Origin of the sequence: Streptomyces prunicolor NBRC 13075 (genome assembly GCF_000367365.1) — a bacterium.
GTDB classification, from domain to species: domain Bacteria; phylum Actinomycetota; class Actinomycetes; order Streptomycetales; family Streptomycetaceae; genus Streptomyces; species Streptomyces prunicolor.
On the sequence record NZ_BARF01000129.1, the window covers coordinates 1 to 55,554 of the forward strand.

General features: G+C 70.2%; 53 protein-coding genes and 1 riboswitch (1 of these 54 only partly in view). Of the genes, 28 read left to right on the forward strand and 25 right to left on the reverse strand.

From position 1 onward, the window contains the following. Positions 1-627: cytochrome c oxidase subunit I (locus SPR02S_RS48900; RefSeq protein ID WP_174447613.1), on the reverse strand; the 627-nt coding region annotated here is incomplete at its 3' end. A gap of 105 nt (positions 628-732) precedes the next feature. On the opposite strand from SPR02S_RS48900, the gene SPR02S_RS48905 reads away from it, so the two are divergent. Both SPR02S_RS48905 and SPR02S_RS48910 read left to right on the forward strand, forming a co-directional pair. Then, positions 733-1,254 carry an RNA polymerase sigma factor gene (locus SPR02S_RS48905; RefSeq protein WP_019064383.1) on the forward strand — a complete coding sequence of 174 codons (522 nt, stop codon included), beginning with the start codon at positions 733-735 and terminating at the stop codon, positions 1,252-1,254. A gap of 132 nt (positions 1,255-1,386) precedes the next feature. Beyond that, on the forward strand, positions 1,387-2,286 hold the full coding sequence (locus tag SPR02S_RS48910; RefSeq protein ID WP_019064384.1) for a CU044_5270 family protein: 900 nt from the start codon (positions 1,387-1,389) through the stop codon (positions 2,284-2,286). On the opposite strand, the gene SPR02S_RS48915 is transcribed toward SPR02S_RS48910, so the two are convergent. Together SPR02S_RS48915 and SPR02S_RS48920 are read right to left on the reverse strand one after the other, a co-directional pair. Beyond that, the gene (locus SPR02S_RS48915; RefSeq protein WP_019064385.1) at positions 2,287-3,135 is read right to left on the reverse strand and encodes a bifunctional 5,10-methylenetetrahydrofolate dehydrogenase/5,10-methenyltetrahydrofolate cyclohydrolase; all 849 of its coding nucleotides are present in this window, start codon (positions 3,133-3,135) and stop codon (positions 2,287-2,289) included. Positions 3,136-3,156: 21 nt separating this feature from the next. After that, positions 3,157-3,241, reverse strand: a riboswitch (ZMP/ZTP riboswitch). Between the two features lie 50 nt (positions 3,242-3,291). Next, positions 3,292-4,131, reverse strand: a complete 840-nt coding sequence (locus SPR02S_RS48920) for a hypothetical protein (protein WP_019064386.1) — start codon at positions 4,129-4,131, stop codon at positions 3,292-3,294. 60 nt (positions 4,132-4,191) lie between these two features. On the opposite strand from SPR02S_RS48920, the gene SPR02S_RS48925 reads away from it, so the two are divergent. Continuing rightward, on the forward strand, positions 4,192-4,692 hold the full coding sequence (locus SPR02S_RS48925; RefSeq protein WP_245607762.1) for a MarR family winged helix-turn-helix transcriptional regulator: 501 nt from the start codon (positions 4,192-4,194) through the stop codon (positions 4,690-4,692). A gap of 78 nt (positions 4,693-4,770) precedes the next feature. Here SPR02S_RS48925 and SPR02S_RS48930 read toward each other — a convergent pair whose 3' ends face one another. Continuing rightward, positions 4,771-5,136 (reverse strand): nuclear transport factor 2 family protein, encoded by a 366-nt coding sequence (locus tag SPR02S_RS48930; RefSeq protein ID WP_019064388.1) that lies wholly within the window; start codon positions 5,134-5,136, stop codon positions 4,771-4,773. A gap of 171 nt (positions 5,137-5,307) precedes the next feature. Between SPR02S_RS48930 and SPR02S_RS48935 the strand changes: the two genes are divergently transcribed. Further along, positions 5,308-5,604: a hypothetical protein gene (locus SPR02S_RS48935; RefSeq protein WP_019064389.1), complete on the forward strand. Its 297-nt coding sequence runs from the start codon at positions 5,308-5,310 to the stop codon at positions 5,602-5,604. Positions 5,605-5,683: 79 nt separating this feature from the next. Here the strand turns inward: SPR02S_RS48935 and SPR02S_RS48940 are convergent, their stop codons facing one another. After that, positions 5,684-7,438 carry an ABC transporter ATP-binding protein gene (locus tag SPR02S_RS48940; RefSeq protein ID WP_019064390.1) on the reverse strand — a complete coding sequence of 585 codons (1,755 nt, stop codon included), beginning with the start codon at positions 7,436-7,438 and terminating at the stop codon, positions 5,684-5,686. 163 nt (positions 7,439-7,601) lie between these two features. Between SPR02S_RS48940 and SPR02S_RS48945 the strand changes: the two genes are divergently transcribed. The 3 genes from SPR02S_RS48945 to SPR02S_RS48955 all read left to right on the forward strand — a co-directional run bounded on the left by SPR02S_RS48945 (position 7,602) and on the right by SPR02S_RS48955 (position 10,321). After that, on the forward strand, positions 7,602-8,690 hold the full coding sequence (locus SPR02S_RS48945; protein ID WP_019064391.1) for an S-(hydroxymethyl)mycothiol dehydrogenase: 1,089 nt from the start codon (positions 7,602-7,604) through the stop codon (positions 8,688-8,690). Then, the gene (locus tag SPR02S_RS48950) at positions 8,690-9,319 is read left to right on the forward strand and encodes an MBL fold metallo-hydrolase (protein WP_019064392.1); all 630 of its coding nucleotides are present in this window, start codon (positions 8,690-8,692) and stop codon (positions 9,317-9,319) included. Before SPR02S_RS48945 ends, SPR02S_RS48950 begins: the two co-directional genes overlap by 1 nt. Positions 9,320-9,406: 87 nt before the next feature. Continuing rightward, a complete protein-coding gene (locus SPR02S_RS48955) occupies positions 9,407-10,321 on the forward strand; it encodes an SDR family oxidoreductase (protein ID WP_019064393.1) in 915 nt (304 codons plus the stop codon). 13 nt (positions 10,322-10,334) lie between these two features. On the opposite strand, the gene SPR02S_RS48960 is transcribed toward SPR02S_RS48955, so the two are convergent. Beyond that, positions 10,335-10,862 (reverse strand): hypothetical protein, encoded by a 528-nt coding sequence (locus tag SPR02S_RS48960; protein WP_019064394.1) that lies wholly within the window; start codon positions 10,860-10,862, stop codon positions 10,335-10,337. A 50-nt stretch (positions 10,863-10,912) separates the two neighbouring features. Between SPR02S_RS48960 and SPR02S_RS48965 the strand changes: the two genes are divergently transcribed. Beyond that, positions 10,913-11,716, forward strand: coding sequence for an SDR family NAD(P)-dependent oxidoreductase (locus tag SPR02S_RS48965; protein ID WP_019064395.1), 804 nt, complete (start codon positions 10,913-10,915; stop codon positions 11,714-11,716). On the opposite strand, the gene SPR02S_RS48970 is transcribed toward SPR02S_RS48965, so the two are convergent. Further along, positions 11,690-13,090, reverse strand: coding sequence for a pyridoxal phosphate-dependent decarboxylase family protein (locus SPR02S_RS48970; RefSeq protein ID WP_019064396.1), 1,401 nt, complete (start codon positions 13,088-13,090; stop codon positions 11,690-11,692). The genes SPR02S_RS48965 and SPR02S_RS48970 overlap by 27 nt on opposite strands. A 213-nt stretch (positions 13,091-13,303) precedes the next feature. On the opposite strand from SPR02S_RS48970, the gene SPR02S_RS48975 reads away from it, so the two are divergent. Beyond that, on the forward strand, positions 13,304-14,002 hold the full coding sequence (locus tag SPR02S_RS48975) for a L,D-transpeptidase family protein (protein ID WP_026151592.1): 699 nt from the start codon (positions 13,304-13,306) through the stop codon (positions 14,000-14,002). Positions 14,003-14,058: 56 nt separating this feature from the next. Here the strand turns inward: SPR02S_RS48975 and SPR02S_RS48980 are convergent, their stop codons facing one another. From SPR02S_RS48980 to SPR02S_RS48995, 4 genes are read right to left on the reverse strand one after another with little or no spacing between them, the layout of a single operon-like run. Next, positions 14,059-15,258, reverse strand: a complete 1,200-nt coding sequence (locus SPR02S_RS48980; protein WP_019064398.1) for a Gfo/Idh/MocA family protein — start codon at positions 15,256-15,258, stop codon at positions 14,059-14,061. A 58-nt stretch (positions 15,259-15,316) separates the two neighbouring features. Next, a complete protein-coding gene (locus SPR02S_RS48985; protein ID WP_026151593.1) occupies positions 15,317-16,660 on the reverse strand; it encodes an ABC transporter substrate-binding protein in 1,344 nt (447 codons plus the stop codon). A 10-nt stretch (positions 16,661-16,670) separates the two neighbouring features. Next, on the reverse strand, positions 16,671-17,627 hold the full coding sequence (locus SPR02S_RS48990) for a carbohydrate ABC transporter permease (RefSeq protein WP_019064400.1): 957 nt from the start codon (positions 17,625-17,627) through the stop codon (positions 16,671-16,673). Between the two features lie 15 nt (positions 17,628-17,642). Continuing rightward, on the reverse strand, positions 17,643-18,560 hold the full coding sequence (locus SPR02S_RS48995) for a carbohydrate ABC transporter permease (protein ID WP_019064401.1): 918 nt from the start codon (positions 18,558-18,560) through the stop codon (positions 17,643-17,645). 170 nt (positions 18,561-18,730) lie between these two features. Between SPR02S_RS48995 and SPR02S_RS49000 the strand changes: the two genes are divergently transcribed. Continuing rightward, positions 18,731-19,891 (forward strand): ROK family transcriptional regulator, encoded by a 1,161-nt coding sequence (locus tag SPR02S_RS49000; RefSeq protein WP_026151594.1) that lies wholly within the window; start codon positions 18,731-18,733, stop codon positions 19,889-19,891. 99 nt (positions 19,892-19,990) lie between these two features. Then, on the forward strand, positions 19,991-20,176 hold the full coding sequence (locus SPR02S_RS49005) for a hypothetical protein (protein ID WP_019064403.1): 186 nt from the start codon (positions 19,991-19,993) through the stop codon (positions 20,174-20,176). Between the two features lie 167 nt (positions 20,177-20,343). Here the strand turns inward: SPR02S_RS49005 and SPR02S_RS49010 are convergent, their stop codons facing one another. Beyond that, a complete protein-coding gene (locus SPR02S_RS49010) occupies positions 20,344-21,711 on the reverse strand; it encodes a S1 family peptidase (protein WP_026151595.1) in 1,368 nt (455 codons plus the stop codon). A 191-nt stretch (positions 21,712-21,902) separates the two neighbouring features. After that, the gene (locus tag SPR02S_RS49015) at positions 21,903-22,916 is read right to left on the reverse strand and encodes a hypothetical protein (RefSeq protein ID WP_019064405.1); all 1,014 of its coding nucleotides are present in this window, start codon (positions 22,914-22,916) and stop codon (positions 21,903-21,905) included. Positions 22,917-22,941: 25 nt separating this feature from the next. On the opposite strand from SPR02S_RS49015, the gene SPR02S_RS49020 reads away from it, so the two are divergent. The 4 genes from SPR02S_RS49020 (at position 22,942) to SPR02S_RS49035 (ending at position 26,048) form a co-directional block, all read left to right on the forward strand. Further along, positions 22,942-24,120, forward strand: coding sequence for a MalY/PatB family protein (locus tag SPR02S_RS49020; RefSeq protein ID WP_019064406.1), 1,179 nt, complete (start codon positions 22,942-22,944; stop codon positions 24,118-24,120). Positions 24,121-24,387: 267 nt separating this feature from the next. Next, entirely contained in the window at positions 24,388-25,146 is a 759-nt protein-coding gene (locus SPR02S_RS49025) for a type 1 glutamine amidotransferase domain-containing protein (protein WP_019064407.1), read from the forward strand. A gap of 10 nt (positions 25,147-25,156) precedes the next feature. Beyond that, positions 25,157-25,543 (forward strand): PPOX class F420-dependent oxidoreductase, encoded by a 387-nt coding sequence (locus SPR02S_RS49030; protein ID WP_019064408.1) that lies wholly within the window; start codon positions 25,157-25,159, stop codon positions 25,541-25,543. A 37-nt stretch (positions 25,544-25,580) separates the two neighbouring features. Further along, on the forward strand, positions 25,581-26,048 hold the full coding sequence (locus tag SPR02S_RS49035) for a DUF1003 domain-containing protein (RefSeq protein ID WP_019064409.1): 468 nt from the start codon (positions 25,581-25,583) through the stop codon (positions 26,046-26,048). A 121-nt stretch (positions 26,049-26,169) separates the two neighbouring features. Here SPR02S_RS49035 and SPR02S_RS49040 read toward each other — a convergent pair whose 3' ends face one another. From SPR02S_RS49040 to SPR02S_RS49050, 3 genes are all read right to left on the reverse strand, one after another. Continuing rightward, a complete protein-coding gene (locus SPR02S_RS49040) occupies positions 26,170-28,896 on the reverse strand; it encodes an alpha/beta hydrolase family protein (protein WP_019064410.1) in 2,727 nt (908 codons plus the stop codon). 289 nt (positions 28,897-29,185) lie between these two features. Further along, positions 29,186-29,599, reverse strand: a complete 414-nt coding sequence (locus tag SPR02S_RS49045) for a Zn-ribbon domain-containing OB-fold protein (protein WP_019064411.1) — start codon at positions 29,597-29,599, stop codon at positions 29,186-29,188. A gap of 158 nt (positions 29,600-29,757) precedes the next feature. Continuing rightward, positions 29,758-30,438 carry a TetR family transcriptional regulator gene (locus tag SPR02S_RS49050; protein ID WP_019064412.1) on the reverse strand — a complete coding sequence of 227 codons (681 nt, stop codon included), beginning with the start codon at positions 30,436-30,438 and terminating at the stop codon, positions 29,758-29,760. Between the two features lie 178 nt (positions 30,439-30,616). On the opposite strand from SPR02S_RS49050, the gene SPR02S_RS49055 reads away from it, so the two are divergent. The 3 genes from SPR02S_RS49055 to SPR02S_RS49065 all read left to right on the forward strand — a co-directional run bounded on the left by SPR02S_RS49055 (position 30,617) and on the right by SPR02S_RS49065 (position 33,411). Beyond that, positions 30,617-31,756, forward strand: coding sequence for a substrate-binding domain-containing protein (locus tag SPR02S_RS49055; protein ID WP_019064413.1), 1,140 nt, complete (start codon positions 30,617-30,619; stop codon positions 31,754-31,756). A gap of 71 nt (positions 31,757-31,827) precedes the next feature. Then, positions 31,828-32,670 (forward strand): ATP-grasp domain-containing protein, encoded by an 843-nt coding sequence (locus SPR02S_RS49060; protein ID WP_019064414.1) that lies wholly within the window; start codon positions 31,828-31,830, stop codon positions 32,668-32,670. An 87-nt stretch (positions 32,671-32,757) separates the two neighbouring features. Beyond that, complete coding sequence (locus SPR02S_RS49065; protein WP_019064415.1) at positions 32,758-33,411, forward strand: peptidoglycan-binding domain-containing protein; 654 nt, start codon at positions 32,758-32,760, stop codon at positions 33,409-33,411. Between the two features lie 267 nt (positions 33,412-33,678). Here the strand turns inward: SPR02S_RS49065 and SPR02S_RS49075 are convergent, their stop codons facing one another. The 5 genes from SPR02S_RS49075 to SPR02S_RS49095 all read right to left on the reverse strand — a co-directional run bounded on the left by SPR02S_RS49075 (position 33,679) and on the right by SPR02S_RS49095 (position 40,272). Beyond that, on the reverse strand, positions 33,679-34,053 hold the full coding sequence (locus tag SPR02S_RS49075) for a hypothetical protein (RefSeq protein ID WP_019064417.1): 375 nt from the start codon (positions 34,051-34,053) through the stop codon (positions 33,679-33,681). A 365-nt stretch (positions 34,054-34,418) separates the two neighbouring features. Next, positions 34,419-35,339: a MurR/RpiR family transcriptional regulator gene (locus tag SPR02S_RS49080; RefSeq protein ID WP_019064418.1), complete on the reverse strand. Its 921-nt coding sequence runs from the start codon at positions 35,337-35,339 to the stop codon at positions 34,419-34,421. Between the two features lie 67 nt (positions 35,340-35,406). Next, positions 35,407-37,131 (reverse strand): ArnT family glycosyltransferase, encoded by a 1,725-nt coding sequence (locus SPR02S_RS49085; protein ID WP_043259035.1) that lies wholly within the window; start codon positions 37,129-37,131, stop codon positions 35,407-35,409. Positions 37,132-37,223: 92 nt separating this feature from the next. After that, a complete protein-coding gene (locus SPR02S_RS49090) occupies positions 37,224-39,152 on the reverse strand; it encodes a phosphatase PAP2 family protein (protein WP_026151598.1) in 1,929 nt (642 codons plus the stop codon). A 220-nt stretch (positions 39,153-39,372) separates the two neighbouring features. Then, positions 39,373-40,272: an N-acetylglucosamine kinase gene (locus SPR02S_RS49095; protein WP_019064421.1), complete on the reverse strand. Its 900-nt coding sequence runs from the start codon at positions 40,270-40,272 to the stop codon at positions 39,373-39,375. 296 nt (positions 40,273-40,568) lie between these two features. Between SPR02S_RS49095 and SPR02S_RS49100 the strand changes: the two genes are divergently transcribed. The 6 genes from SPR02S_RS49100 (at position 40,569) to SPR02S_RS49125 (ending at position 48,851) form a co-directional block, all read left to right on the forward strand. Further along, on the forward strand, positions 40,569-41,702 hold the full coding sequence (locus tag SPR02S_RS49100) for an ROK family protein (RefSeq protein WP_019064422.1): 1,134 nt from the start codon (positions 40,569-40,571) through the stop codon (positions 41,700-41,702). Positions 41,703-41,980: 278 nt separating this feature from the next. Further along, positions 41,981-43,303, forward strand: coding sequence for an extracellular solute-binding protein (locus SPR02S_RS49105; protein ID WP_019064423.1), 1,323 nt, complete (start codon positions 41,981-41,983; stop codon positions 43,301-43,303). A gap of 123 nt (positions 43,304-43,426) precedes the next feature. Further along, on the forward strand, positions 43,427-44,341 hold the full coding sequence (locus SPR02S_RS49110; RefSeq protein WP_026151599.1) for a carbohydrate ABC transporter permease: 915 nt from the start codon (positions 43,427-43,429) through the stop codon (positions 44,339-44,341). Next, positions 44,338-45,240, forward strand: a complete 903-nt coding sequence (locus SPR02S_RS49115; RefSeq protein WP_019064425.1) for a carbohydrate ABC transporter permease — start codon at positions 44,338-44,340, stop codon at positions 45,238-45,240. The genes SPR02S_RS49110 and SPR02S_RS49115 overlap by 4 nt, the downstream gene beginning before the upstream one ends. A 2-nt stretch (positions 45,241-45,242) precedes the next feature. Continuing rightward, the gene (locus SPR02S_RS49120; protein ID WP_019064426.1) at positions 45,243-46,961 is read left to right on the forward strand and encodes a hypothetical protein; all 1,719 of its coding nucleotides are present in this window, start codon (positions 45,243-45,245) and stop codon (positions 46,959-46,961) included. A gap of 51 nt (positions 46,962-47,012) precedes the next feature. Next, positions 47,013-48,851 carry a hypothetical protein gene (locus SPR02S_RS49125; protein WP_019064427.1) on the forward strand — a complete coding sequence of 613 codons (1,839 nt, stop codon included), beginning with the start codon at positions 47,013-47,015 and terminating at the stop codon, positions 48,849-48,851. A 7-nt stretch (positions 48,852-48,858) separates the two neighbouring features. On the opposite strand, the gene SPR02S_RS49130 is transcribed toward SPR02S_RS49125, so the two are convergent. Continuing rightward, positions 48,859-49,536, reverse strand: a complete 678-nt coding sequence (locus SPR02S_RS49130; RefSeq protein ID WP_019064428.1) for a nucleoside/nucleotide kinase family protein — start codon at positions 49,534-49,536, stop codon at positions 48,859-48,861. Between the two features lie 114 nt (positions 49,537-49,650). Here SPR02S_RS49130 and SPR02S_RS49135 point away from each other — a divergent pair, with 114 nt between their 5' ends. After that, positions 49,651-50,046, forward strand: a complete 396-nt coding sequence (locus SPR02S_RS49135) for a YybH family protein (protein ID WP_019064429.1) — start codon at positions 49,651-49,653, stop codon at positions 50,044-50,046. Positions 50,047-50,082: 36 nt separating this feature from the next. Here the strand turns inward: SPR02S_RS49135 and SPR02S_RS49140 are convergent, their stop codons facing one another. Further along, positions 50,083-50,958 carry an LLM class flavin-dependent oxidoreductase gene (locus SPR02S_RS49140; RefSeq protein ID WP_019064430.1) on the reverse strand — a complete coding sequence of 292 codons (876 nt, stop codon included), beginning with the start codon at positions 50,956-50,958 and terminating at the stop codon, positions 50,083-50,085. A gap of 152 nt (positions 50,959-51,110) precedes the next feature. Here SPR02S_RS49140 and SPR02S_RS49145 point away from each other — a divergent pair, with 152 nt between their 5' ends. After that, positions 51,111-51,701, forward strand: a complete 591-nt coding sequence (locus tag SPR02S_RS49145) for a TetR/AcrR family transcriptional regulator (RefSeq protein ID WP_019064431.1) — start codon at positions 51,111-51,113, stop codon at positions 51,699-51,701. Positions 51,702-51,823: 122 nt separating this feature from the next. Next, positions 51,824-53,482, forward strand: a complete 1,659-nt coding sequence (gene tmpA / locus SPR02S_RS58165) for a 2-trimethylaminoethylphosphonate dioxygenase (RefSeq protein ID WP_019064432.1) — start codon at positions 51,824-51,826, stop codon at positions 53,480-53,482. A 43-nt stretch (positions 53,483-53,525) separates the two neighbouring features. On the opposite strand, the gene SPR02S_RS49155 is transcribed toward tmpA, so the two are convergent. Next, on the reverse strand, positions 53,526-54,299 hold the full coding sequence (locus SPR02S_RS49155) for a GntR family transcriptional regulator (RefSeq protein WP_019064433.1): 774 nt from the start codon (positions 54,297-54,299) through the stop codon (positions 53,526-53,528). 29 nt (positions 54,300-54,328) lie between these two features. Continuing rightward, a complete protein-coding gene (locus SPR02S_RS49160; protein WP_019064434.1) occupies positions 54,329-54,721 on the reverse strand; it encodes a DUF5997 family protein in 393 nt (130 codons plus the stop codon). Positions 54,722-54,779: 58 nt separating this feature from the next. Here SPR02S_RS49160 and SPR02S_RS49165 point away from each other — a divergent pair, with 58 nt between their 5' ends. Next, on the forward strand, positions 54,780-55,554 hold the 5' portion of the coding sequence (locus SPR02S_RS49165) for a LysR family transcriptional regulator substrate-binding protein (RefSeq protein ID WP_019064435.1). It continues 14 nt past the right edge of the window; 775 of the gene's 789 nt are visible here — the first part of the coding sequence; its start codon is at positions 54,780-54,782; its stop codon lies beyond the right edge, outside the window.

Here is a 55,554-nt window from a genome sequence, read left to right on the forward strand (position 1 = left end):
GAGCGCGGCGGCGAGGACCGGGAAGGCCAGCAGCACGAGGACGGCGGTCAGCAGCACGTTCCACACGAAGATCGGCATGCGGAACATCGTCATGCCCGGTGCGCGCATGCAGATGATCGTGGTGATGAAGTTGACCGCACCGAGGATCGTGCCGAAGCCGGAGAACGCCAGACCCATGATCCACATGTCGGCGCCGATGCCGGGGGAACGGACCGCGTCCGACAGCGGGGAGTAGGCGAACCAGCCGAAGTCTGCCGCGCCTTGGGGAGTGAGGAAGCCGCCCACCGCGATCGTCGAGCCGAAGAGATACAGCCAGTAGGCGAACATGTTCAGGCGGGGGAAGGCGACGTCCGGGGCGCCGATCTGGAGCGGCATGATCCAGTTGGCGAAGCCGGCGAACAGGGGCGTCGCGAACATCAGCAGCATGATCGTGCCGTGCATCGTGAACGCCTGGTTGAACTGCTCGTTCGACATGATCTGCAGGCCGGGTCTGGCGAGTTCGGCGCGCATGAGGAGCGCCATGACGCCGCCGATCAGGAAGAACGCGAACGACGTGACCAGGTACAGCGTCCCGATCGTCTTGTGGTCGGTGGTCGTCAGCCACTTGATGCTCTTGAGGTCTCTCACGCCCCGCCTGTGTCCGCGCGCCGCCCGCACGTCACACTCGACGGACGCGAGGAGAATCACGAAATCGGGTGTGACGATCGCCCCGGTGCCGGACACGAACGGGACATGAGCAACGACGAGAACTTCGCCGCTGCCTATCGCGAGCACTACTGGGCGGTCAGCCGCTATGTTGCGCGGCGACTGGACGGGCGGAGCAGCGAGGTCGAGGAAGTGGTGGCGGAGGTCTTCACCGTCGCCTGGCGCCGCCGTGCGGATCTGCCGGCGGCTCCGTTGCCCTGGCTGTACGGCGTGGCCCGTAACTGCCTGGCCAATGCGGTGCGTGGGTACGGGCGGCGGCGTCGGCTTGTCGATCGGCTGGGCAACGACGAGAGCGCGCATGGGCGGCAGGTCGCGGCGGGGCCCGATGCGGAGGCGCCTGGTTCTTGGGTGCATGACGCGCTGGCGCGGTTGTCTCCGGCCGATCAGGAGGTGTTGCGGCTGACGGCGTGGGAGGAACTGGGCGTGGAGGAGGTTGCCGTGGTTCTTGGGTGTGGGGTGCGGGCTGCGGCTATGCGGTTGCATCGGGCGCGGCGGAGGTTGCGCGCCGAGATCGATCGACTCGCGGTGCTTGGAGGGGCGGGGCGATGAGCGTCGAAGGTGCCGCGATGTGTTGGTGGTCGGCTGCGGGTGCGTCGTGGCTGGTCGCGCAGTTCCCCGCGCCCCTTTGGGGCGCTACAGGTGGGGCGCTTTTCAGGTACCGCCCCTTTGAGGACCGTCTCCATGGCTGATGAACTCGAACTCCTGCGTAGCGCCAACCCGTTCACGAGCGACGGACCCCTCTACGGTGATGGGCCGCTCGATCATCACGCCGAGCGCCGGCTCAACAGGCTGCTGCACGACCGGCGTTCACGGCGGTGCCGACTGCTGTGGAGTCTTGCGGCCACCGTGGCCGTGGCCGCGACCGTGCTCACTCTGGTGCTGGGCGGGCCGAGCAGTACCCCGGCGGTGGCGGCTCCCCGCGCCCTGGTCGTGCAGGCGCACTCCACCCCCGTATCCCTGAAGCAGCTCGCCGCCCTCGCCGCGGCGGTCGCGGCCGACGGAACTCCCGCTCTGCGCAGGGGAACCCATGTGCAGTCGTGGAGCCTCGGCATGTCCGACGGCAAGCCGCCGGTCACCGTCCCCGAGGAACGCATCGTGCGCTGGAACGCGGACGACAGTCACACGGAGCGGGACATCGAGGACGGGCGTGTCCTCAAGGAGACGACGTTTCCGCCGAGTTGGAGTGATGTCCCGCCCGATGCCCGGCCGCCGCACGACGTGGCGGGACTGCGGGCGTACCTCCAGGAGACGGCGTACAGCAAGACGCCGTTGACCACCCCCGAACTCCTGTCAGCAGTGGGGGAGTTGCTGGACCACTGGACGCTCGGGGCGCGTGAGTCGGCGGCGTTGGCGCGGCTGCTCGCCGGGGCCGACGGGTTGCGGCCGGTGGGGGAGGTGACCGACCGGCTCGGGCGGCACGGGCAGGCGTATGTGTATCAGCGGTCCGCCAGCCGCCTGATGCTGATCATGGACCCGGCCACCGGCGCCGTACTCGGACTGGAGAACACCTTCACGAAGGACCAGCCCGAGTACGGGGTCAAGGCGGGGGACGTCATGGAGTACAGCGCGTGGACGCGCTGATCACACCCCGAGCTGCCGGGCGGCGGCGGTCACCGTCTGTTCCAGGAGCGTGGCGATCGTCATCGGGCCGACGCCGCCCGGCACCGGCGTGATCAACGAGGCGCGGTCGGCGGCGGATTCGAAGTCCACGTCACCGATGTTGCCCGCGTTGTAGCCGGCGTCGATGACGACCGCGCCGGGCTTGATGTCCTCGCCGCGGATCAGCCGGGGGCGGCCCACGGCGGCGACCACGATGTCCGCCTCGCGCACCACCGCCGACAGGTCCTGGGTGCGGGAGTGGCAGTAGGTGACCGTCGCGTCGCGGGCCAGGAGGAGCATGCCGGCCGGCTTGCCGAGGATCGCGCTGCGGCCTACGACGACGGCACGCTTGCCGGACGGGTCGACGTCGTACTCGTCGAGCAGCCGGATGATGCCGCCGGGTGTGCAGGAGACGAAGCCCGGCAGGCCGAAGCTCATCGTCGCGAACGACGCGAAGGTGACGCCGTCCACGTCCTTCTCCGCCGCGATCGCCTCGAACGCGGCCCGCTCGTCGATGTGTTCACCCATCGGGTGCTGGAGCAGGATGCCGTGCACGGTGGGGTCGGCGGAGAGGGCGTCGAGGGTGGCGACCAGTTCGGCGGTGGTCGTGGCGGCGGGCAGTTCCACGTGCCGGGACTCGATGCCGGCCTTGCGGCTGCGGTTCTGCTTCATCCGGACGTACGTGACGGAGGCCGGGTCCGCGCCGACCAGAACCGTCGCCAGACAGGGCGCCGTACCGGTGCGCTCCTTGAGGTCGGCGGCCTTCTTCGCGGTGTCCTCGACGATGCGCCGGGCGAGCGCGGTGCCGTCCATGAGCCGTGCCTGAGACATGATCCACTCCTGAGCTGGTTGACCAATCGCGCAGGCGCACGGCATCGACTCCGCGTGGGCCGCTCCACGGTGGTGCTCCACCTCAGCGCCAGTCACGACCCACGAACAGCCTAACCGAGGGTCCTACGGCCGGCCCTATGGCCTGTCTTACGGCCCTCAGGACCCGCTCTCCGCGGGCGGTGCCGTCGGGTCGACGCCGGCGAGGAATCCCCGGGCCTGTGCCGCGAGGCGTACAGCTCCGATGGCCTCCGCCCAGCGGGTGACCTCCGCCGCGAGCGCCCTGGCACCTGCCTCGTCGCCGGAGTCCCGGGCCAGGACGGCGAGCAGCAGTTGCTGGGAGAGGGTGCCGGGGACCGTGCCCGCGGCGGCGCCCAGCGTGGTCGCCCGGCGCCAGCGGTCCAGGGCGCGGGCGTGGTCACCGGCGTCGTGGTCGTGGTCGCCGAGGTGGCGTAGGGCCTCGCGGGCCAAGAGTGGGTCGTCGACCGACTCGGCGGCGCTCAGTGCGGACGCGTAGTGGGGCGGCGCGCCCGCCAAGTCGGCGAAGTGGTTGTCGGTGATCAGACCGAGGTACATCTCCGCCCAGCCCCGGCGTCCCTCGTCCGGCGCGCTGTCCCGCAGTGACTCCGCCTCGCGACGCAGGGACGCGAGGGCCTCAGGATCCTTCCCGTCGGGGCCCAACCGGAGCCGGCCGTCGACGACGAGCAACCGCCGGTAGGTGTTCCGCAGCCGCGCGAAGTCCAGGTCCCAGTCGCCGCCCGGGAACTCCTTCTCGGCCGCCTCGATACGTGCCGCCGCGGTGTCCGTACCGGCGAACCAGTCCTGCTCCAGGGCGACTTGGGCGGCGGCGCGGGCGATCCGCGCCCGGGGCTCGGGATCGTCGGTGGAGCATGTGTCGAGGAGACGGGAGGCGCGCTTCCATCGGCCCGTCACGCTCAACTCCTGTGCGGCGGCGATGAGTTCTTCGACGGGTATGACCGCGTTCGCTGTGGATGTCATGCCGGGGAAGGTAGTTAGGCGAAAAACTATCCACAAGAAAACTACTGCGGGAGGCAGACGGTGGGGGAAGTGGTGGAGGACTCGGTGGACCGGCACGTGGCGGTCTGGGTGAAGGAACTCGCCTGGATGGACCCGGTGAAGGAGGCGATCTTCTTCCGGCTGGCGATCCTCGTGCGTCATGCCGGTCGGACGCGACGAGACATCCTCGACTCCGACGGGCTCAAGCAGTGGCAGTACAAGGTGCTGCTCATGCTGCGCAGGCTAGGGCCGCCGTACGAGACGAGCCCCTCACATCTCGCCGAGCTGCTCGGGCTGACCAGGGGTGCGCTGTCGGCGAGGCTGGCGACCGTCGAGGAGGCGGGGCTGATCGTCCGTACCCAGGAGACGGGGGACCGGCGGCGGGTGCGGGTGCGGCTCACCGACGCCGGATACGCCGTGTTCGAGCAGCATGCGGCGGCGGAGGAAGCGGGCGAGATCGCGCTGCTCGCAGCACTGACCCCAGCAGAGCGGCGGACGCTCGCAGACCTGCTGCGGAAACTGGTGCTCGCCGCCGAGTCGTAGCCGAGCGCGCGGGTACCGTGCTCGCCGAGAAGGTCCAGGTCAGACGGGTGCTGATCCGGACCTTCGGCATCAACCTCGCTATCCGTCCCATGCCTGGATCATCGTCTGCCGGGTGATCTTGCCGTCCTCCAGCAGGAGCATCGACTCGGCGAGGACCCTGGCCCCGTCCGGGTACTGACACGACTCGCTGTAGGCGACCCGGTCCCCTTGTACGACGCACTCCTCCAGCTTGTGTGTCATGTCACGGCTGTAGACGTCGGCGAGCATCGCGCCGATCTCGTCCCGGCCGTGCAGGACCTTGGGGTGACTGGGCTGGGTCTGGTGGTCGACGACGTGGATCTCGGCGTCGTCCGCGTAGAGCGACAGAAGTGTCGCCGCTGTGTGGTCTTCGATGCCCCGGCGCAGGGCTTCGGAGTCGAAGCCGGGGCGTGCCGCAGTGCCCATGGTGACCTCCTCGGAGGGCCGCGGTCCACACAGGAGCGAGCCGCGACGGGCCTCTCCTACGAGACTCCTCCGTCGCGCCGGGGTCGGCAAACGCAGCGGCGCGCTCCGCCTCACGGGTGAGCGGCGTCCGGTACCCGTGACCGCGCGGGGACCGGACGCGTTGCTGAGGGCATGATCTCAACACGACGTATTGCCGCCGCCGTTGGTCTCGCCGTCGGGGTCACCGGCCTCGTCGCGCCGATGGCGAACGCCGCCGACGCGCCCGCCTTCAGGGACGGCAAGGTCAGCCCCGTCGCCCTGCTGGACTCGCTCGCGGTGAGTGAGATCCCCGCCGAGCACCAGGCGGAGATCCCGAAGGTCGCCAGTCAGCTCCAGGGCATGAACCACCTGAACGACCTCCAGCAGCTGCACCAGGTCACCGACCTCGCCGCGCCGGTCACGGGACTCCTCCCCAGCATCGAGCCGTGAGCCCGCAGCGCTGATCCCGCGGAGCACACAGACCTTGAGGGCCGTCCGGAAACGGGCGGCCCTCAGCCGTTTCCCGAGGTCAGCCCGTCGTCGCCAGGAACTGCGTGGCCGCCAGCTCCGCGTAGAGCGCGTCGGCGGTCACCAGTTCCCGGTGCGTGCCCACCGCGCGGACGCGGCCCGCGTCCATGACGACGATCCGGTCCGCCATCGTCACCGTGGACAGCCGGTGCGCGACGACCAGGACCGTCGTCGTACGGGCCACATCGGCGACGGTGTCGCGCAGGGCCGCCTCGTTCACCGCGTCGAGCTGCGAGGTCGCCTCGTCGAGGAGGAGCAGCCGGGGGTGGCGCAGGAGCGCGCGGGCGATGGCCACGCGCTGGCGTTCGCCGCCCGAGAGGCGGGTGCCGCGGTGGCCGACCAGGGTGTCGATGCCCTTCGGAAGGCGGGCGATCAGGCCGTCGAGGCGGGTCGTCTTCAGGACGCGGGTGACGGCGGCGTCGTCTGCGTCCGGGTTGCCGAGCAGCAGGTTGTCGCGCAGAGAGCCGGACAGGACCGGGGCGTCCTGCTCCACATAGCCGATGGCGGACCGGAGCCCGGACAGTTCCCACTCCGCGAGGTCCCGGCCGTCGAGGGTGATGGCGCCGGACTCGGGGTCGTAGAAGCGCTCGATGAGGGAGAACACGGTGGTCTTGCCCGCGCCGGACGGGCCGACGAACGCTGTCATGCCCTGGGCCGGTACCTCGAAGGTCACGCCGTGGTGGACATAGGGGAGGTCGTCGGCGTAGCGGAAGCGGACGCCGTCGAAGGCGAGGGCCGCGGGTTCGGCGCCGGGGGAGGGCAACTGGGCGGGCAGGGACGGGGGTTCGGCGGGGAGTTGGAGGGCCTCCTGGATGCGGGAGAGGGCCGCGGTGCCCGTCTGGTACTGCGTGATCGCGCCGACGACCTGCTGGATCGGCTGCATCAGGTAGAAGACGTAGAGGAGGAACGCGACCAGTGTGCCGACGTCGATCGAGCCCGTCGCCACCCGTGCGCCGCCCACCGCGAGGACGGTGATGAAGGCGACCTGCATCGACAGGGCCGCTGTATTGCCCGCGGCGGCGCTCCACTTGGCGGCCCGCACACTCTGCCGCCACGACTCCTCGGCCGCCGCGTGCAGGGTGCGCTCCTCGCGGTCCTCGGCGCCGGACGCCTTCACCGTGCGCAGCGCGCCCAGGATCCGCTCCAACGAGGCGCCCATCACGCCCACCGCGTCCTGTGCCTGCCGGCTGGCCCGGTTGATGCGCGGCAGGATCAGGGTGAGCACGGTGCCCGCGCCCGCGATCACGGCGAGGGTGACGCCCAGCAGCACCGGGTCAACGATGCCCATCATCACGACAGTTGCGACGAGCGTGAGCCCTCCGGTGCCGAGCCCGACCAGCGAGTCCGTGGTGACCTCGCGCAGCAGAGTCGTGTCCGAGGTGATGCGGGCCATCAGGTCGCCGGGCTCACTGCGGTCCACGGCGGAGATCCGCAGCCGCAGCAGATAAGACGACAGCTTGCGTCGGGCACCGAGCACCACCGACTCCGCGGTACGCCGCAGAACGTATGAACCCAGCGCGCCCAGCGCCGCGTTGGCGACCACCAGCGCCGACATCGCGAGCAGCGCCCCGGTGATCGTCCGGTCGTGCGACAGGTCGTCGATGAGTCCCCGCGCCACCAGCGGCAGCAGCAGCCCGGTGCCCCCGGTGACCAGCGAGAGCAACGCGCCCGCCAACAGGGCCCAGCGGTGCGGCCGTACGTAGTCGAGGAGCAGCCGCCAGGCCGGCGGGGCGCTCTGAGTCCCTGCGATGCTCACGGTGCTCCTCGGGAATCGGTCGGAGCGTTCAGGCTACGTCGGTCACCGCCCGGGATGAGAAGGACGGTGGCGGTGACGGCCGTGGTGGTACGCGTGGGCCTTACCGATCAGTCACGCGTAGGGTCGTAGGCAGGGACAACGGCCGACGAAAGGGTTCAGGACCATGGCGCAGGAAGTACGCGGCGTGATCGCACCGGGCAAGAACGAACCGGTCCGGGTCGAGACGATCGTCGTGCCCGATCCCGGACCCGGAGAGGCCGTGGTGAAGGTACAGGCCTGCGGGGTCTGTCATACCGACCTGCACTACAAACAGGGCGGCATCAGCGACGACTATCCCTTCCTGCTCGGCCATGAGGCGTCCGGCGTGGTGGAGTCGGTCGGTGAAGGCGTCACCGACATCGCCCCCGGCGACTTCGTGATCCTCAACTGGCGTGCCGTGTGCGGGAATTGCCGCGCCTGTCTGCGTGGCCGCCCCTGGTACTGCTTCAACACCCACAACGCCAAGCAGAAGATGACCCTCGCCTCGACCGGTCAGGAGCTGTCCCCGGCCCTGGGCATCGGTGCCTTCGCCGACAAGACCCTGGTCGCGGCCGGACAGTGCACCAAGGTCGATCCGGCCGTCTCTCCGGCGGTCGCCGGGCTGTTGGGCTGCGGGGTCATGGCAGGGATCGGTGCCGCCATCAACACGGGCAACGTCGGGCGCGGTGACACGGTCGCGGTCATCGGGTGCGGTGGCGTCGGTGACGCGGCGATCGCCGGGTCCCGGCTCGCCGGTGCGGCGCGGATCATCGCCGTGGACATTGATGACCGCAAGCTGGAGAAGGCCCGCTCCATGGGGGCCACGCACACCGTCAACTCCAAGGCGAGCGACCCCGTCGAGGCGATCCGCGAACTGACCGGCGGCTTCGGCGCCGACGTCGTCATCGAGGCGGTCGGCCGCCCGGAGACGTACAAACAGGCCTTCTACGCACGCGACTTGGCGGGCACGGTCGTCCTCGTCGGAGTCCCGACCCCGGAGATGAAGCTCGAACTCCCGCTGCTGGACGTGTTCGGGCGCGGTGGCTCGCTCAAGTCGTCCTGGTACGGCGACTGCCTGCCCTCCCGCGACTTCCCGATGCTCATCGATCTGCATCAGCAAGGGCGCCTGGACCTGGCCGCGTTCGTGACGGAGACCATCCAACTCGACGAGGTGGAGAAGGCGTTCGAGCGGATGCACGGCGGCGATGTGCTGCGTTCGGTGGTGGAGCTGTGATGGGCGCTCGCATCGAACACCTCGTCACCTCGGGCCAGTTCAGCCTCGACGGCGGTACCTGGGACGTCGACAACAACGTGTGGATCGTCGGCGACGACCACGAGGTCGTCGTCATCGACGCCGCCCATGACGCCGACGCCATCGTGAAGGCGGTCGGAGACCGTCGGCTCACCGCGATCATCTGCACCCACGCCCACAACGACCACATCGACGCGGCACCCGAACTCGCGGACCGCACCGGCGCCACGATCTGGCTGCACCCCGACGACCTGCCCCTGTGGAAGCAGACCCACCCGGACCGCGAGCCCGACGCGCATCTCGCCGACGGCCAGGTGATCGAGGCCGCGGGCGCCGACCTGAAGGTCCTGCACACGCCGGGGCACGCGCCCGGCGCGGTGTGCCTCTACGATCCCGGGCTCGGCACGGTCTTCACCGGCGACACGCTCTTCCACGGCGGGCCCGGGGCCACGGGACGGTCGTACTCCCACTTCCCGACGATCATCGACTCCATCCGCGACCGGCTGTTGACCCTCCCGCCCGAGACGAAGGTGCTCACCGGGCACGGCGACTCGACGACTGTCGGTGCGGAGGCCGCGCACCTGGAGGAGTGGATCGCGCGGGGGCACTGAGACACCCGTTAAAACCCGACAGAAGGTGTCCGGCTTCTCCTGCACGATCGACAGGACAGCACGTCGAACGAGCACGGGAGGTCGGACATGTCGGGTCCACTGGAAGGCAAGGTCGCGCTGGTCGCGGGGGCGACGCGCGGAGCGGGGCGCGGGATCGCCGTGGAGTTGGGCGCGGCCGGTGCCACCGTCTACGTGAGCGGTCGCAGCACTCGTGCCAAGCGGTCCGAGTACGACCGGCCCGAGACCGTCGAGGACACCGCCGACCTCGTCACCGCGGCCGGCGGCCAGGGCATCGCCGTACCCACCGACCACCTGGAGCCCTCGGCCGTACGGGCCCTCGTCGACCGGATCGACGATGAACAGGGCCACCTCGACCTCCTCGTCAACGACATCTGGGGCGGCGAGCACCTCTTCGCCTGGGACACCCCCGTCTGGGAACACGACCTCGACAAGGGGCTCCGCCTCCTCCGGCTGGCGGTCGAGACGCACGCGATCACCAGCCACCACGCGCTGCCCCTGCTGCTGCGCGGGCCCGGTGGCCTGGTCGTCGAGATGACCGACGGGACCGCCGAGTACAACCGCGACACCTACCGCGTCTCCTTCTTCTACGACCTCGCCAAGTCGTCCGTCCTGCGCATGGCCTTCGCCCTCGGCCACGAACTCGGCCCGCGCGGCGCCACGGCCCTCGCGCTGACCCCGGGCTGGCTGCGCTCGGAGATCATGCTCGAACAGTTCGGCGTGCGCGAGGACAACTGGCGCGACGCCCTGGAACGCGTCCCCCACTTCGCCATCTCGGAGACCCCGCGCTACGTCGGCCGCGCCGTCGCCGCCCTCGCCGCCGACCCCGAAGTGGCCCGCTGGAACGGGCAGTCACTGTCCAGCGGCGGACTCGCCCCGGTGTACGGCTTCACGGACGTGGACGGGAGCCGCCCGGACGCGTGGCGATACCTGGTGGAGGTGCAGGACGTGGGGAAACCGGCGGATGCGACCGGGTACCGGTGAGGTACGAGGACGGTCACTCCTGGGGCGTCAACCAGCGGCCCGAGTGACCGGGCGGCAGTGCCAGGTCGTCCCGTACGGCCGCGTAGTAGCCCTCGCGGCCGGCGCGTTGACGGTCCATCAACTCCCGCCACGCGTCCGGGTCATGGGTCTCCGTGCGCATGAACCGCTCCATCTCCATCACCGCGGTGACCCACACCCGGGCCTGCTCCACCACCTCCGGACTTCCCAGCAGGATCAGCGCCTCGCCGGAGGGATCGCGGCCGACGGTCGCCTCGGCCAGCAGTGGTTCCGCCTCCGTCAGGTTCAGCGGGTGCGGGTGTGGGTCGTTGCCGAGATGGGACGCGACCCGGTAGGCCAAGGTCACGGACTTCTTCAGCGTCCGGGCGTACTCGGCGTACACCTCCAGCCGCCGCTCCTCCCAACGGGCCGCCCGCTCACGGCGGAACCTCGCCTGATCGCCCCGCACGATCGCCACGTACGAGCCGAGGGCGCCGATCACGACGCCGATGAGCGCGGGCAGTTGCTGGAGGAACGCGTTCATGTCCGCACGCTACCTGCCGAGTTGATCGTTCCGGCAGTACGTTCGGGTCCATGACTGACACAACGCGCTTCGAGGGGTACGGAGTTCTCGTCACCGGTGCGGCCCGTGGCATCGGCGCGGCCATCTCCCGGCGGCTCGCGGAGGAGGGAGCGCGGGTGCTGGTGACCGACGCCGATCTGCCCGAGGCGGAGAAGACGGCGGCGGCACTGCGCGAACTCGGGCTGGCGGTAGAGGCGTTGGGCTGTGATGTGGGGGACCGGGAGGCGGTGGAGCGGGCCGTCGCCCGGGCCGTCGAGTCCTTCGGGTCGCTCGACGTCCTGGTCAACTGCGCCGCGCACTGCACGCCCGACGTCCCGCTCTTCGAGGACGAACCGGACGGCGAGTGGGCGCGTGACCTCGACGTCACGCTGACGGGCACGTTCCGCTGCTGCCGCGCCGCGCTGCCGCACCTGGTCGCCTCGGGACGCGGGGCGATCGTCAGCATCGGTTCCGTCAACGGCGCCCAGGACTTCGGCAACCACGCCTACAGCGCCGCCAAGGCCGGACTCGTCTCCCTGACCCGCACCCTCGCCGGACACGCCGCCCGGCGGGGTGTGCGGGTCAATCTGGTGGTGCCGGGCACGGTCCGCACCTCCGCGTGGGAGGGCCGGGACGCCGAACTGGACCTGTTGAGCGGGCTGTATCCGCTCGGCCGGGTCGGTGAGCCCGAGGACATCGCCGCGGCTGTCGCGTTTCTCGCCTCGCGCGACGCCTCGTGGATCACCGGCACCACGCTCACCGTCGACGGAGGGGTCACCGCGGTCAACACCGGGTTCCGCAGGGCGCTTTCAGAGCAGGCGAGCGAGGGGCGGTGAGTCAAGCGCCGCCAGCACCCGGTCCGTATCGGCCTCGGACGTACGCCAGTTGCTGAACGCGGCGCGCAGCGCGGGTGTCCCGTCGTAGACCGTCGGGGTCAGGAACGCCTCGCCGGTGGCGGACACGGCCTCCGCAACCGCCGCCACCCGCTCCTGGGTGGGGTTCTCGGCCAGGGTGAAGCAGACGACGTTCAGCCGGACCGGCGCCGACAGCCGCAGGCCCGGGAGCGCGGCGATGCCCTCGGCGAGACGGTGGGCGAGGGCGACGTTGCGCTCGACGATCTCGCGGTGGCCGGCGCGACCGTAGGCCAGGAGGGAGAACCAGGCGGGGAGGGCGCGCAGTCGGCGGGAGTTCTCGGGGGTGAGGTGGAGGAAGTCCGGGTCGCCCGTGGGCAGGCCCAGGTACGGGGACGCGTTGTGGAACACCCTGGTCTGGAGGTCACGGCGGCGGGTGAACTGGACGGCCGCGTCGTAGGGCACGTTGAGCCACTTGTGGAGGTCGACGCAGACCGAGTCGGCCGCGTCGAGGCCGTCGACGAGGTGGGCGTACGTGGGGGAGAGCGCGGCGAAGCCGCCGAACGCGGCGTCCACGTGCAGCCAGAAGTCGTGCCGTTCCTTGAGGGCCGCGATCGCCCGCAGGTCGTCGAAGTCGACCGTGTTCACCGTGCCGGCGTTCGCGACGACGATCGCCGGGCGGCCGTCCAACTCGGCCAGGGCGGTGTCCAGTTGGGTCACGTCGACGGCCTCGCGGTTGCCGGCGAGCACGGGCACGTGGCGCAGTCGGTTGCGGCCGATGCCCAGCACGGACAGTGCCTTGGTGACGCTGGAGTGCGGGCTGCCGGAGAGCACGTCGACCGGGCCGAGCGCGGCGAGCCCGTCCCGGGACACGTCCACGCCCAGGCGCTCGCCGAGCCACTCGCGGGCGATCGCCAGGCCGACCGTGTTGGACATGGTCGCGCCGGTGACGAAGGCCCCGGAGTGCGCCTCGCCCAGCCCGAACAGCTCGCGCAGCCAGCTGACCGTCTCCCGCTCGAGCGCCGCCGCCCAGGAACCGGCCGCCCCGGACACGTTCTGGTCGTACGCGCTGGTCAGCCAGTCCCCGGCGACCGACGCGGGCGTCGCACCACCGGTCACGAAGCCGAGGTAGCGCGGGCCCGCCGACCCGGAGAAGCCGGGCGCCCACCGCTCGGCGAACCGGGCGAGAGCCGCCTCGCCACCGGCCCCCTCGACCGGCAGCGGCTCCCGGTCGGGCGCCTTGCCGAGCCGGACGACCGGCCGCTCCGCCACTCCGCCCAGCTCACGGGCGGCGATATCGCGGGCGGACTGGAGGAGCGCGGGGAGCCGGGAGAGATCGTCGGCGAGCGTGCGGTGCATGAGCGGCAGCGTAGGCGGAGGTGGCGGGTGGGGTATCGGGCCACTTTCGGGGAACTGGACTGGTGGGTGGGCAGCGGCCACCGGTGCGCACACTGACCGTCGAGCGAGGAATGTCACCGTTTCGTCGCAGCGTGACCCGGGCTACAACCTCGACCGCCATACTCCGGTCTAGGTGGCAGAGATCGCAGTTCTTGCTGAGGGGGAGGGTTCGACATGGGGGACATACGCAGACGAGGTGCCGTGGTGCTCGGTATCACCGGGCTGGTGGCACCGCTCACGCTCGCGCTGGGCAGCGCTCCGGCGCAGGCGGCGACGAGCTGTACGACGCAGAAGGGGCCGTACCAGAAGCAGGTGGAGAAGTTCCTCGGCCGGCCGGTCGACGGGAAGCAGTCCGCCGCCGACTGCAAGGCCATCAAGGCCTTCCAGACCAAGCATGGCATCACGCCGAACATCGGCTACGCGGGGTCCGTCACCTGGGGCGTGATGGACCTCATGAACAAGCAGAAGGCCGTGGGCAACAAGCCCAACGCGGCCGGCAAGTGCCCGACCAACAAGGGCCGGATCGCCTGCGTCAACCTCACGCTCCAGATCAGCTGGATCCAGGACGGCAGCCGGCTCGTCTACGGCCCGGTCCCGGTGCGCACCGGCCGCAACGGCTACGAGACCCGCACCGGTCTGAAGAAGATCTACTGGCGGGACATCGACCACGTCTCGAACATCTACAACGTGCCCATGCCGTACAGCCAGTTCTTCGACGGTGGCCAGGCCTTCCACTCGGTCGGCCTCAGCATGTGGAACCCGCCGGGCTCGCACGGCTGCGTCAACATGACCAAGACCACCGCCAAGAAGTACTGGTCGCTGCTGAAGAACGGCGACGACGTCTTCGTCTACGGCCGCAAGCCGGGTACCTGATACAGCCGCAAGCCGGGGACCTGACATTCGGTCACCCGGCTTGCGTGACAGCCGAGTTACTCGGGCGCGTCCCCGAAGTCCGGGATCTCCAGCCTCGCCCCGCCCTGCCGTGCCGAGTCGTGCGCGATGACACCCGGCAGGGTGTAGCGGGCCGCGACCCACGCGTTCACGGTCGGCAGGGTGCGGGAGTTGACCGCGGTCACGAAGTCGTCCGCCAGGAAGTGGTGGCTGCCCTCATGGCCGTTGTGCAGGTTGTCGAACTCCCGCGGGAGCCGCGACCGGTCGTGCACCGGCGCCGAGCCCGAGGTGAAGGCGGCCCGGAGATCCGGCGCGATGTGCTGGAGTGACGGATCGTCAGGAGACATGGTGGGCTTGGGCTCCAGCAGCTCGCTGATGTCCTGCACCCCCTTCTTGTCCTGCCAGAAGGCCACCGTCGCGAGCTGCTCCATGCTCGCCTCCGTACCGAAGAACCGGAAACGCGACTCCCGGATCTGCGAGGGATAGCCCACCCGCCGGAACTCGTTCGTACGGAACGAACCGCCGCCCGCGACCTCGAACAGCGCGGTGGCGTTCGAGAAGTCGTTGCCGAACTGGCTGACCTCCTTGTCGAAGACCCCGTCCCCGCGCTCGTCGACCACACCGATCGCCGACACACTCACCGCGTGCGTCTGCCACGCGCCGAGCACCCCGCCCACCGAGTGTGTCGGGTACAGCAGCGGGGGATAGCTGGCGGTGGCCTTCCAGCCCTCGCCACCGCTGTACTGGTACGCCTCGTAGAACCCCAGATCCATGTCGTGGACGTAGTCGCCCTCGGCGTAGAAGATCCGCCCGAAGGCGCCCTCCGCGATCTGGTTGCGGGCGTGCACGGTCGCCGGGTTGTACTGGCTGGTCTCGCCCATCATGTACGTCAGTCCGGTCGCCTTGACCGCGTCGATGATCGCCGCGATCTCCTCGGTGCTGATCGCCATGGGGACCGCGGAGTACACGTGCTTGCCGGCGCCGAGCCCCTGGAGGACCAGGGGGCCGTGCGTCCAGCGCTGGGTGAAGATCGCGACGGCGTCGACGGCCTTCGAGTCCAGCATCGCTTCGTAGGAGGGGAAAGTGCCCGCCAGCCCTTGTTCGGCGGCCAGTTGCTCCGCCCGCTCCGGCAGGAGGTCGGTCACATAGACCTCACTCACGCCCGGGTGGGCCTGGAACAGTCTGGCGAACTGGCCCGAGAACTGGCCTGCTCCGACGATGCCGAGGGAGAACGTCATAGGTGCGTGTCCTTCTCTGACGAGATTTTCGCTGACTCATGAGTCGTCGACCGATGAGTCACTGACCAAGGATGAAGTTGATCTGCTTGTTGGTCTTGCTCAGGCCGCTCACCGGTGCGTCATTGGCGTAGACGTCCTGCATGGCGGGGCGCATCAACGCGTACACGTCCGCCGAGTAGTTGGTGATCGGGAAGGAGAAGGTGGAGAAGTCCTTTTTGTCGGCGACCGGCCGCGTGAAGGCCGTGACGTCGATGCCCTTCTTCTTGTAGGCGGCGACGGCGGCCTTCGTGCCGTCCGGGGTCGCGGGGAAGACGATGCCGTAACTCCCCACCGTCTTCTGGCAGTTGTTCGACGACAGATAGGTCACCCACTTTCGTGCGCCCGCCTTGTTGGGGGCGTTCTTGGTGATCGAGTCGGCCAGTCCGTTCATCATGGTCGCCCGTTTCCCGGTCGGACCGGTAGGGGTATACGCGGTGCCGATCTTGATGCCCTTGGCCGCGGCGTACGTGGAGATCATCCAGGCGCCGTCGAACGCGGTCGCCGCCTTGCCCGCCGCGATCTGGACGTTGGGCGGGTTGGCGCCGTCGCTGTAGTCCGTGAACGGCGCGAGATAGCCCTTCTTCGCCAGACCGAAGTACCACTTGACCGTCGACTGATAGGTCTTGCTGTCGTACTGGTACTTCGTGCCCCAGCGGGTCTTGTCCGTGTAGTTCCAGCCGGCCGAGGCGGTGAAGGGACTCCACGTCGTCTGCCCGTCGGAGTCGCCGGCGCCCCCGGTGGCCATGCCGTACACCTTGACGTGGTGCTTGTCGAAGCCCGGTTCGTCGCCGCGCTTGCCGTTCTTGTCGATGGTGAGGTGGGCGATGGCCTTCTCGAAGGTGCCGCCGTCCGTCGGGTTCCAGGAGAGGCTGTTGAGCTGATCGGCGCTCAGGCCCGCCGACTTGGCCATCTTCTGGTTGTAGAAGAGGGCGACCGTGTCCCAGTCCTTGGGCGTGCCGTACTGATGCCCGTCCTGGCCCTGCCAGTTGGCGGCGAGACCCGGCTGATAGGCCGACGCGTCGATGTCGAGGTCGTCCAGCGGCTGGAGCACCTTCAGGTCGGCGAACTGGCCGAACTTCTGGATGTGGTCGGTGAACACGTCCGGCTGGGTGCCCGCGATGAAGCTCGCGGTGAGCTTGGTCCAGTAGTCGGCCCAGCCCAACTGGGTGATTTTCACCTTGAGTCCGGGGTTCTGCTGCTCGAAACCCTTCGCGCAGGCCTGGTAGGCGGGGAGTTGGTTGGCGTCCCACAGCCAGTACGTCACCGTGTCCGAGGCCGAGCCCACGGAGTCGCCCTTCGCGCAGCCCGCCGTCAGGGACAGCGCGAGCGCCCCGGTCAATGCCATGACCGTACGAAATCGCATGCCCTGCCCCTTACTTGATTCCGGTGAAGCTGATGGAACTCACGATGCGGCGCGCGAACACCCCGAAGAGCACGAGCATCGGGAGCGCGGCGATCAGGGTCGCCGCCATCAGGCCCGACCAGTCGTAGCCGCTCTGCGGGGTCTGCGAGCGGAAGATCGCCAACGCCACCGACAGCACGCGCGAACTGTCGCTGTACGACACCATCAGCGGCCAGAAGTAGTCGTTCCAGGACGTGATGTACGTCAGCACGCCCAGGGTGAGGACCGGCGTGGACGCCATCGGCAGCAGGACCCGGAAGAAGACCCGGACCTTGCCCGCGCCGTCGAGCAGGGCGGCCTCCTCGACCTCGCGCGGGATGTTCATGAAGAACTGCTTGAGGAAGAACACCGCGAACGGCGTCATGAACATCGTCGGCAACGCGATCCCCAACAGGGTATCGACGAGCCCGAGTTGCTTGATGAGGACGAAGTTCGGCAGCAGGGTGAAGATGGCCGGCACCATCAGTCCGGCCAGGAAGAGACCGAACATCCGGTCCCGGCCGCGCCAGCGGAGGCGGGCGAAGGCGTAGGCGGCCATCGCGGAGAAGAACACCTGGCAGACGGTGACCAGGGTCGAGACGACCACTGAGTTGAGCAGATAGCGCCAGAACTTGAGGCCGCCGCCCGAACCGCCCTGTGCGATCGCCTCCTTGGTCGACTGGAGGCCGAGGGCCCGTTCGAAACCGCCGGTGGTGAAGTCGACCGGCAGCGGGTCCGAGGGGTGGGCGGCGAGCCCGGTGTTGGTGGAGAGCGCGGTGCGCAGGATCCAGTAGAAGGGCAGCAGGGTGATCAGCATGATCGCGGCCATCGCGACCCAGGCGGCGACCTTGCCGACGGAGGGCCGGGGCCGGGGCGGCCGTACGACCTCCTGCTTTGCCGTGGGCGTAGGGGTGTTGGGCACATTGGGTGTGGTGGTCAGGGTGGCCATGTCGACTCCTTCCGGTCAGCCGAGGTCGGTCTGGCCGGCGCGGGTGAGCCGGTACTGGAGGAATGTGATCGCGCTCAGCACGATCAGCAGGGCCACGGACATCGCGGACGCGTAGCCGAACTGGAAGCGTCCGAAGGCGGAGCCGTAGATGTAGTACTGGAGGACGTTCGTCGCGTTCGCCGGGCCGCCCGCGGTGGTCACCGCGACCGTGTCGAACACCTGGAACGAACCGATCACCGTCATGATCAGCACGACCGCCAGCACCGGCCGCAGCAGCGGCATCGTGATCCGCCAGAACATGCGCCACTCGCTCGCGCCGTCCACCTTCGCGGCCTCGTACATGTCGCCCGGGATGGCCTGGAGCCCGGCGAACAGCAGCAGCGCGGTGTAGCCGACGTGCCGCCACACGTTGATCAGGGCGATCGTCGGGATCGCCCAGGTCTTGTCGGCGAGGAAGGGGATGTGGTCGAAGCCGAGCCCGCCGATGATCTCGTTGCCGATGCCGAGCTGGGTGTCGAGGATCCACAGCCAGACGATGCCGGCGACGACGTTCGACATCAGGTACGGCGTCAGCACGATCCCGCGCAACAGGGCGGACTGGGTGAGCCGTTGGAGCAGCACGGCGACGGCGAGGGCCGTGACCGTCTGGATACCGATGTTGATGAGCACGTACTCGACGGTGACCTTCAACGACGACCAGAAGATGGGGTCGTGGACCATCCGGTCGTAGTTGTCGAGGCCCACCCACTTCGCCGGCGTCAGCAGGTTGAAGCGGGTGAAGCTCAGATAGATACCGCGCAGGGTCGGCCAGAGCAGGAAGACCAGGAAGCCCAGCAGGGCGGGGGCGATGAAGACCGCCGCGAGCCGACCGTCGCCGCCGTCTTCACGGGCCCGCGGCCTGCGGGTCGGGGGACTGCTTGAGGCGATGGTCATCTGGAGACTCCCTTGTCTACGACGGCTCGTCCTCGGGCCACTTACTTTCGTCACGAAAGAATCCAGGCGTCAATAGCTGTGCGTGGGTCTTTTCTTTGCCGGATCTCGGTCGTAGAGTGGTCGTGTTACTTCCATGGTGAAAGAAAGAGACCTGTGGGAGTGTGACCCTCATGACCACACGTGCCGCCAGCTGGCAGCCGCTAAGCCCCGGTGAACGCTCGGTGGCGATCGAGGTGCTCGTCCACGGCCCGCTGTCGCGCACCGACCTCACGCGCCGGCTCGACCTCTCGGCGGGCAGCCTCACCCGCCTCACCAAGCCGCTGATCGAATCCGGCCTGCTGGTCGAGGTCCCCGACGGCGGTAGCCCGGCCGAGGTCCGTCAGGGCCGCCCCTCGCAACCCCTCGACGTGGTCGCCGAGTCCCGCACCTTCCTCGGCTTCAAGGTCACCGAGGACATGGTCTACGGCGTCGTCACCACCCTCCGGAGCGAGATCGTCGCCCGCCTCGACCGGCCGCTCACCACTCACGACCCCGCTCAAGTGGCCGATCTGCTGGGCGAGATGACCGGCGAGATCACCGCCCGGTTCCGCACGCTCACCGGCATCGGTATCGGCGTCGGCGGACTCGTGCAGGACCGTGCCGTGGTGGGGGAGTCGCCCTTCCTGCAGTGGAGCGACGTCCCGCTGGCCCAACTCGTCGAAGAACGCACCGGGTTGCCGGTCGTCGTCGAGAACGACGTGGCCGCTCTCGTCGAGGCCGAGACCTGGTTCGGCGCCGGGCGCGGCCTCGACCGCTTCGTCGTCCTCACCATCGGCGCGGGCATCGGCTACGGCCTCGTCCTCGGCGGCAAGCGGGTGCCGTACGCGGAGGAGGACCGCGGGTTCGGCCGCCACTGGATCCTGAACCCCAACGGCCCGATCACCCCCGCCGGTCAACGCGGCAGCGCCGTCTCGCTGTTGACCATCCCCAGCATCCGGTACCAGATCCGGGCCGCCACCGGACTCGACCTCACCTACGAGGAGATCCTCGCCCGCGCCGCCGCCGGTGAGCCCATGCCTGCCCGCGTCATCGACGAAGCGGCCCGCGCGCTGGGTACATTGGTCGCCCAGATCGCCAACTTCGTGCTCCCGCAGAAGATCCTGCTCGCCGGTGAGGGCGTCGGCCTGATCGACGTGGCCGGCAAGACGGTGGACGACACGCTCCGCGCCCACCGGCATCCACTGGCCGCCCCGCTCGACGTGGAGACGAAGGTGTCCGACTTCCACGACTGGGCGCGTGGCGCGGCGGTGTTGGCGATCCAGGTGCTGGTGCTGGGTGTGGCCGAAGTGTGAATTGCGTTACGGGGCTTGACAGATGACGTGATCAGTAACACGGTCCGATATGTCCGGTTCGCTCGCGATTACTCACATCGCCTTCACCTTGGGCGACGTATGCTTCACACCATGTCCACCAGCGTTGAATCAGCCACCGAGCGATCGGCAGCCGAGGTCAACGAGGAGATCAGGGCCCTGTGGCACCGATCGGGCGGGACACTGAGCGTCGAACAGCGCGAGGAGTACCGACGGCTTGTGATGGAGTGGGCCGCCGCGGCTCCCCAGTCGGCCGAGGCGGCCTGAGCGTCACCGCTGTCGACCGACGCAGGTGTCGTTGTCGGTATTCGGTATCCCGCCGCCCGGCCTTCCTCGTGACCCCCGGCCACCGGTCCAGCCGGCCGCGCCTCTGTCGGCCCGACCGGCCCCGTATCCCCCGTGGCACTCGCCCCCCGTCGCACTCCCTTGAGTGATCAGCCCCACATCGCCGAGTAGTGCCGCTGGAACGCCTTGCGGTCCTGCTCCGCGCGGATCCAGCGCGTCGCCACCAGCGCGATCAGACTTCCCGCGATCACCAGTAGACCGGGACCCACGTTCTTCGGGTCCGTGAGCCGCGACGCCAGCGTCGTCGACCCCGATGTGGTGTTCGTCGCGGGCGCCGAGGTGCCGGGCGTGGCCGCACCGGCGGCTGCCCCGCTCCCGGCGGCCGAGGCGGACGGCGCGGGTGACGCGGCAGTCTTCGGTGCCACCAGCAGCTTCACGTTCAGCGCGGCCAGCGCCTTGGTCAGCGGCTGGAAGAACGTCGTACCGCCCGCCGTGCAGTCACCGCTGCCGCCGGACGTCACGCCCAGCGCGATGCCGTTGGCGAACAACGGGCCGCCGCTGTCGCCCGGTTCGGCACACACCGTGGTCTGGACGAGACCGGTGACCGTGCCCTCCGGGTAGTTCACCGTCGCGTTGAGCGCGGTCACCTCGCCGTCGTGCAGCCCGCTGGTGCTGCCGCTGCGGAACACCTTCTCGCCCACGGCCGCGTCGGCCAGGCCGGTGATGGTCACGCCGCTGCCGTTGCCGATCGCGACGACGTCCGCGCCCTCGCCCGCCGAACCACTCGCGTACTGCACAAGGGAGAAGTCACTGCCGGGGAAGTTGTCGGAGACCGTCTTGCCCAACTGGGTGTCGCCCTGGTTGTCGGCGAACCAGATGGACCCGACAGGGCCGCAGTGCCCGGCCGTGAGGATGAAGTCGTTCGTTCCATCGGTCACGTTGAAGCCCGCCGAACAGCGCCCGCCGGTCGACAGGATCGGCTGCGCGCCGTTGATCCGGGTCGTGAACTTGCCCTGCGTGCGCTGCATTTGGACCGAGGCGCCGATGGCTTTGGCGACCTTCGTCATCGCCGTCCAGGCGGTGGTGGAGACGCTGCTGTCGGCCTCGACCAGCACCCGGTTGTTTCGGTAGTCCATCGCCCACGCGGTGCCCGGCACCTTGGGCGCCGAACTCAGCGTGCCGGCAGCCGAGTTCAGCTCGTTCATGCTGTACCGCACGACCTTCGCCTCGGCGCCCGCCTTCGTCACCTCGGCCGCGGTCTTCGCATCGGTCACCGCGACGACCGTACGGCCGCCGGTGTCGACCCAACTGCCCGCCGTACGGGCCGAACCGAGCTTCGCCGCCAGAGCGGAACCCTTGTCCGCGGGTGTCTGTGGCGCGCTGAGCGTGGCGGCGGACGTGCCGGAAGAGTCGCTGGCCATGGCCGCCTGGGTGACCATGGCACCTCCCAGCAGGAGTCCGCCGACGGCCGCCAACCGTGTAACTCGCCGGATGACCCGTCGTCGTGCGTGCCTCATGCCTGGCTCCCGAACCCCGATCGTGCGGTGCGGAACACCGCGGGGCGCTCCGGTCGTTGAGTGCCCTTCCTCCATACGTGGCCCGGCGCCGTCGCGTTCACCAGAGGGCGGATCGGATGGGGGATCGGGCAGCGGATCGGATGGGCAATCAGGTGGCGGAACGGCTTCGGGCCACGTGTCCAACGGGCGTTCTACACCGCCGAGTTGGCCTCGGCCGCGCCCAGCCGGAGCCCGCTGCCCTCGTCGCCCCAGACGGAATCCGTGCCGACGTACGGGCGGAGCAGCGCGGTGAGGGCCGGGTCGCCGCGGCCGTTCAGTTCGTCCGAGGCGAGCTTGCGGGCGATGCCGGCGAGGAAGTCGGCCAGCTGCACCCGCGCGTCGGACCGGGCGGCGACGAGTTGTACGTCGCTCAGTGGGGCCGCCTCCATGATCCAGGCGATCCGCTCCGGGGTGAGCATGTTCTGCCGGTCGTGCACCAGCCGGACGGACCGGCCCTCGGCGAGCCAGTACCGGGCCGTGCTGACGATCGCCGGGAGCAGGGGGTTGAGGACGGGGAAGAGCACGGGGGAGTGCCGCATCCGCTCCCGGTAGGACTCGGCGCGTGACCGGGACCGGGCCGTCGCGAGCCGCCCGACGATCACGCCCGCGGTCGTACCGGAGTACGCGTCGCGCAGGGCGTCGACCGTACGGAAGAAGACGTCGGTGGGGACGGTCGCCGCGTTGTCGTTCCTGACGCGGAGGAGTTGGTTGGAGGCGGTGAGGAAGTCCCGCCAGTCGCGCTCGCCGAAGGTCCGGGGTCCTTCCTGGAACAGGGTGATCGCCTCGGGGCCTTCGCCGTCCCTGTCCCCGTTTCCGTCCCCGTCTTCGCCGAGCAGCAGGTCGACGGCGCGGTTCACGACGAAGAACGTCTTCTCGAGCAGATGCACATGGGCGTTGCCGTCGCGCAGTGGTCCGGTGGGCCCGAGGAACGACTCCAGCACCGCGCGGTGCTTGTCCCGCAGCAGATGGTTCGCCTTGTACTCCGTCGCCGGCGAGCGGATCCGGTGCCGTATCTCCTGTACGTACGCGGCGGCGGTCTCCACGGGGAGCCGCACGCTCGCATGGGCGAAGACGTCGGTGTTCCCGCCCGTGAGGTTCTCGCCGTCCGAGCCGGACTCGTCGCAGGCGATCTCCATCAGGGCGCCGTTCTCAGGATTCCCGGTCATCGCACATCCCCCTATCTTGAGCCTCATGACCAGCATCCCGCAGGACACGTCCGGTGAACCGAATCCCCTGCGCGCCCTCACGCTCGACCGCCTGCGCCACCGTACGAGCATGAAGTGGCGCACGTATCCGGAGGACGTGCTGCCCGTGTGGGTGGCTGAGATGGACGTACCGCTCGCGGAACCGGTGGTCCGCGCGGTCACGGACGCGCTCGCGCTGGGGGACACCGGCTATCCCGCCGGTACGGCGTACGCGGAGACGCTGGCCGGGTTCGCGGAGAAGCGGTGGGGCTGGGACGGGCTCGCCGTGGAGCGCACGCGGATCGTGCCGGACGTCATGCTGGGCGTCGTCGAGATGCTCCGGCTGGTGACCGGTGCCGGTGATGCAGTGGTGGTGAATCCCCCCGTGTATCCGCCGTTCTTCCAGTTCGTGGGGCACATGGACCGGCGGGTGGCGGAGGCGCCGCTGGGGGCGGATCTGCGGATCGACCTCGGTGCGCTGGAGGAGGCGTTCCGACGGGCGGTCGAGGGCGGGCGGCGGGCCGCGTATCTGCTGTGCAGCCCGCACAACCCGACCGGTACGGTGCACACCGCCGACGAGCTGGCCGCCGTCGCCGCCCTCGCCGAGCGGTACGGCGTGCGGGTGGTGGCCGACGAGATCCACGCGCCGGTCGTCGCCGCGGGCGCGAACTTCGTGCCGTATCTGAGCGTGCCGGGCGCGGAGAGCGGTCTGTCGCTGATGTCGGCGTCGAAGGCGTGGAACCTGGCTGGGCTCAAGGCGGCCCTCGCGGTCGCGGGCCCTGCGTCGGCCGCCGACCTGGCCCGGCTTCCGGAGGAGGTCGGCCATGGCCCGAGTCACGTCGGGGTCATCGCCCACACGGCCGCGCTGCGCGACGGCACGGGGTGGCTGGACGCGCTGCTGGCCGGCCTCGACGACAATCGGCGGCTCCTCGCGGACCTGCTCGCGGAGTATCTGCCGGCGATCGGCTACCGCCCTGCCGAGGCTACTTACCTCGCTTGGTTGGACTGCCGTGCGCTCGGCCTCGGTGATGATCCCGCGGGGGTCTTCCTGGAGCGGGGGCGGGTGGCGGTGAGTCCCGGGATCGACTTCGGGACGGGGGGAGTTGGGCATGTACGGCTGAATTTGGCGACGTCGCCGGAGGTGATTGCGGAGGCGGTGCGGCGGATGGGGGTTGCGTTGGGGTGAGGGGGCGTTTCGGTTATCCGGGTGGGCGTGGTGCGTTGAGCGTGGCGCTGGTGCTGGGGTGGGGGTAACCGTGCTGGGGCGAGCCGCCCAGGCGTGCCGCGGTGAGTACGGCGACGGTGCTGGGGGTGAGGCGGTCGTCGTGCCGCGTCGAGTACGGCGCCGGAGCACGTCACGTGGCCCCCGTCGTACGGGGCGTGCCGGTGGCACCTCAGTGACCCGCCCGGCCGCGCTGTCATGGACACCCACCCGGGCTGCCATGATGGCCCCATGCGCGTGCTGATGCCGGTCCCCGACCGGGACTTCGACGTCACCGAGGTCGCTGTGCCCTGGCGGCTGCTCACCGATGCCGGGCACGAGGTCGTGTTCGCCACCGAGCGGGCCGGGACCCGGCCCGCCGCCGACCCCCGGTTGCTGACCGGCGTTCTCTTCGGGCAACTCGGTGCCGAGGACGAACCCAAGCGGTTCTACCAACAGCTCACCGCCGCACCGGAGTTCAGCGCCACCGTCGCGTGGGCGGACCTTGACGTGACCGGCTTCGACGGGCTGCTGCTGCCCGGGGGACACGCGCCCAGTATGCGCCAGTACCTGGGGTCGCCTGAACTGCAGGCCGCAGTCGGGGAGTTCTGGAAGTCGGGTCGGCCTGTCGGCGCCATCTGCCACGGCGTTCTCGTGCTGGCGCGTACCGGCGACCCGGACACCGGCCGCAGCGTCATCGCCGGACGCCGTACGACCTGTCTCCCCAAGTACATGGAACGTACTGCCTACTTGACCACCGCCTGGCGCCTCGGCCGCTACTACCGCACCTACCCCGCCTACGTGGAGGACGAGGTGCGGGCCGCCCTCGACGATCCGGGCGCACAGTTCGAGCGCGGGCCCAAGGAGCTCACCCGGCGCGGCACCTCGAGCGACGACACGCACGCGTTCGTCGTACGGGACGGCAGCTACCTGTCGGCGCGCTGGCCCGGCGACGCATACCTGTTCGCCCGCCGGTATCTCGATCTCCTTCGAGAAGCGTCGGGTGCTTAGACTGCCGACCATGGACGAGACCCCGCTGGACCGGCTCGGTGCGAGCCAGTACCTGCTGATCACCAGTTATCGCAAGAACGGCTCCCCCGTCGCCACCCCGGTGTGGGTGGTGCGCGACGGCGAGACACTCGGTGTCTGGACGGTCGCCGACTCCTGGAAGGTCAAGCGCATCCGGGCCCGCGCCGATGTCCTCGTCGGCCCCTGTGACCTGCGCGGCAACCCGACCGGCAACCAGGTCCCCGGCACCGCCGAGATCTGCGACGCCGAGACCACCGCCCGCTATCGCAAGCTGATCACCCGCAAGTACGGCCTCACCGGGCGCATCACGCTCCTCGGCAGCCGACTGCGCCGCGGGCTCGACGGCACCGTCGGCATCCGCGTGACGCTCGCGCCCTGACGACCATCCCCTCGACCACCGAACACAGGGAGCCTCCGTGGACCCGCTGAACCCGGCCGAGCTGCCGCTGCGGCAGGAGCGGGTCGTCTTCGCGCGGATGCGCAGTACCCAGGACCGGGTCGCCGACGCGATCACCGCGTTCGCCGGCACCATGCTCTTCGTCTACATCCACGCGCTGTGGTTCGCCGTCTGGATCGCCCTCAACGAAGGGCTACTCGGGCGGGCCGGGATATTCGACCCGTACCCGTACGGGCTGCTCACGATGATCGTCAGCCTGGAGGCCATCTTCCTGTCGACCTTCGTCATGGTGAGCCAGAACCGCCAGGCGGCCCGCGAGAACGTCCGCGCCGACCTCGACTTCGAGACCAACCTCCGTTCCGAGGTCTGGTCGGCCCACATCGGCGCCGCGCTCGGCCTCGACCCCCGCGAGGTCGAACAACGCGTCCAGGAACTCCTCACCGAGAACCGCGCCAAGATGAACAGCGGGACACAGAAGCCGAGTTGAGCACCCGCACGATGTAGCCAGTCGCACGATGCAGTCGCATGAGGAAGGGGCCGCAGCTTTCGCGCTGCGGCCCCTTCACTTCGTGCGACGTTCTCTTACGACATTCGGCTACGACTTTCCGCTACGGCGCGTCGAGCACCGTGCCGGTCAGTTCCGGTCCGCCGCTCTGCGGGTCGCCGTTCTCGTCCACGCCCAGGAACCGCACGGACTCGGGCTGTTCCGTCACCTGGTCGGTGATCGTCGGCACGCTGATCTCCCCGCTGAGCAGCCCCGGCGGGACGGACGTCCAGAGGAACAGGCCCAGCACCTTGGACAGCGGGCGTTCCGGCGCGGCTTCCTCACCGGAATTCTCGCTGAGCCACTGCGGGTTGACGTCCAGGGTCGACAACTCCGGGCCCGCGGCGACCGGTTGGACGAGGAACGACGGGTTCAGCTCCACGTCGGCGGCCGCGGACAGCGTCACCTTCCACTTGAGGGGCTGGCCCTCGGTGACCCGGTCGGCGATCGGCGTGACGGTGAACGTGGGCATCGGGTCGTCGTTCTCGGTGGTCACCCCACCGCGATGGGCGCCGACCACCGCACCGTGCACCGCCTTCACGAAGATGTCGTGCTGGACGCCGTAGTCGAAGCGGGTGTTGCCCGCCACCTTCACCGGTACGTCGATGGAGTTGGCGCCGGGCCGTACCGTCACCAGCCGTGAGGTGTCCCGGCCGGTGGCCGGGTCGCCGACGTAGAGCCGCACCTGGCCGCTGCCCCGGCCGGTGACCTGGACGGGGACGCGGTACGTCTTGACGCCCGAGTTGCCTTCCTTGACGGCGAGGCGGCCGATGTCGACGCGGGGGAGCGGGGCGGAGGTGGCAGCCGGAGTGCCCGGGTGCCAGGCCCAGGCGTCCATCAGCCAGGCCTGGCCGGAGCGCGAACGCGGGGTCAGGTCAAGGGACTTGATGCGGTGCAGGTCGAGTCCGGCGTGCGCGGCGGCGGCCAGCGGTACGCGGACCTCGCGGGCCCAGTAGGAGGCGGTGCGCTGGGTGCCGGGGAGGCCGTCGACGCGGACCCGGCCGAGGGTCGCGCGGTGGCCGGCGGTGTCCGTCACGGACACGTCGAGCTGGGTGCCGGTGGTGTTGGGCGGCACGATCACCCGCAGGGCGAGGCTCTTGGCGCCGCTGACGGAGACCGGCTTGTTCGGACGGACCGTCACCTTCGAACCGGCCGCGGACCAGCGCAGCGCGACGGCGCGGCGGCCGACCTCCTTCGTGGCCTCCCACTGCGCGAAGTGCGGCGAGCTGCCCTTGGAGTCGTCGCTCAGGCAGGCGACGGCCGGGTCGGGGTCCACCGCGGCGCACAACTTGCCGCCGGAGACGGTGACTTGACCGTCGGGCAGGAACCCGGCACCACGGTTCGCGCCCACCGCGTGGGTGAGGACGCGCGCGGGGTCGGCGGAGGGCGCCCGGCGGCCGGAACCGTCGAGCAGCTCGCGGGCCCGGTCGTCACCGGCGATGAACAGCCGTGCCGCCGTGGCGATGTAGGTGGAGCCGGCCTTGTGCTGCTGGTCGGCGGTCAGCCGGGTCGCGGCGCCCGGTGAGCACACCGCGTCCCGCTGGTCGGGGTCGTCGTAGAAGTCGTCGGACGCGGGCGCCTCGGCCTGGCCGGGCGTCCACTCGGTGTTGAAGAAGTTGTGGTCGGCGCCCTCGACATAGACCGCGCTGTGCAGGGCGGTTCCCTTGCTGACCCCGCGTGTGCCGTCGACGTAGACCTCGCCCTGGAGGTCGGAGACGTCACCGTCGCAGCCAGGGAGGAGCGTCACCGACGGCACGTCGGCCACCGGGTTCTGGCCGAAGATCGTCGGGCCGATGAGGACCGTGCCGCGGATCTTCCAGCGGACCGGGCCGCGGTAGCCGTCCTGGGCGGCCGGCGGCGGGTAGAGGCTGTCCATCGCCGCGCGGTTGACGCCCTCGCCACCGCGCGAGTGGCCGACCAGCAGGACGCGGGAGAGGTCGGCCCGGGGCGCGTTCCGCACGACCGGCGGTGCCGTCTGCGGGTGGGCGGACCAGTCGGCCCAGTGGGCCAGGTGGAGCCGGACCAGCGAGGAACGGGCCTGCGCGCCCGCGTCCTCGGCATCGGCGTCCTGGGCGTTGATGCCGTTCGCGGAGATCGACACCGTGACATAGCCCTGGGAGGCGAGGAGTTGCTGGTCGCGCAGGTAACCCCGGTAGCTCGGGACCGACTTCAGGCCGGTGGGGCAGGGCCAGTCGCCGGTGATGTCCTCGGTGCCGGGCTTGTAGCAGGTGTAGTGACGGCCGTGCAGGAAGAGCGCGAGCGGGCGCTTGCCGGTGGCGCCCTTCGGTGCGACCACGACGGCCTGCATCTCGATCGGCTGCGGATACCCGGGCAGACGAACCGAGTTGAGCGTGTACTCGCCGGTCGTCGTACGGTACGTGCCCGGCTTGCCGGGGTCGATCGCGCCGGCCGGGAGCGGGGCGGTGGGCTGCGCGGCGGCTTGTGAACGTCCGTCGGTGGAGCCGCTGTTGTCACCCGTGGTGTCCAACCGGCGCCCTGCGGCCAGTACTTGAAGGTCCGTCAGCTTCTGAGGCGCGACGGCACCGAGGCCGAGCCGGAACGTCCGCCCGTCCTTCGCCGGTCTCGGTACGCCGAGGAGTTGGCCCCCGGCGTGGAACTCGACGCGTGCGTCCCCCATGGGCACCCGCGTGCCCGAGCGCCAGACCAACTGCTGTGCGGAGCCCTTCCCGGTGATCCGCCAACCCGGCGGGAGAGTACCGTCGTTGGCCGCTGCCGTCGCCGTGAACGGTCCGGTGTCCGACGGTGGCGCGGCCTGCGCCGACCCGGACATCCCTCCCGCCACCGCGAGCACCGCCGCGGCCGTGACCCATATTCGCCGGGCACGGAACAATGTGTTCTCCTCCTCGAACCCCAGGCTCAGGCGCCCCGTTGGTCACGGGAGCCTCTCGCGCCCCGGAGGACGAGAAGCGGAGCCTATGGGTTGCCTGTGGAGGAGGATTCGGCCGATCTTCGTCGGGCGGGCTCGAACTCGGTTGCGCGCTACGGCCGTTCAGGAACCGCCCGCAGATCGAGGCCGGTCGGTGCCCGACGGGTCGGCCGCTGTGGCCGGTTCGGGGCCGTCAGTGCCAGGCGCGGTACGGCTCGTCGAGGAGTTGGAAGACGGGTTCGCCGCGCACCGGGTCCTTGGCCGTGGAGAGCCGGACGCGGTCGCCGCTGTGGATGCCGATGGGCGGGCCGATGACCCGGCCGCGCACCACGAAGCCCTCGGCCATCTCGATCAGCGACACATTGCGCGCGGCGGGGGTGTTGCGGTGCACGACCGTGGAGTGCCGGACGGTGCCGGTGCCCTCGCTGCGCTCCGTGCGCAGGTCGCCGCCCTGGCAGACCGGGCACAGCAGCCGGTGGTACATGGCGGTGCCGCACCAGGTGCAGCGCTGGAAGAGAATGGTGGCCCCGTCCGTGGCGGGTGGATCGAGCACGCCCGCGAGGGAGCCGACTACCGGACGGGTCGCGAATCCTGAGTGGTGGTACACGCTGTCAACTCCCTGCGCTCGGCCGGAATCCCGCGCGCGCGGCCTAGCCGGGCACGCATGTGCGCGGCTCGCCGTGCCACCGTGCACGGCCACAGCGTATGGCACTCAGTGCCAGCCGTAAAGATACTGCGTACCCTCGACTTTTCCGTTTTTCCGGTTCAGTCGCGGCCGAACGCGGCTTCGATCTCCTGGACGACGCGCCACATCGGGGCCCCGCGCCGGGAGACGACCACCACGACGTCCTCCGGGCGCTGCTCCTGGAGTTCGCCGACGGGCCGCACCGGGGGGTGTCCGAAGGCGGACTGCACATACCCCAGGGCGTGGTCCACCTCGGCGCCCGCGTCGCGCTGCCCGTCCGAACGCAGCCAGGAACGCAGGGCGTTGTTGTGCGCCGCGACCACGGCGGCCGCGATCACGTCCGCCTGGAGGGTCCCGTCCGGCCGGCCCGCGAAGCGCCCGCGCAGATAGTCGGCGAGGGCGCGCTCGTAGCGCCACACCACCGACAGCTCGTACGCGCGCAGCCCCGGCACCTTCTTGGTGAGGCGGTAACGCTGCACGGAGAAGGTCGGGTTCTCGTTGTACATGCGCAGGACGAGCCGGGCCGCGTCGCAGACCCGGCGGACGGGTTCGTGTTCGTCGCCGCCGGAGGAGAGGAAGGCCGTCATGTCGGCCAGGCAGCGTTCGTGGTCGGGGAAGACCACGTCCTCCTTGGACGGGAAGTAGCGGAAGAACGACCGCCGCCCCACCCCGGCCAGCGCCACGATGTCGTCGATGGTGGTCTGTTCGTAGCCCCGCTCCAGGAACAACTGGAACGCGGCCGCCACCAGGGCGTCCCGCATGGGCGGCTTGGAGCTCATGGACGGGAACGTAGCACCAGGCCGACCCGGATGGCACTCAGTGCGCTCCAAGGAGGGAACTGAGTCCCCTCGTGGATCTGGAGTGATCGATGTGATCAAAACGATCGATACGATCCGCCGCATAGAGTGACCGCGACCAGTTTCACCTTCAGGGGGACCCATGCGACCGCACGTCGACCAGCGCCATGAACGGGTGCTCGAACTCGTCCGCGAGCGCGGCAGCCTGCGGGTCGCCGACCTCGCGGCCGAACTCGGCGTCTCCGCCGTCACCTTGAGGCGTGACGTGGAGGCGCTGGCCGGCCAGGGCCGGGTGCACCGGCTGCACGGCGCGGTGGTGTGGCCGGGCGGCGTGAGCACCGTAGGACCGCGGGCGCGACAGGAGTCGGCCGAGTCCACCGCGTCCACCCCATCCACCGGATCCGCCGAGTCCGCCGAGGGCGTCGTGATCGGAATGATCGTGCCGACCACCGCCTCGCTCTTCGCCGACATAGTGCGCGGCGCCCGCGAGGCCGTGGGAGCGCAGGGCGGCCGACTGGTGCTCGGGGTGTCCGGATACGTCGACACGGAGGACGCCGTCCAGGCCGGGCACCTCCTCGCGGGCGGCGCGGAAGGGCTGCTCGTCGCGCCCAGCTGGTCGGGCGGTGTCCCCGTCGGCGGCCAGGAACAGTGGCTCCTCGACCGAGGCGTACCCACCGTCCTGGTCGAACGCTCCGCCCCGCCCGGCAACCCCGCCGCGGCCCTGGACCGGGTGCGCACCGACCGCGCCCACGGAGCCGCGGTCGCCGTCGGCCACTTCGCCGCCCTCGGCCACCACCGGATCACCGCGGTACTCCAGGAGGGCCCGCACGCCGCGCAGATCAGCGCGGGCTACGACTCGGCCGTACGCTCCCTCGGTCTCGACCACGCGCGGGGTGCCCCGTCCGTCCGCGAACACGGCGACTACGACTCGAGCGTGGACTACCTGGTCGACGCCGTCCGCGAGCGCGGAGTCACCGCCGCCCTCGTGCACAGCGACGAGGACGCGATCGTGCTCGCCCCCCGACTCCAGGCGCGCGGCATCCGCGTCCCGGACGACCTGGCGCTCATCGCCTACGACGACGAGGTCGCCCCGCTCGCCGACGTACCGCTCACCGCCGTCGCCCCGCCGAAGCGAGCGGTGGGGGAGGCGGCCGCGAAACTCCTCCTGCAACGGCTCGCCGAGCGCGGCAGTGGACGCCGGCCGGCCCCGCGTCAACACGTCGAACTCCTCCCCGAGTTGAGGATCCGCTCGTCCTGCGGAGCCAAAACGCTCGCCCATTGACCACGGGCCGACCGTTTTGATCATTCCGGGCGAACGCTCTCGGTGAACGCCCTCGACCAAGGAGAACCGGCATGCCCTCCATACCCCGCCCCCGCCCCCGTCCCCGCATCCTGTACGTCACCGACCTGACGTACCCCGCGCGCGGGCGCCGCTACTGCGACGAGGACATCGACCTGACCTCCCGGCTGCGCGAGGACTTCGACCTGGCGCTGTGTCATCCGCTGGACGCGGCCGCGCTGATCGACGGCTTCGACGTGGTCGTGGTCCGCAACAGCGGTCCCGTCCTCGGGTACCAGGCCGAGTACGACGGGTTCCGCGAGCGCGCGTTCCGCACCGGTGCCCGGGTCTACAACCAGCTGACGGGCCGCGCGGACATGGCGGGCAAGCAGTACCTCCTCGACCTGAGCGCCGCCGGGTTCCCGGTCATCCCGACCGTCGACCGCGTCGAGGACCTGGACCTGCTGCCCCGCACCGACCGCTACGTGGTCAAGCCCAAACTCGGCGCCGACTCCATCGGCCTGGAGATCGTCGAGGCCGACCGGCTGTCCGCCCTGGCCGACGGGAGCGTCCTGATCCAGCCGTGCGTCGACTTCTCGTACGAGGTGTCCTTCTACTTCGTCGACCACGACTTCCAGTACGCCCTCTACGCCCCGGACACCGAGAAGCGCTGGCAGCTGGAACCGTACGAACCCGCCCCCGCGGACCTGGAGTTCGCGCAGCGGTTCATCGACTGGAACGGCATCGACCACGGCATCCAGCGCGTCGACGCCTGCCGGGCGCCCGACGGCCGGCTGCTCCTGGTCGAGCTGGAGGACCTGAACCCGTACCTCTCCCTGGAGGCGCTCGACGACACGCGGCGGGACGCTTTCGTCGCCGCGCTGAAGGCGGCTCTGCACCGGTTCGCGCGAGCATGAGGTCGAGCTGAACTCCGGCGGCCGTGCGCGCGTATCTCTCCAGGGGGATGGTGGAAGTCCGTGCGCGCGGAACGGAAGGAGAGCAGTGTGTCTACACCGTCCGAACCGGGATCGTCGCCCGGCGGCCCGGTCCTGGAACCCGCCCGAGTTCTGCGCCGCCGCCGCTCCGACAATCTCGCGGCGCTGATGCGGGAGCCCCGCCGGGACTCCTCCGTCTTCGAGTCCGTGCCGGTGCCCAGGCCGATCTTCGGCTCCGAGGCCGAGACACAGGAACTGCCGCCCGTACCGAGTGAGTCGCGCCCGCTGCCGACCACCACAGGCTTCTTCGGGCCCGGTCTGCGCCGGGCCGCGGTCGTGGTCGGGGTGAGCGCCGCCGCGCTGGTCGGCTTCGCCTGTGCTCTCCTGCTGCCCGGCAAGGGAGAGGCCAGCACGGCCCAGCCGGTCGCCACACCCACCCCGGTGGCGTCCGCCACGGTCGGCGCGACGGCCGATCCGGACGGCGCCGGCACCCTCCGCGAAGGCGACAGCGGTGCCGAGGTGAAGGAGCTGGAGCAGCGGCTCCTGCGCATCCCCAACGTCTACGAGAACGGCTCCACCAGCGGCCAGTACGACGCGACCCTCACGGCCGCGGTCGCCCGCTTCCAGCTCTGGTACGGCATCCGGGGCGACGAGAACGGCGTGTACGGCGACGACACCCGCAAGGACCTGGAGTCGCGGACGACCCTCGACGACGGCCAGTAGGCGACCGGGTTTCGAGTATTCGGGGTTTCGAACGCGGGGCAAGGCCTGCGGAAAGTCGGTGGTGGTGGGGCCGTAGAGCCTCATCATGGACAGCGCGGCGCCGCAGGTCGGCGGTGTCGTGCCCGCTGCGAACCGAAGACCACGCCGATGAGCGGCTCCCGCGTTCCTGGTCTGATCCTGCCCGGAGTCCTTCTGCTGGCCCTCGTCGTGGGCGCGTTCTGGTACTGGCGGCACCGCGACGACGACTGAACTCCACCGGCGGTGCGGTCAGCGTCCTGTGCTGTGCCCGACCAGCGCCTCGGTCACCGCGCGGACGCTGCGCGCGATGTGCTGGAGCTGGAGGACCTCGGCGGCGTACAGCTTGATGGTGTGCTCGATGACCGACTCGGGCAGGCCGATGCCGGGCAGGTCGGCCCGCGCGGTCTGCAGGGCGGTCCGGGCCACCCGGATCTCGTGCTGGACCTGGATCTGTGCGTGGCGGGCGAGCAGCACGGGGTGGCGGATGAACGCGGGATAGCTGGCGTAGCGGGCCGGCACCAGCTCGCGCAGCCACTTGGCGGCCGAGCGCTCCCAGTCGTAGCTGCCGGGTGTCTTGACCTGACAGGGCCAGTCCTGGCTGATGCGCGTGGTGGTGAGTTGCATGTCATCGCTTCCCGGTGTGCGGCGTCGCGGGGGTGGGTCGACGGTGGGTGGCGGCCCCGGCCCAGGGGATGACCGGGGCCGCCCTGGGCGCTCGCGGAAGCGATGCCCGACCGAACACGTCCGGCGCCGACGCGGGTAGGAGACGGCGGCTGGGCGTGCCCGTGCGAGGGCCCCGGGAAGCAGGTGTCGCCGGCGCGGCGGGTCGAGCGGAGGTGCGCATGGGCGGACCGGGCTTTCTCGGGGCGGGTGCGATCCGTGAGCAGTATTTATATATGCCGTCTTCTTTGCAAGGCGTATGAAAACATTCATACGCGAAATGGGCGGAATCATCCCAGTTCGAGTTCGTATGAGGGGGGAGTGGTGGGTCAGTCCCGCATGAAGAACTGGTGCTGCTCGGCGATCTGCTCGTAGTCCTCCAGGCGGGCCTGGGTCCGCTCCGGATCGGCGTCCGTCATGGCCTGGAGCAGGGCGGAGGCCATCACGCCGGGCGCGGCGTACGAGTCGAAGACCAGGCGGGAGCCGGTGCCGGTGGCGAAGGTGACGTCGGCCTCGTCGGCCAGCGCGCCGAGCGCCAGATCGGTCACGAGGGCCACCTTGAGCCCGGCGCTGCGCGCCACCCGGAGCGTGGTGAGCGTCTCGTGCGCGTGCCGGGGCATGTCGAAGGCGAGCAGCCAGGTGCCGCCCGCCTCGCGGGACTGCAGGATCGCGTCGTAGGCGACGCTGCCGCCGCGCGTCACCAGCCGCACATCGGGGTGGATGCGGCGGGCCGCGTACGCGAAGTACTCGGCCAGCGAGACGGAGATGCGCAGGCCGAGGACGGTGAGCGGGGTGGACGCGGACAGTTCGCGGCCGACCTCGATCAGCCGGTCGGGGTCGGCGAAGTCCCGGCGCAGGTTCTCCAGGTTCGCGATCTCGGCGTCGACCGCGGCCTGGAGTTCGTTGCTCCGGTTCTCCTCGGCCGCCGGGCCGCCCGCGAGGGTGCGCAGGGCGATCGCCTGCAGCCGTTCCCGTAGCGCCGGGTAACCGCTGAAACCCACCGCCGCGGCGAACCGGGTCACCGAGGGCTGGCTGACGCCGACGCGCTCGGCGAGGTCGGTGATGGAGAGGAACGCCGCCTCGGTGATGTGCTCGATCAGGTACTGGGCGATGCGCCGCTGGCCCGGCGACAGGCGTGGCCCGTCGAAGAGTTCTCGGAGTTGGGACGTCGGTGCCGCGCCGACTTCCGGGTCGGTTTTTCCCGAGGTGATCACGGATGCCTGGGCGCGTGCCTGCTGCGGCGATGGCACCGGTGCGCTTCCTTTGTCTCCCACAGCCACTGAACATAGCTCACGGAGCGTTGTGACCAGAGGGTGATCACCGCCGGTAGATCGTGATCGAATGACCGACTTGATCGATCGGACGACTGCTGTCGATCAACTCGGCCAGTTTTCCCCGGGCTTTGTCGATCGAGGTGTCCGAGACGACCAGCAGCCCGTGCACCCCTACCTTGCGTGGATCGGACGACTCGATGCCGTAGTACGACGGCACACCGCTGCCCTTGTAGACGAGCCAGACCCGCTCGCCCGCGTACCGCTCGTGGAGCCGGTCGGCGAGGCGGCCGAGATCCTGCCCCCAGTCCACGTTGGAGTCGTGCAGCCGCAGATAGGTCTTCGACGGACCGCCGAACGCCTCGTTGGAGTACGGCAGATAGTAGGGGAACGTCCGCAGCGAACTCACCGCGACGAACGCCACCAGCAGGCCCGTGGACAGCGGAGCCCACCGCCACCACGACCGCAGCGCCGGCACACAGGCCGCCGCGACCGCCAGGAACATCGGCACGAAGATCGCGTAGCGCGTGCCGAAGTCCCGCGAGCCGTCCATCGCCGTGGCCAGCAACACGGCCGTGGGCACGAGGAGATACGGCGCCGCGGGCCGCAGCCGCCGTACCGCCACGACCGCGACGGCACCCGCCGCCCACAGTGCGATCATGCCGAGCGGGGTCTTCACCAGCAGGGCCACCGGCAGGTAGTACCAGTGCGACCCGGTGTAGAGGTGCCCGAACAGGAAGCCCTGCCACGGGTAGTCCTCCATGCCGAACTGGATGAGCATCCCGTCCCGGAACGCACGCGGGAACGGCATGAGATCCACCAACTGCCCGCGCAGCCCGTGAATCACGGGCACCGGTTCCGTGGACGTGAACCGCAGGTGCGGATCGACCAAGAGATACGACGCCCATACGACGGCGACCGTCACCACCGCGACCGCAGCGGCGCCCGCGACCCCGAGGGCCAACGCACGTCGCCTGGAGTCGCGGTCGGCCGGGCGGCGGGCGGACCACACCGACACGACGGCCAGGAGCATCAGCACCGGTACGGCGGGCAGCGCGCTCATCTTCGTCGCCACGGCGGCACCGAGCGCCACCCCCGCGAGCGGGACGTACAGGAACGGGCGCCGCCTGGCCCGCCACAGCAGCCACACCGACGTCAGCAGAAAGCCGGCCTGCGGTACGTCGAGCGTCGCCAGCGAGCCGTGTGCGACGACATCGGGCGAGCACGCGTACAGGGCGAGCGCCACCAACCCCCGTGCCGGGCCCACGAGTTCACGGGCGAACGCGAACACGACCAGCCCGAACAGCAGGGTCAGTACGATCACCGGCAGCCGCGCCCAGAACATCAGCCGCCAGGGGTCGTTGCCCGACGCGTACAGCAGATGGCGGCCCAACTCGCCTTGGTCACCTTTGTAGTTGGTGTCGAAGTGCGGGTCGGCGAGGGCGATCCCGGCGGCGATCACCAGCTTCCCCAGGGGCGGGTGCTCGGGGTTGTAGTCGAGGCTGTGCTCGCGGAGATAGACGGTGGCCGTGGCCACGTACACCGGCTCGTCGATGGTCGGTGTCTGCTGTACGGCCGTAGTGATCATCACGGCGGCCATCTGCGCGAGCAGCGCCACCACGAGGAGGGGCAACAGCCATCGCTTACGGCGCCGCAGCCCGGCGTAGAGGCGTGCCGACCGCGAGCCGCCGGCGCGCGGCGGCGAGTCCCCGCCACCGCCGTCGTCGAGCGTGTCGGGGTCGAGGACCGAGTGCTGTTCGCGCGCCATCATCCGCCCTGCGGTGAGGCCGGCCACGGGGTGGCGGGAGCGAGGCGGAGCCGGGTCATGGCCCTACTGTCGCATCGCTCCCGCCACCAGGGGCGTCACCGCTTCAGGAGTCGTACCGACAGACCTTCCGCCGTATACACCGGTACGGCCCGCAGCTTGTCCGAGTTCAGCGTGATGCTGTCGAACTGGCCGCGCAGCGAGGTTGCGCTCAGAACCCGCACCGTGGAGCCCGCGATCGGCGGGTGCTCGGCGTCGAACCGCAGGGAGAGCGCGCTGCCCTTGCCGAGCGTCGCGCGCCGCGTGACCTCGACGGCGGGCTGGTGACCCGAGCGGAGCTTGACCTCAAGGGTGGCGGACTGCTGGGCGTACGCGCCGTGGATCTGCACGGACTCCGAGACCCGCAGCGCACCGCCGAGCACACTCACGTCACCGTGGCCCAGCGCGTGCGCCGAACCGGCCACCAGCGCACCGGACTTGAGCACGGTCCCGCCGGTGTACGCGTTGTGCCCGGTCAGGGTGAGCGTGCCGGTGCCCTCCTTGGTCAGACCGCCGCAGCCGTCGATGTCGTTGCGCCAGGCGTCGGCCGCACCGAAGCCACCGGCCGCCGCGTCGAGGGAGACGACGACGTCGGACTCGAAGGAGCCGTAACCGTCCGCCGCCGCGAAGAGGTTGAGGCGCCCCCACTGCTCGAAACCGTCGAGGAGGACGTAGCCGGACGGCAGCGCGGTGGTCCGCAGCACCTCGCGCCGCTGCGCCGCGTCGAGGTACGGCAGCCGGGTCTCCAGCAGGACCTCCGCGCCCTTCGGCACGGTCAGCGGCTTGTCACGGCCGCTGCGGGTGAGCACATAGGTGAACTTGGGCTTCACCAGACGGGAGTTGGCGGTCCGGTCCGCGTACGGGTCGGTCGCGGTGGTCGCCGAGTGGGCGTACGCGTACAGGGTGTCCGCCGTCGTGCCGGTCTTCGCCTCGAAGTAGGCGAGGGCCTGCGCGCGTGCGGCCGCCTTGAGCGTGGCGTTGGCCGGGTCGGCGAGCGTGGCGGCGGCCAGCGCGGTGGCCATGATGCGGCCGCCCATCACGTCGACCGTCGAGTGCATGCCGGCCATGATCCGGGTGTGGCTCAACTGGAAGGTGCGGGTGACCAGTTCCTGGAAGCGCTCCGGTACGGCGTACGCGTAGGCGAGCCCCGCCAGGTGGAAGGCGTTGGTGTGGCCGCTGGGGAAACCGCCGTCGTCCACCGGTGAAGTGCTGCGCTGGCGCAGGAGTTGGGGCGCGACGACCACCTTCGAGTCGTAGACCGGGAAGCCGAGCGCGTCGACCTTGCCGGTGTCGACGACCTCGTTCTTCTCGTTCATGCGGTACGGACGCGGGTACTGGTAGGCGTACTTGCCCGGGTTGCCCGACGCGTAGTTGCCGCGCAGGGTGTCGACCAGTTCGGCGACCTTGCCGAGCGCGGAGTCGTGCGAGCCTGCGCCGAGCGCGGAACCGGCGGGCGCGTCGGCCGGGACGGCGTCGTCGATCTTGGTGGCGGGCGTGCCGTCCGGGGCGCTGGTGATCGAAGTGACCGCCAGGGCACCGGACTTGTACAGGTCGGCCAGCGGACCCAGGCCCGCGATCATCGCGTAGCTCTGGTGCTGGCGGTCGTAGAGGAACGCCTCCTTCGCCTCGGCCTCGGTGCGGTGCGTGGTGAGGTCGACGCAGTACCGCACGTTGGCGCGCAGGATGTCCGGGCGGAGCGGCGTGCCGGTGTTCCAGGCGGCGCCGGTCTTCCATATCTGCGCCATGCCGCCGAGGACCCGGACCACGGCGTTGGTCTCGGGCGTCAGGTTCGCGATGACGTTCGTCTTGTAGTCGTCGACGAACGCGAGCGGGACCGTGGTGGCCTTGGCGTCCGCGGCGGCCAGCCAGCTGACCAGCGTGGGCGCGGCGACCACGGCGGCCGAGGCGCCGAGCGAGGTCTTGAGGAAACCACGTCTGTTCACGGCGGGTCGAACGGCGTTCGTGCGCTGCCCGGCGGGTGACGGCATGGGTGAGCCTCTCTTGAGTTCTACGGCCGATGAGGCCGGCGAGGTCGTGCGACCAGGGAGGGGATCGTGCGATCGGCTGTGGTTCGGGGTGCACCGTACGACGTGGGAAAGCGCATACGTCAACTGGTGCGTACGTGCGAAGATTTGCGGTGAGCCGTGTCCCGTTGGAGGGGGTTCGGCGGCCACGACATGACCCCCGGGTGAACGGGGGCCGTGCGGTTCACAGGATCGATCGGGCCAACGCCACCGCGCCCTCGACGGGCGGCACTTGGATGGGCCACGGCCGTGCTCCGGGTACCTGTTCGGCGAGTGCGCTGGTGAGGGCGTCGTACAGCAGGGGCTGGGCGAGGACGGTGCCGCCCGAGACCACCACGTCGTCGACGGGGACGCCGCGTTCGGCGAGCCGTACGACGAGTGCGGCGAGGGACCGGCCGGCCTCGGCTATCACCTCGCGCGCGAGGAGCGAGCCCGCGTCGGCCGCGGTGAAGACGACCCGGGCGTGCCGCCCCCAGTCGGCGGAGACGTCGGAAGCGCTTTCCAACGCGGCGCCGAGCGCGGGCACTTCGGCCACCCCGAACGCCTCGACGAGTCCCAGGGCGAGTTGGTCCGGAGCCTCGCCCCGGTCGTGCGCGGCCCAGGCGGCGCGGGCCGCCTCGCGGACGAGTCCGGCGGCGCCACCCTCGTCACCCAACACCGCGCCCCAGCCGCCCACTTGGAGTCGGCCGCCGTCGGCGAGCAGGCCCACCGCGACCGAACCGGTGCCGGCGACCAGGCCGACCCCCTTGTCCAACCCGGCGGCGGGGACGAGCAGTTCGGCGTCGCCCACGACCAGCGCGGGCACCTTGAGGCGTTCCTCCAGCGCGGCACGGATCTCGGCGCACTGGCGGGGTGTCTCACAGGCGTGCCCGCCCACGGCGACCGCGGACGGGCGCGTGTGGGCGGGCAGGGCGTCGTGGATCAGCGCGGTGAGCCAGTCGGCGGCGGTCGCGGGGTCGTGCGGCCGCCAGCCGCTGCTCGCACGGATGTGGTCGGCGACGACATCCGCGCCCGCGCACGCGCGCAGATGTGTCTTGGTGCCACCCACGTCGATGCCGACCACGAGGGGCGTGAAGTCCTGCACGGAACCTCTTTCGTCGTTGCGCTGTGCTGCGACGGTTGGGCGAACCGTGTTCGGGGGAACGGCAGTTCAAGCACTAGGGAAGCCCCGGGACGGGCTTCTGACGGACCACGGCAGGCGAGTACCGTGACGTTCGTTAGGAAGTTAACTAACGAAGTACAGTGCGTCAAGAGGCATCGCGCACTCGGCCACAGAGACCACTGTCCGGGCCCGCGTGACGTCAGGACATCCCGTCGCCGCATCCCACGGAACCCCTCCGGGAGCGCGGCCTGTGAACTGGGGGAAGTGTGGAACACGTCGTGGCGCAGGCGTCTCGGCTGACCGAGAGCGCGAGTGCGGTGTTCGCGGTGCTGGCGAGAGCCGGCAGCGCGACCCGGCCGCAGCTCGCGACCCTTGCGGGCCTGTCCAAACCGACGGTGTCCTCCGCCGTGGTGGAGCTGGAGAACGTCCGGCTGGCCGCCCACTCCGGCACCGCCTCCGGCGGCACCGGACGCAACGCCGCCGTATACCGTCTCGGCCCGGCCGCGGGCGCCGTACTCGCCGTCGACCTCGGCCCCGCGTTTACCCGGGTGCGTGGCTGCGCCCTGGACGGCACCCTGCTGGCCGAGGCCAGCAGATCCCGGGAGGACGCCGCAGGCGCCGTACGCGAGGCCCTTGCCGCACTGCCTGTAGGTATCCCGCTGCGCTCGGTCGTCGTCGCCGTCGGTGACGTCCTGGCGCGGAACCAGGCGGGCGCCGGAATGCGCCCCGCGACCGCCAAGGCCGGCCCGGTGTTCGACGCCATGACGGTCGCCCTGCCGCCGGGCGTGCCGGTCCACCTGGAGAACAACGTCAACTGCGCCGCCCTCGCCGAACTGCACGAGGGTGCCGCCCGGGGCCGCCACACCTTCGGCTATCTGCGGATCGGCGTCGGTATCGGCCTCGGCATCGTCGTCGGCGGCCAGGTGTTGCGCGGCGCGAACGGCGCGGCCGGTGAGCTGGCCCGGCTGCCCTACCCCTGGGACGACGCCGTGGAACCGCGCCGGGAGGCCCTGGAGGAGTACGTGGGCGCCCGCTCGCTGCTGCGCCGGGCGGCGGCCGCCTGGCCGGACACGGGCGAACCGTGCCCCGGCAGCGCGGACCAGCTCTTCGCCCTCGCCCGGCAGGGACACGACACGGCGAGCGCACTGGTCGGCCGGCACGCCGCCGACGTGGGCAGACTCGCCGCCGCCGTGGCCGCCGTACTGGACCCGGGACTGATCGTCCTCGGGGGCAGCACGGGCACGGACCCGCAGCTCCTGCCCGGGGTGCGGACCGAGCTGGGTCGGCTGAGCTGGCCCACCGAGGTGGTCAGCAGCACGGTCGGTGATCTCGGCACCGTGGTGGGCGCCGCCCGGCTCGCGGTCGCCAGAGGAGTCCAAACCGTGACCGATGGTGCGGGGGCGAAGGATTGACGGCCTCCGACTTGGTCTGCCAATGTCCGGACAAGCGCTTTCTAAGTCGGCCGGGACGCCGACTTGGGGTGAGCCTTCTCAGCCCGTACGTGACGTACGGCAACCGCACGAGGGTGTGCTTGTGCGGTGACGGCCAGGACGGCCGGGGATCTCGCCCCGTGTGGACGACGCGGCCGGGCGAGGCCGTGCCCCCGGAAAGTGACCTTTCCTGCAAAATGCACCCGTGCCGCATCGGTCGGCGCCGTGCTCCGTCTCCTACGACGAAAAAGGGATCGAAGATGACCACTGTGGGTGTGCGGCGCTCCAGCCGACTCGGCCGCGGCGGCATGCGCCGCCTGGTTCCCCTCGCTGCCGCGACCGCGGCAGGAGCCCTGTTGCTCTCCGCCTGTGGGTCGGGGTCCGGCTCCGGCGGCAACGCCAAGTCGCTGACCTTCTGGATCTCCACGGTTCCGGGGCAGGACGCGGGCTGGAAGAAGCTGATCGCGCAGTACAAGAAGGAAACCGGCGTCAAGGTCAAGCTCGTCAACATCCCCTACGACGGGTACACGACGAAGCTGCACAACGCCGCGCAGGCGAACTCGCTGCCCGACGTGGCGGACGTGCCCGCGCTGGACCCGATCTGGTCGAGCAAGCTGATCGACCTCAAGTCCATCGCGAACAACAAGAGCTACAACATCAACTCGAACTTCCTCGCGAAGGACTCGTCCGGGAAGGTGCTGGCCATCCCCTCGGACGTCACCGCGTCCGGCCTGTTCATCAACAAGTCGCTGTTCGAGAAGGCCGGCGTCGCCGTCCCCGCCTCGCCGGCGAAGACCTGGACCTGGACCGAGTTCATCGCGGCGGCCAACAAGGTGCGCGAGAAGACCGGCGCCAAGTACTCCCTGACGTTCGACCAGTCTCCGTCCCGGCTGCGCGCCATGGTGTACGAGATGGGCGGGAAGTACGTCCACGCGGACTCCTCCGGCAAGTTCTCGGTGGACGCCGCGACCAAGAAGGCCGTGAACTACTTCGTCGGACTGAACGACGACAAGGTCATGCCGAAGTCGGTGTGGACCAGCGGCGCCGACCCGTCCGCCATGTTCCAGAGCGGTGACGTGGTCGCCTACTGGTCCGGCGTGTGGCAGGTGCCCGCCTTCGCGGACAGCATCAAGAAGTTCGAATGGGCCAGCGTCCCGACCCCCGCCCAGCCGGTGCAGGCCAGTGACGTCAACAGCGGCGGCATGATGGTCGGCTTCAACAACAACGGGGCCGCGGCCACCGCCGCGCAGAAGTTCATGTCCTGGGTGTACGAGCCGAAGAACTACACCGAGCTGGTCGAGACCTCAGGGTTCCTCCCCGTCGAGAGCGGTCTGACCCCGAAGTACCCCTTCAAGTCGGCGGCGGCGCAGGCGGCGTTCAAGCTGTACAACGAGGAGATCCCGCTGTACGCCCCCATCTCGGGCTACTTCAACGGCGCGCAGACGAACTGGGTGCTGAAGGGCAAGAGCCTCACCGAGGACCCGACCAAGACGGAGCTCGGCAAGGCGATCAACGGCCAGCAGTCCGCTGACAAGGCCCTGCAGAACATCGTGGACGGCTACAACACGGCGGTCGGCGGCTGATCGTGGGCCAGAGGGCCGGGCGGCGGGGTCGAGACGCCGCCGCCCGCCCTGGTCGCCCATGTGATGCCGGGCTCATGACGTGAGCCGACAGCGATCCATTCCACCAGCACGGAAGTCAGGAAGATGACAAAAAGCGCCGCGGACGTGTCCGTGAGGCCGCCCAGGAAACGACGAAGCACCTACACCCTCGCGCCGCTCGTCCTCATCGCGGCCAACGTCGTGCTCTTCGCGTTGTTCTTCGTGTGGCCGGCGGTGATCGGGCTCGTCTACTCGTTCACGAACTACACCGGTGTGGGGGCGTTCCAGTTCATCGGACTGGACAACTACCAGAACCTGTTCGGGGACTCCACGTTCTACGACGCGCTGATCCGGACGCTGCTGTACACCGTGCTCGTCGTCCCGCTGAACTTCGTGCTCTCGCTGTTCATCGCCAACCTGGTGGTGAGCAAGCAGGCCAAGGGCGCGTCGGTCGCCCGTGTCGTCTTCTTCATCCCGTGGCTCATCTCGCCCATCGTCGTGGGCGTCCTGTGGCGGTGGCTGTTCGGTGAGAACTTCGGACTGATCAACTACGTCATCGAGAAGCTCGGCGGGCACGCGATCGCGTGGCAGTCGAACGCGGACCTGTCGCTGGGCGTCGTGGTGATGGCCGGTGCCTGGTGGGGCACGGCCTTCTCGATGCTGTTGTTCATCGCGGCGATCAAGAACGTGCCGGTGTCGTACTACGAGGCGGCCTCGCTCGACGGTGCCGGCCCCTGGCGCCAGTTCAGGAGCATCACGCTGCCGAGCATCGCGCCCACCTCCTTCATCGTCATCCTGCTCAACACGATCAACGCGATGAAGGAATACCCGCTGTTCGTCTCCCTCAACAACGGCGGACCGGGTACTTCGAACAACCTGCTTGTCCAGTACATCTACCAAACCGGCTTCAACCGGGGCCAGATCGGCTACGCGAGCGCCGCGTCGTTCGTGCTCATGCTCATCCTGATGGCCGTCGCGATCATCCAGCTGATCGTCAACCGGCGGGTGGAGAACCGATGACAACCACAGACACGCCGCGTCCGGTCGAGGGCAAATCCGGCCGGACCCTTTCCAAGAGGCAGCGACGCAACGTGCGCGACGGTGGGCTCCGGCGCGCGGTACCCGCGACGACACTGCTGTGGATCCTGGCGGCCCTCTACGGGCTGCCGGTGCTGTGGTTCGTCCTCAGCTCCTTCAAGCCGGCGGGAGACCTGTTCTCCCTTCCGCTGACGGTGCTTCCGCACAACCCCACCGTGTCGGGCTACAAGGCGGCGTGGGACAGCGCCAACTTCTCCCAGTACTTCATCAACACGGCCCTCGTGTGCGTGATCACGACGATCCTCACGGTGGGCGTCAGCTGCTGCACCGGGTACGCGCTGGCCAAGTACAACAACAGGTGGCTGAAGTTCTTCTTCATCTGCATCCTGGCCACCACGATGCTGCCGTCCGAGGTCATGCTCGCCCCGGAGTTCCTGGTGGTCCGCAACCTGGGCCTCTACAACTCGTTCGCCGGCATCATCCTCCCGGCCGTGCTCACCGCGACCGGATGCTTCATGTTCCGCCAGTTCTTCCTGACGGTCCCGGACGAACTCGTGGAAGCCGCACGCATCGACGGCGCCCGCGAACTGTCCATCTTCCTGCGGATCATGGTGCCGATCTCCCGGCCCATCATGCTGACCCTCGCCATCCTGTCCTTCCAGTGGCGGTGGAACGACTACATCTGGCCGCTGCTGATGCTGAACGACCCCAACAAGTTCACCGTGCAGATCGGCATCCAGAGCCTCGTCGGGGCGCAGAACATCAACTGGTCGGTGCTGCTCGGCGGTTCGGTCATCTCGATGATCCCGCTGATCCTCATCTTCCTGGTCTTCCAGCGCTACGTCATGAGCGCCGACATCAACGCCGGACTGAAGGACTGACCTTGCCCACCCCGCTCGACCACGCTTTCGTCCGCGCGGCGGCCGGAGCCGCCGACCGGGCGGCCGCCCCGCTGGCGGCCGGCCCCGACGAGGAACCCGCCGGTGTGCCGCACCGTGGTCTGGCGCGCCGGGTGAAGACCCTGGTCGCGGCGTACCGGTCCCCGGACTCGGCACTGCACGGCAGCGGACAGGCGGTCGCCGCCGCGACGACCCACCTCCGCGCCCTGCGGGCCGTGCAGACGCGCTCCGGTCTCTTCGCGGGCGGAGACAACGTCCAGTCACCGCCCGACTCCGCGTTCACCGTCAACGACGTGTGCGACGCGTACGTCCTCGCCGCCGACGCGGGACCGGAACTGGGCGAGGTGACGGCCGTGCTCGCCGAGATCGCGAGCGCCGCCACCGCCAGTCTCCTGACCGGTGGCGTGCACACCCCGAACCACCGCTGGGAGCTGAGCGCGGCGCTCGCCCGTCTGCACCGGTCGTTCCCCGACGACCGGCTGCTCGACCGCGTCGAGGAGTGGCTCGCCGAGGGCGTCGACCTCGACACGGAAGGCCTGTACTCGGAACGCAGTGCCGTCTACGCGTCCATCGTGACCAACCCGTCGCTGCTGTTGCTGGCCGAGGTGCTCGGGCGTACCGACCTGCTGGACGCCGTCGAACGCAACCTCGCCACGACCCTGGACCTGATCAGGCCGGACGGCACGGTGGAGACCGTCCACTCGCGCCGCCAGGACCAGAAGCTCTCGTTCGCGCTGTGGCCCTACCTGCCGCACTACCGGCTGCTCGCGATCCGCACCGGCCGGGGCGACTTCGCCCGCGCGGCCCGCCTGGCGGCCGCCGACGGCATCGACGACCCCGACCTGCTCGCCCAGACCCTTCTCACCCCGGATCTGTGCCGCGCCCTGCCGGCCCCGGACGCGGAGCAGCTCCCGCGCGACCGGTACCTCCCCACCGCACGCCTCGCCGCACACGTCTCGAACACCGCGCACACCGTGGTGTACGGCGGCTCGGACGTGCCCGAGCACCGGCGCATCCGCTCGGGCCTCGCCTGCAACCCCACCTTCCTGCGCCTGTTCGCCGGTGCCGCCGTCCTCGACGCGGTCCGCCTCTCGCGGGTGTTCTTCGACCTGGGTCCGTTCCGCGCCGCCGACATGGAACAGCTCGCCGACAACCGGTACCGGCTCACCCAAACCCTCACCACCGCCTACTACCAGCCGCTCCCGAAGGACCGGAGGCGCGAGGACGGCGCCTACCGTCTGGTGGACGAGGGCCGCTTCTCCGCGGCGATGGCCTTCCCCGACCGCCCTCAGGACGAGGTCTCCCACACGACCCGGGTCGAGGTCGACCTGCGGGAGGACGGGGCCGACCTGCGGATCGACATCAGCGGTCCATCGGTGCCCTGGGCCCTCGAACTGACCTTCCGGGCAGGGGGAGTTGCAGAGGGCGCGGTCCCGATCGGCGACGGACGCTGGTGCCTGACCACCGGCCCGCTGACCTACCGTGTCGGCGACGACGAGATCCGGGTCGAGGCCCAGGTCGAGGCCGGCGAACCCCTCGCCGGACCGGACCGGAGCGACGTACTGCGCTACGACCCGGGCCAGGACTACACCGTGGCCGGCGGCACCGACGCGACGACCGGGAACCGCGTCTACCTCGGTGGACTCGGCCCGCAGACACTGACCGTCGCACTGCGCGCCCGCCGCAGCGCACCCGCCCGCTGACCCCGACGACCCACACCATGGCCACCTCAGGCATGAAGGGCTGAACCACCCGTGCACCTCCTCCACCAGCGCGGCCCGCTGCACGACCTCCCGGACACCCAGGAGGCCTACGACGCGGTCCTCGCCGACGTCGTCGAGCAGGCCCTGCGCCGCATCACGCCGGACGGCAACCTCGAACACCCCGACTGCTACGACGACATCGGGGACACCTCGCTCGGCATCACGTCCCTGCTGGCCTTCGCCTGGCAGCGCGGCAAGGACCCCCGCCTGCCGGAGGCGGTACGGCGCAGCCTCGCCTTCCACCTCCGGGAGCGCGTCTACACCGAGGACAACCCCGGCTACCCGAACCTGAAGGTCCGCAACTCCGGTCTCCCGTACGCCCGTTACGTCCTGGAAGCGGGCGCGCACCCCATCGGCGACTGGCCGAGCACGGCGTGGGCACTCCTCCAGGCGGTCAACGTCCTGTACGCGGCGGACGGACTCGTCGACGACGAACAGCGCACCGCTCTGGCCGAGTTGGCGCACGGCTACTGGCGCTGGCTCACCGAGGCCACCTTCTTCAACCCGCAGGAGGCAGGCAACCAGGCCATCGGCTGTGTCGTCGGCGGCCTGATGCTGGCCCGCCATCTCCCTTCAGCAGAAGGAGAGTTGGTCCGTACGCGCGCACTCCGTGTCTACGGTGACGAGATCCGCGCCCACCGCGTGAGCGACCGTGGCGCCCTTCTCCCGCCCGAGCACGGCGGAGCGTACGACAACAACTACGGCCCGATCTCCCTCTCCTTCCTCGCACAGGCCCACATCGTCAGCGGCGAGGACGTCTTCGCCGAGGACGGGGAGGCGCTGGCCCGCTACGTCGACGCCCGCCTCACCAACGGCGGCTTCGACAACGGCGGCCCCCGCTACAGCGAACAGCACTCCGCCTTCGAATCGGTCCTCGGCCTGCGCTACTTCGGCAGCCGTATCGGCTCCGACATCGGCCGCTACCGGGGCGACAGCCGCTGGGCCCGGCACGCGGTCAAGCCCGACGGGGGAGTGGACGGGCACTTCGCGTGGATGCTGGTCTGGCAGATCCAGGACACCACGCGCTGGCACCGCACGCCGTCGACGGAGGCGGCCCGCCATCAACTCCGGGCCGGGACCGTGTCGGTGGCCTTCGACGACAGGATGACCCCGTCACTTGTCGAGGCGGCCGGCACGTACTACCTGCCCGCCGCAGTGAACCGCCAGCACGGGTTCGGCCCGGTGCTCGACGGCTTCCTGTTCTGCCGCCCGATGGGCGAGGTGCGCGTCCGGGACGTCCGCGCCGAGGGACTGACCGCCAAGCTGGTCACCAAGCCGGTCGTCGGCCGCGACCACGTCCTGCGGCACGTCCGCTCCCTGTACGTCACCGACGGCACGCGCCTGTGGACGACGGTGGCCGTCCAACGGCTCGACGGAGCACCGTACTTGCTGGCCGGGCTGCCGTACGCGGCGGACGACGGGGACCGGGTGCGCAGGACGGCCGAGGGCGACGTGACCTCCGCGGGCACCCTGCGTCTCACCCACCCGACCGGCGAGGGCGCCGACCACTTCGACGCCCGCTCCGAACTCTCCCAGCAGGAGGCGGCGTTCGCCCTCGCGGCCGACCCGCGCGGCTACGGCAACCCCGACGAGGGCTGGGGTCACCTGGTCACCTCCACGGCACTCGAGGCCGAACCGGCACCGGGCGCGCCGGAGAACCTGCACGTGTTCGCCGTACGGTACGGACCCGGAGCCGGGGAGTTCGCGCCCGCCTTCGAGACCGGTGAGGACGGTCTGACTCTTACTGTCCGCACGGAGGCGTTCACCGCGGTGATCGGCGACCCGGCGGGCAATGCCGACGCCGAGCCGGAGCTCACCCTGCGGGCCTGAGGGCCACTCAACTGCCTGCCCGCGCCGCCGAGTTCTGCTCCGGCGCGGGCAGTGCGCCGCCCGGCACCACCAGGTCCGCCCGATCCCGGGTCGTCGCCACCACGTCGGCGTTGCGCTGGTCCGTGCCCAACACCCAGGCCACGGCGGTCTCGTGGTCCTTGCCGAACTCCTCGTGCCGGGTGACGAGCCGCCGTACGCGTTCGTCCTCGTCGGTCTCGCAGAACCACACCTCGTCCAGGCACGGTCGTACCCGCGCCCATGAACCCGCCTCCAGCAGCAGGTAGTTGCCCTCCGTCACCACCAGGCGGGCGGTCGGCAGTACCGGGATCGCACCGGCGATCGGCTGCTCCAGGACGCGCTCGAAGCCCGGTGCGTACACGACGTCGTCGGTGTCCTCGCGCACGCGCCGCAGCAGCGCCGCGTAGCCGGCCGCGTCGAAGGTGTCGGGCGCGCCCTTGCGAGCGCGGCGGCCGAGGCGGTCCAGTTCGACGTCGGCGAGGTGGAAGCCGTCCATGGGGACGTGGGCGACCCATGGTTCGCCGGTGCCGTTCAACGCGCGCACCAGATGCTCGGCGAGGGTGGTCTTGCCCGCGCCCGGGCTGCCGGTGATACCGAGGACGGCACGGCGGCCGGGGGCGGCGAGGGCGGTGGCACGGGTGAGGAGGTCGTCGAAAGTCAGTGGCACACCGAGAGTGTGCCATCCGTCTCGGTTGCCCGGCCGGGGCGATGATGGGCGGAAGATCGGGGAGTCGAGTCGGCAGAGAGACCATGGAGTGGGGGACAGGAACAGGAGCCGTCCATGCCCGACGACGCGACACAGATCCGCACCTTGATCACCGACTGGGCCGAGGCCGTCCACCGCGGCGACCTCGAGGGCGTCATGGCCGACCACACCGAGGACCTCGTGATGTACGACGTCCCGCCGCCCCACGCGGGCATCCACGGCCTCGCCGCCTACCGCGCCACCTGGCCGCCGTTCTTCGAGTGGCAGGCCCAGGGCGCCTGCTTCGACATCGACTCCCTCGACATCACGGCCGGCACGGACGTCGCCTACGCCCACGCGCTGCTCCGGTGCGGCACCCCCGAGGAGTTCGCCGCCTGCCCGAGCCTGCGGCTACGGCTGACCTTCGGCCTGCGCAAGGAGAAGGGCCGGTGGCTGGTCGCGCATGAACACCACTCGTTTCCGCATGACTGAGGCTGAGTTTCCGCACGACTGAGGCTGAAAGGGCGCTCAGGTCGACTTCCTGATCAACTCGTCGGCGACCCAGCGTGCTACGCCGGCGGGGTAGGGCGAGGGCAGTCCGAGGACGATGTGGTGGAAGCCCGCGTCGATCGCCTCGCGGATCGCGGCCCGGGTGGTCTCGGGACGGTCGTAGGAGGCGGAGAGGTGGATGGAGCGGGTGATCGTGGCGGGGGCGCGGCCGATCTCGGCGCAGTAGCGGTCGAGGAGTGCGCTGCGGTCGATGGCGTCCTCGATGTCGCCGCCGGGGATGTTCCACAGGTCGGCGTGCTCGGCGACCACGCGCAGGGTCGCGGCCGAGCGTCCGCCGATGAGGATCGGCGGGTGGGGGCGCTGGACGGGCTCGGGGCTGCCGAACGCCCCGGTGAGGTGGTGATGGGTGCCGTGGAAGTCGAACGGTTTCTCCTCGGTCCACAGCCGCCGGATGACCGTGCAGGCCTCGGCGAGGCTCGCGACGGCGTGCGCGGAGTCGTGGAAGGGGAGGCCGTGCGCCTCGTACTCGCGCCGGGCCAGCGGATGGTCCGGGCGTGAGCCGACGCCGATGCCGAAGTCGAGCCGACCGCCGGAGACGACGTCGACGGTCGTGGCGATCTTCGCCAGCATCGCGGGCGGCCGGAAGCGGTTGCTGGTCACCATCACGCCGAGCCGCAGTCGGCGGGTCCGCGCGGCGAGGGCGGAGAGCAGCGTCCAGCCCTCGAAGGTCGGTCCGTCCGGGTCGCCGCCGATCGGCATGAGGTGGTCGAACAGCCAGGCGTGCTCGATCTCCGGGACGGTGTCGGCCTCCTGCCAGACACGGAGGAGGTCGGGGTACTCGACCTGCATGGGGGCGGTCATGATTCCGAAGCTGGTTCGGGGTGTGCGGGGCATGGCGCCTTCCGTCCTTCGGCAGCGCGTGGCGGCAGGCATGGCTTGGCCGTCCGGCTGCCGCTCTGGCATGATGGGCAAGCGGAACTGTGTTCCGGAAAACGATACGGAACGATGTTCCGTTTATCAAGTTCTAGCGGTGGAGGAACTGCGCGGTGGGCGACAACGAGGCGGAAGCGGGCGGCGCGGTCCCGTCCAAGCGGGCCGACGCGCGGCGCAACAAGGAGACCCTCCTCGACGCCGCAGCCAAGGTCTTCGTCGCGTCGGGTGTCGATGCTCCGGTACGCGACATCGCGCGCGAGGCCGGTGTCGGACTCGGCACGATCTACCGGCACTTCCCGACGCGCGCGGATCTCGTCATCGCCGTCTACCGGCACCAGGTCGAGGCCTGCGCCGAAGCCGGTCCGGCGCTGCTGGCGAGTGGCGCCACGCCGTACGCCGCGCTGCGGGAGTGGATCAATCTGTTTGTCGACTTCCTGGTCACCAAGCATGGACTCGCCGCGGTGCTGCGGTCCGACACCGCCGGTTTCGAGGCGCTGCACGGCTACTTCCTGGACCGCCTGCTGCCCGTGTGTGCCGAGTTGTTCGACGCGGCCGTCGCCGCCGGTGAGGTCCGGTCGGACCTGACGTCCTACGAGATCATGCGCGGCGTCGGCAACCTCTGTGTCGGCGCGGAGGGCGACGAGCGCTACGACGCGCTCCGGCTTGTCGATGTCTTCGTCGCGGGCATGCGCCTGTCCCGCTGACCGGGTTGCGGTCGCCTCGTTCATGCGCCGGTAGCCAGTGCGTCACTTGTTGCTCATCCCGCGCTGAGACGTTCCCTCTGTCGGAAAAGTTGGCTATACAACTTTGAGAGGGAGTGATGGCAATGTCACTGTCCGTGGAAGACCTCGCAGGGAACCGCATAGAGGACCTGCCGCTTACCTGGCTGCGGGACAACTGCCCCTGTCCCCGGTGCCGCGACCCGCGCAACGGACAGAAGCTGTTCCAGATCACCGAGTTGCCCACCGGCCTCGCGCTGGACGCCGTGCGTCGGACCGTCGACGGCGTCGAGATCGACTGGGCGCCCGACGGACACCGTTCCGCGTACTCCGCGCAGTGGCTCACCGCCAACCGGCCCGCCGCCGGGGACGGTTCCGAGGACCGGCGCGGCGAGAACGGCAAGACCCTGTGGGCCGCCGCCGATCTGAACGGCCGCCTCCCCGAGGCGAGTTGGACGGAGTACCTGGGCAACCCTGCGGTCAAGGCGCGGGTGCTGGAGGCAGTCCTCGGGCTCGGCTTCGCCCTCCTGCGCGATGTGCCGTGCCGCGAGGAGCAGGTGCTGGAGGTCGCGGAGACCTTCGGGTACGTCCGCGAGACCAACTACGGGCGGCTCTTCGACGTACGGGTCGAACCCGACCCCAACAACCTCGCCTTCACCGGCGCCCGGATCACCCCGCACACCGACAACCCGTACCGCGACCCGGTGCCCACGCTCCAACTCCTGCACTGTCTGTCCAACGCGGCGGTCGGTGGCGACTCAGGACTGGTGGACGGATTCAAGGCCGCCGCGCTGCTGCGGGCCGAGGACCCGGAGGCGTTCGCCGTACTGACCCGCACCCCCGTGCCGTTCCGCTTCAGCGACGCACGCACCGAACTGGCCGCCGACCGCCCGCTGATCGACGTGGACGGCCGGGGCCGGATCCGCGAGGTGCGCTTCAACAACCGTTCCATCGGCACCCTGTTGCTGCCCGCCGACGAACTGGAGGCCTTCTACCGGGCCTACCGCACCTTCGCCGAGATCACCCTGCGCCCCGAACTCCAGCTGGAGTTCCGGCTGTTGCCCGGCGACTGCCTCATCTTCGACAACGTACGGCTGCTGCACGCGCGAACCGCCTTCGAGGAGAGCGGCGCCCGCCACCTCCAGGGCACCTACGCCGACCTCGACGCACTGGCCGGCACGTTGGCCGTACTGCGTCGCGAACGGGCCGTAGCCGCAAGGGAGTTCGTGGACGAGCTGGCTGAACTCTTCGCAGGCGAGGGTGCGAGTGCCTACCTGGGGGAGCAAGTGACCATGGCGCAGCACATGTTGCAGGCGGCGGCCCGGGCCGAAGAGGCGGGGGCGCCCGACGCGTTGGTCGCCGCCGCGCTGCTGCACGACCTCGGGCACTTCCACGGGCCGGTCAGCGGTGCGGAGTTGATGGAGGGCACCGACAACCGGCACAGCCACACCGGGGCGGACCGGCTGGCCGAGTGGTTCGGACCCGAGGTCACCGAGCCGATCCGGCTGCACGTGGCGGCGAAGCGGTATCTGTGCGCGGTCGAGCCGGGATACTTCGGCCGGCTCTCGCAGGCCTCGGTGTACACGCTGGAGGTGCAGGGTGGCCCGATGTCTCCGGCGGAGGTCGCGGCGTACGAGGCGAATCCCTACGCGGCGGACGGGGTCGCGGTGCGCCGCTGGGACGACGAGGGCAAGGACCCCGAGGCGCCGACCCCGGACTTCGCGCACTTCCGGCCGCTGCTCATGGCCTCGTCGCGGAAGGGCTGAACAGGGCCTGCCTGTAAGGACTACGAGGACTACGAGGACTGACTCAGGCGTCGTCGGCCGGGCGGCGGGCCAGCGAGCCGGACGCGGTCGAGCTGTGCACGGTGAAGGCCACGGTCTCCGGAAGGTACCGGTCCTCGGACCATTCGACCGGTGTGCCCGCCGGATCCGTACTGCACCGCCGCTCGCGGAGCAGCGGGTCGCCGGGTCGGCAGCCGAGCAGTCGGGCGTCCTCCTCGTCGGCCCGGCACAGGTCGATGGTGTGCTGGGCGTCCGCGATCAGCACGCCCGACTCCTCCAGGGCCACGGTGTGCGACACGGTGTCGGGCGGCAGCGAGGCGATCAACTCGCCCACGGCGGACGGGTATACGGTGCGCTCGATCATCGCGGGTCGTCCCGAGAGGGTGCGCAGTCGCCGTACCTCGTAGATCTCCGCCCCTGCGGGCAGGCGCAGTCGGTCCCGCTCGGTCGGGTCGGCGGGGCGAGTCTCGACGGTGACGGTCCGGCCGCCGGGTTCCTCGCCGGTCGAGCGGGCCCAGCGGGTGAAGCTGAGGAGTTCGCCGAAGCTCTGCGGGCGGGGCGCGCCGATCACGACCCGGCGGGTGCCGCGCCGGGAGGCGATCAGTCCCTCGGTGCGCAGGAGGGCCATCGCCTGGCGGATCGTGCCCCGGGAGACGCCGTACCGTTCGGCGAGTTCACCCTCGGCGGGCAGCCGTCCGCCGGAGCCGTAGCGGCCCTCGCCGATCTCGCGGCCGAGGTCGGCCGCGACCTTGCGGTACATCGCCGGGGGTTTTCCCGTGCCGGCCGGGCCGTCCGTCACCGTGCGCCTCTCCCTGGGTACCGAGGCCGTCAGTCGTTGTCGGCGTTCTCGGCGCTCTTCTTGTTCTTGATCCGCTCGGCTTCCTTGCGGACCTCGGCCTGCGTGGCGCGCTCCTTCTCCAGCCACTCCGGGCTGTCCTTCTTCAGCGTCTCGATCTGCTCGGTGGTGAGGGCTTCGGTGACCCCGCCGCGGGCGAGACCGGCGATGGAGACGCCGAGCCTGGCCGCGACGACCGGGCGCGGGTGCGGGCCGTTGGTGCGCAGCTCGCGCAGCCACTCGGGCGGGTTGGCCTGCAGCTCGTTCAGCTCGGCGCGGGAGACCTCGCCCTTCTGGAACTCGGCGGGGGTGGCCTCTAGGTACACACCCAGCTTCTTCGCCGCCGTGGCGGCCTTCATGGTCTGGGCGGTCTGGTGCGACTTCATACCGTCAAGAGTATCGACCGCGTTCGAGACCTCCGACCACGGCGGGTAACCTTGCGGGGTGACAGGCTCGGAAGCATCCCCCACGTTCCGGCTCGCGTACGTCCCCGGGGTGACGCCCGCCAAGTGGGTGCGGATCTGGAACGAGCGCCGGCCCGACGTCCCCCTCGTTCTCGTACCGGTTCCGGCCGCCGAAGCAGCCGATGTGCTGCGGCGCGGTGAGGCCGACGCCGGACTCGTACGGCTGCCGGTCGACCGTGAGGTCTTCAGCGCGATCGCCCTCTACACCGAGGCGACCGTGGTCGTAGCCCCCAAGGACCACGTTGTGACGGTGGCCGAAGAGGTGTCCCTCGACGAGCTCGCCGACGAGGTGGTCCTCCACCCCCTCGACGACGTCCTCGACTGGGAACAGCCGCCGGGGGAGCCCGCGTTCGAGCGTCCCGCGACCACCGAGGACGCCGTCGAACACGTGGCGTCCGGCATCGGCATCCTCTACGTCCCCCAGTCCCTGGCCCGGCTGCACCACCGCAGGGACCTCACCTACCGGACCGTCGTCGACGCCCCCCAGTCGGACGTCGCCCTGTCCTGGCCCGAGGACAAGACCACCGAACTGGTCGAGGACTTCATCGGCATCGTCCGCGGCCGCACGGTCAACAGCACCCGGGGCCGTACGCCGACGCCCGCCGAGCCGAAGACGAAGGCGAAGCGCACCGAGGCTCCCGCGCGCCGCAAGCCCGCCGCCGGAAAGACGAGCGGCAAGACCGGCAGGTCCGGAAACACCGGCAAGAACCCTCGCGGCGCTTCCGGCGGCGCCAAGGGAACCAAGCGCGGCAAGC

What these genes read in the sequence shown, in the direction of transcription:
- SPR02S_RS48905 (WP_019064383.1), top strand. Translation starts at nt 733, where the DNA reads ATGAGCAACGACGAGAACTTCGCCGCTGCCTATCGCGAGCACTACTGG.
- SPR02S_RS48910 (WP_019064384.1), top strand. Translation starts at nt 1,387, where the DNA reads ATGGCTGATGAACTCGAACTCCTGCGTAGCGCCAACCCGTTCACGAGC.
- SPR02S_RS48915 (WP_019064385.1), bottom strand. Translation starts at nt 3,135, where the DNA reads ATGTCTCAGGCACGGCTCATGGACGGCACCGCGCTCGCCCGGCGCATC.
- SPR02S_RS48920 (WP_019064386.1), bottom strand. Translation starts at nt 4,131, where the DNA reads ATGACATCCACAGCGAACGCGGTCATACCCGTCGAAGAACTCATCGCC.
- SPR02S_RS48930 (WP_019064388.1), bottom strand. Translation starts at nt 5,136, where the DNA reads ATGGGCACTGCGGCACGCCCCGGCTTCGACTCCGAAGCCCTGCGCCGG.
- SPR02S_RS48935 (WP_019064389.1), top strand. Translation starts at nt 5,308, where the DNA reads ATGATCTCAACACGACGTATTGCCGCCGCCGTTGGTCTCGCCGTCGGG.
- SPR02S_RS48945 (WP_019064391.1), top strand. Translation starts at nt 7,602, where the DNA reads ATGGCGCAGGAAGTACGCGGCGTGATCGCACCGGGCAAGAACGAACCG.
- SPR02S_RS48950 (WP_019064392.1), top strand. Translation starts at nt 8,690, where the DNA reads ATGGGCGCTCGCATCGAACACCTCGTCACCTCGGGCCAGTTCAGCCTC.
- SPR02S_RS48955 (WP_019064393.1), top strand. Translation starts at nt 9,407, where the DNA reads ATGTCGGGTCCACTGGAAGGCAAGGTCGCGCTGGTCGCGGGGGCGACG.
- SPR02S_RS48960 (WP_019064394.1), bottom strand. Translation starts at nt 10,862, where the DNA reads ATGAACGCGTTCCTCCAGCAACTGCCCGCGCTCATCGGCGTCGTGATC.
- SPR02S_RS48965 (WP_019064395.1), top strand. Translation starts at nt 10,913, where the DNA reads ATGACTGACACAACGCGCTTCGAGGGGTACGGAGTTCTCGTCACCGGT.
- SPR02S_RS48970 (WP_019064396.1), bottom strand. Translation starts at nt 13,090, where the DNA reads ATGCACCGCACGCTCGCCGACGATCTCTCCCGGCTCCCCGCGCTCCTC.
- SPR02S_RS48975 (WP_026151592.1), top strand. Translation starts at nt 13,304, where the DNA reads ATGGGGGACATACGCAGACGAGGTGCCGTGGTGCTCGGTATCACCGGG.
- SPR02S_RS48980 (WP_019064398.1), bottom strand. Translation starts at nt 15,258, where the DNA reads ATGACGTTCTCCCTCGGCATCGTCGGAGCAGGCCAGTTCTCGGGCCAG.
- SPR02S_RS48985 (WP_026151593.1), bottom strand. Translation starts at nt 16,660, where the DNA reads ATGCGATTTCGTACGGTCATGGCATTGACCGGGGCGCTCGCGCTGTCC.
- SPR02S_RS48990 (WP_019064400.1), bottom strand. Translation starts at nt 17,627, where the DNA reads ATGGCCACCCTGACCACCACACCCAATGTGCCCAACACCCCTACGCCC.
- SPR02S_RS48995 (WP_019064401.1), bottom strand. Translation starts at nt 18,560, where the DNA reads ATGACCATCGCCTCAAGCAGTCCCCCGACCCGCAGGCCGCGGGCCCGT.
- SPR02S_RS49000 (WP_026151594.1), top strand. Translation starts at nt 18,731, where the DNA reads ATGACCACACGTGCCGCCAGCTGGCAGCCGCTAAGCCCCGGTGAACGC.
- SPR02S_RS49005 (WP_019064403.1), top strand. Translation starts at nt 19,991, where the DNA reads ATGCTTCACACCATGTCCACCAGCGTTGAATCAGCCACCGAGCGATCG.
- SPR02S_RS49010 (WP_026151595.1), bottom strand. Translation starts at nt 21,711, where the DNA reads ATGAGGCACGCACGACGACGGGTCATCCGGCGAGTTACACGGTTGGCG.
- SPR02S_RS49015 (WP_019064405.1), bottom strand. Translation starts at nt 22,916, where the DNA reads ATGACCGGGAATCCTGAGAACGGCGCCCTGATGGAGATCGCCTGCGAC.
- SPR02S_RS49020 (WP_019064406.1), top strand. Translation starts at nt 22,942, where the DNA reads ATGACCAGCATCCCGCAGGACACGTCCGGTGAACCGAATCCCCTGCGC.
- SPR02S_RS49025 (WP_019064407.1), top strand. Translation starts at nt 24,388, where the DNA reads ATGCGCGTGCTGATGCCGGTCCCCGACCGGGACTTCGACGTCACCGAG.
- SPR02S_RS49030 (WP_019064408.1), top strand. Translation starts at nt 25,157, where the DNA reads ATGGACGAGACCCCGCTGGACCGGCTCGGTGCGAGCCAGTACCTGCTG.
- SPR02S_RS49040 (WP_019064410.1), bottom strand. Translation starts at nt 28,896, where the DNA reads ATGTCCGGGTCGGCGCAGGCCGCGCCACCGTCGGACACCGGACCGTTC.
- SPR02S_RS49050 (WP_019064412.1), bottom strand. Translation starts at nt 30,438, where the DNA reads ATGCGGGACGCCCTGGTGGCGGCCGCGTTCCAGTTGTTCCTGGAGCGG.
- SPR02S_RS49055 (WP_019064413.1), top strand. Translation starts at nt 30,617, where the DNA reads ATGCGACCGCACGTCGACCAGCGCCATGAACGGGTGCTCGAACTCGTC.
- SPR02S_RS49060 (WP_019064414.1), top strand. Translation starts at nt 31,828, where the DNA reads ATGCCCTCCATACCCCGCCCCCGCCCCCGTCCCCGCATCCTGTACGTC.
- SPR02S_RS49075 (WP_019064417.1), bottom strand. Translation starts at nt 34,053, where the DNA reads ATGCAACTCACCACCACGCGCATCAGCCAGGACTGGCCCTGTCAGGTC.
- SPR02S_RS49085 (WP_043259035.1), bottom strand. Translation starts at nt 37,131, where the DNA reads ATGATGGCGCGCGAACAGCACTCGGTCCTCGACCCCGACACGCTCGAC.
- SPR02S_RS49090 (WP_026151598.1), bottom strand. Translation starts at nt 39,152, where the DNA reads ATGCCGTCACCCGCCGGGCAGCGCACGAACGCCGTTCGACCCGCCGTG.
- SPR02S_RS49105 (WP_019064423.1), top strand. Translation starts at nt 41,981, where the DNA reads ATGACCACTGTGGGTGTGCGGCGCTCCAGCCGACTCGGCCGCGGCGGC.
- SPR02S_RS49110 (WP_026151599.1), top strand. Translation starts at nt 43,427, where the DNA reads ATGACAAAAAGCGCCGCGGACGTGTCCGTGAGGCCGCCCAGGAAACGA.
- SPR02S_RS49115 (WP_019064425.1), top strand. Translation starts at nt 44,338, where the DNA reads ATGACAACCACAGACACGCCGCGTCCGGTCGAGGGCAAATCCGGCCGG.
- SPR02S_RS49135 (WP_019064429.1), top strand. Translation starts at nt 49,651, where the DNA reads ATGCCCGACGACGCGACACAGATCCGCACCTTGATCACCGACTGGGCC.
- SPR02S_RS49140 (WP_019064430.1), bottom strand. Translation starts at nt 50,958, where the DNA reads ATGCCCCGCACACCCCGAACCAGCTTCGGAATCATGACCGCCCCCATG.
- tmpA (WP_019064432.1), top strand. Translation starts at nt 51,824, where the DNA reads ATGTCACTGTCCGTGGAAGACCTCGCAGGGAACCGCATAGAGGACCTG.
- SPR02S_RS49160 (WP_019064434.1), bottom strand. Translation starts at nt 54,721, where the DNA reads ATGAAGTCGCACCAGACCGCCCAGACCATGAAGGCCGCCACGGCGGCG.